49 protein-coding genes and 2 pseudogenes (2 of these 51 only partly in view) are annotated in these 57,671 nt (G+C 72.3%); 19 read left to right on the top strand and 32 right to left on the bottom strand.

Annotated elements, in window-relative coordinates; translation table 11 throughout:
* The 5 genes from HEP85_RS22040 to HEP85_RS22020 form a co-directional block, all read left to right on the top strand.
* Positions 1–236: the 3' portion of a PRC-barrel domain-containing protein gene (locus HEP85_RS22040; protein WP_168529254.1), read on the top strand. It extends 121 nt beyond the left edge of the window; 236 of the gene's 357 nt are visible here — the last part of the coding sequence; its start codon lies off the left edge, out of view; it ends in the stop codon at positions 234–236.
* Positions 237–376: 140 nt separating this feature from the next.
* Positions 377–547 carry a hypothetical protein gene (locus tag HEP85_RS22035; RefSeq protein ID WP_168529253.1) on the top strand — a complete coding sequence of 57 codons (171 nt, stop codon included), beginning with the start codon at positions 377–379 and terminating at the stop codon, positions 545–547.
* Positions 548–748: 201 nt separating this feature from the next.
* Positions 749–1,372, top strand: a complete 624-nt coding sequence (locus HEP85_RS22030) for a DUF5994 family protein (RefSeq protein WP_369657803.1) — start codon at positions 749–751, stop codon at positions 1,370–1,372.
* A gap of 342 nt (positions 1,373–1,714) precedes the next feature.
* A complete protein-coding gene (locus HEP85_RS22025) occupies positions 1,715–2,137 on the top strand; it encodes a (2Fe-2S) ferredoxin domain-containing protein (protein WP_168533881.1) in 423 nt (140 codons plus the stop codon).
* A gap of 189 nt (positions 2,138–2,326) precedes the next feature.
* Positions 2,327–4,273: an NAD-binding protein gene (locus HEP85_RS22020; protein ID WP_369658128.1), complete on the top strand. Its 1,947-nt coding sequence runs from the start codon at positions 2,327–2,329 to the stop codon at positions 4,271–4,273.
* A 192-nt stretch (positions 4,274–4,465) separates the two neighbouring features.
* On the opposite strand, the gene HEP85_RS22015 is transcribed toward HEP85_RS22020, so the two are convergent.
* Positions 4,466–6,328, bottom strand: coding sequence for a prolyl oligopeptidase family serine peptidase (locus HEP85_RS22015; RefSeq protein WP_168529252.1), 1,863 nt, complete (start codon positions 6,326–6,328; stop codon positions 4,466–4,468).
* Between the two features lie 191 nt (positions 6,329–6,519).
* Between HEP85_RS22015 and HEP85_RS22010 the strand changes: the two genes are divergently transcribed.
* Positions 6,520–7,392, top strand: coding sequence for an SURF1 family protein (locus HEP85_RS22010; RefSeq protein ID WP_168529251.1), 873 nt, complete (start codon positions 6,520–6,522; stop codon positions 7,390–7,392).
* A gap of 49 nt (positions 7,393–7,441) precedes the next feature.
* On the opposite strand, the gene HEP85_RS22005 is transcribed toward HEP85_RS22010, so the two are convergent.
* The 7 genes from HEP85_RS22005 to HEP85_RS21975 form a co-directional block, all read right to left on the bottom strand.
* Positions 7,442–8,578: a hypothetical protein gene (locus tag HEP85_RS22005; protein ID WP_248002031.1), complete on the bottom strand. Its 1,137-nt coding sequence runs from the start codon at positions 8,576–8,578 to the stop codon at positions 7,442–7,444.
* Complete coding sequence (locus HEP85_RS22000; RefSeq protein WP_168529250.1) at positions 8,575–9,246, bottom strand: SigE family RNA polymerase sigma factor; 672 nt, start codon at positions 9,244–9,246, stop codon at positions 8,575–8,577. The genes HEP85_RS22005 and HEP85_RS22000 overlap by 4 nt, the downstream gene beginning before the upstream one ends.
* A 465-nt stretch (positions 9,247–9,711) precedes the next feature.
* Positions 9,712–10,851, bottom strand: a complete 1,140-nt coding sequence (locus HEP85_RS21995; RefSeq protein ID WP_168529249.1) for an aspartate-semialdehyde dehydrogenase — start codon at positions 10,849–10,851, stop codon at positions 9,712–9,714.
* Positions 10,851–12,128: an aspartate kinase gene (locus tag HEP85_RS21990; protein ID WP_168529248.1), complete on the bottom strand. Its 1,278-nt coding sequence runs from the start codon at positions 12,126–12,128 to the stop codon at positions 10,851–10,853. The genes HEP85_RS21995 and HEP85_RS21990 overlap by 1 nt, the downstream gene beginning before the upstream one ends.
* A 415-nt stretch (positions 12,129–12,543) precedes the next feature.
* Positions 12,544–13,203 carry a DUF5063 domain-containing protein gene (locus tag HEP85_RS21985; protein WP_168529247.1) on the bottom strand — a complete coding sequence of 220 codons (660 nt, stop codon included), beginning with the start codon at positions 13,201–13,203 and terminating at the stop codon, positions 12,544–12,546.
* Complete coding sequence (gene recR, locus HEP85_RS21980; protein WP_168529246.1) at positions 13,196–13,795, bottom strand: recombination mediator RecR; 600 nt, start codon at positions 13,793–13,795, stop codon at positions 13,196–13,198. The genes HEP85_RS21985 and recR overlap by 8 nt, the downstream gene beginning before the upstream one ends.
* Positions 13,796–13,853: 58 nt before the next feature.
* On the bottom strand, positions 13,854–14,204 hold the full coding sequence (locus HEP85_RS21975) for a YbaB/EbfC family nucleoid-associated protein (RefSeq protein ID WP_168529245.1): 351 nt from the start codon (positions 14,202–14,204) through the stop codon (positions 13,854–13,856).
* Positions 14,205–14,539: 335 nt separating this feature from the next.
* Between HEP85_RS21975 and HEP85_RS21970 the strand changes: the two genes are divergently transcribed.
* Complete coding sequence (locus tag HEP85_RS21970) at positions 14,540–15,289, top strand: SLATT domain-containing protein (protein ID WP_369657802.1); 750 nt, start codon at positions 14,540–14,542, stop codon at positions 15,287–15,289.
* Between the two features lie 21 nt (positions 15,290–15,310).
* On the opposite strand, the gene HEP85_RS21965 is transcribed toward HEP85_RS21970, so the two are convergent.
* Together HEP85_RS21965 and HEP85_RS21960 are read right to left on the bottom strand one after the other, a co-directional pair.
* Positions 15,311–16,864, bottom strand: a complete 1,554-nt coding sequence (locus tag HEP85_RS21965) for a PstS family phosphate ABC transporter substrate-binding protein (RefSeq protein WP_168529243.1) — start codon at positions 16,862–16,864, stop codon at positions 15,311–15,313.
* 140 nt (positions 16,865–17,004) lie between these two features.
* Positions 17,005–18,902, bottom strand: a pseudogene (locus HEP85_RS21960) (protein kinase).
* Between the two features lie 391 nt (positions 18,903–19,293).
* Between HEP85_RS21960 and HEP85_RS21955 the strand changes: the two are divergent.
* The 6 genes from HEP85_RS21955 (at position 19,294) to HEP85_RS21930 (ending at position 27,510) form a co-directional block, all read left to right on the top strand.
* A complete protein-coding gene (locus HEP85_RS21955; protein WP_168529240.1) occupies positions 19,294–20,649 on the top strand; it encodes an aspartate aminotransferase family protein in 1,356 nt (451 codons plus the stop codon).
* Positions 20,650–21,002: 353 nt separating this feature from the next.
* Complete coding sequence (locus tag HEP85_RS21950) at positions 21,003–21,701, top strand: GntR family transcriptional regulator (RefSeq protein ID WP_168529239.1); 699 nt, start codon at positions 21,003–21,005, stop codon at positions 21,699–21,701.
* On the top strand, positions 21,698–24,166 hold the full coding sequence (locus tag HEP85_RS21945) for a glycosyltransferase (protein ID WP_168529238.1): 2,469 nt from the start codon (positions 21,698–21,700) through the stop codon (positions 24,164–24,166). Before HEP85_RS21950 ends, HEP85_RS21945 begins: the two co-directional genes overlap by 4 nt.
* Before the next feature lie 66 nt (positions 24,167–24,232).
* The gene (locus HEP85_RS21940) at positions 24,233–24,883 is read left to right on the top strand and encodes a hypothetical protein (protein ID WP_168529237.1); all 651 of its coding nucleotides are present in this window, start codon (positions 24,233–24,235) and stop codon (positions 24,881–24,883) included.
* 897 nt (positions 24,884–25,780) lie between these two features.
* Positions 25,781–26,725, top strand: coding sequence for a hypothetical protein (locus tag HEP85_RS21935; RefSeq protein ID WP_211118038.1), 945 nt, complete (start codon positions 25,781–25,783; stop codon positions 26,723–26,725).
* A 119-nt stretch (positions 26,726–26,844) separates the two neighbouring features.
* Entirely contained in the window at positions 26,845–27,510 is a 666-nt protein-coding gene (locus tag HEP85_RS21930; protein WP_168529236.1) for a class F sortase, read from the top strand.
* Positions 27,511–27,601: 91 nt separating this feature from the next.
* Here the strand turns inward: HEP85_RS21930 and HEP85_RS21925 are convergent, their stop codons facing one another.
* Complete coding sequence (locus tag HEP85_RS21925) at positions 27,602–29,419, bottom strand: bifunctional UDP-sugar hydrolase/5'-nucleotidase (protein WP_168529235.1); 1,818 nt, start codon at positions 29,417–29,419, stop codon at positions 27,602–27,604.
* Between the two features lie 194 nt (positions 29,420–29,613).
* On the bottom strand, positions 29,614–30,045 hold the full coding sequence (locus HEP85_RS21920) for a hypothetical protein (protein WP_369657801.1): 432 nt from the start codon (positions 30,043–30,045) through the stop codon (positions 29,614–29,616).
* Between the two features lie 124 nt (positions 30,046–30,169).
* Between HEP85_RS21920 and HEP85_RS21915 the strand changes: the two genes are divergently transcribed.
* A complete protein-coding gene (locus HEP85_RS21915; protein ID WP_168529234.1) occupies positions 30,170–31,009 on the top strand; it encodes a helix-turn-helix transcriptional regulator in 840 nt (279 codons plus the stop codon).
* Positions 31,006–31,237 (top strand): annotated as a pseudogene (locus HEP85_RS21910) (DUF397 domain-containing protein). Before HEP85_RS21915 ends, HEP85_RS21910 begins: the two are co-directional and overlap by 4 nt.
* Before the next feature lie 65 nt (positions 31,238–31,302).
* On the opposite strand, the gene HEP85_RS21905 reads toward HEP85_RS21910, so the two are convergent.
* On the bottom strand, positions 31,303–32,586 hold the full coding sequence (locus HEP85_RS21905; RefSeq protein WP_168529232.1) for an adenylosuccinate synthase: 1,284 nt from the start codon (positions 32,584–32,586) through the stop codon (positions 31,303–31,305).
* Positions 32,587–32,777: 191 nt separating this feature from the next.
* Here HEP85_RS21905 and HEP85_RS21900 point away from each other — a divergent pair, with 191 nt between their 5' ends.
* Positions 32,778–33,665, top strand: a complete 888-nt coding sequence (locus HEP85_RS21900; protein WP_369657800.1) for a diacylglycerol kinase family protein — start codon at positions 32,778–32,780, stop codon at positions 33,663–33,665.
* A gap of 31 nt (positions 33,666–33,696) precedes the next feature.
* Here HEP85_RS21900 and HEP85_RS21895 read toward each other — a convergent pair whose 3' ends face one another.
* On the bottom strand, positions 33,697–34,200 hold the full coding sequence (locus HEP85_RS21895) for a GbsR/MarR family transcriptional regulator (RefSeq protein WP_168529230.1): 504 nt from the start codon (positions 34,198–34,200) through the stop codon (positions 33,697–33,699).
* Positions 34,201–34,303: 103 nt separating this feature from the next.
* Here HEP85_RS21895 and HEP85_RS21890 point away from each other — a divergent pair, with 103 nt between their 5' ends.
* The gene (locus HEP85_RS21890) at positions 34,304–35,221 is read left to right on the top strand and encodes an ABC transporter ATP-binding protein (RefSeq protein ID WP_168529229.1); all 918 of its coding nucleotides are present in this window, start codon (positions 34,304–34,306) and stop codon (positions 35,219–35,221) included.
* The gene (locus HEP85_RS21885) at positions 35,218–36,849 is read left to right on the top strand and encodes an ABC transporter permease (RefSeq protein ID WP_369657799.1); all 1,632 of its coding nucleotides are present in this window, start codon (positions 35,218–35,220) and stop codon (positions 36,847–36,849) included. The genes HEP85_RS21890 and HEP85_RS21885 overlap by 4 nt, the downstream gene beginning before the upstream one ends.
* Before the next feature lie 150 nt (positions 36,850–36,999).
* Here the strand turns inward: HEP85_RS21885 and HEP85_RS21880 are convergent, their stop codons facing one another.
* The 8 genes from HEP85_RS21880 to HEP85_RS21845 form a co-directional block, all read right to left on the bottom strand.
* Positions 37,000–38,220, bottom strand: a complete 1,221-nt coding sequence (locus tag HEP85_RS21880) for a cytochrome P450 (protein WP_168529227.1) — start codon at positions 38,218–38,220, stop codon at positions 37,000–37,002.
* Positions 38,221–38,325: 105 nt separating this feature from the next.
* Positions 38,326–39,000, bottom strand: a complete 675-nt coding sequence (locus tag HEP85_RS21875) for a response regulator transcription factor (RefSeq protein ID WP_168529226.1) — start codon at positions 38,998–39,000, stop codon at positions 38,326–38,328.
* A complete protein-coding gene (locus HEP85_RS21870; protein ID WP_211118037.1) occupies positions 38,997–40,337 on the bottom strand; it encodes a sensor histidine kinase in 1,341 nt (446 codons plus the stop codon). Before HEP85_RS21870 ends, HEP85_RS21875 begins: the two co-directional genes overlap by 4 nt.
* A gap of 162 nt (positions 40,338–40,499) precedes the next feature.
* A complete protein-coding gene (locus tag HEP85_RS21865) occupies positions 40,500–41,174 on the bottom strand; it encodes a response regulator transcription factor (protein WP_168529225.1) in 675 nt (224 codons plus the stop codon).
* A complete protein-coding gene (locus tag HEP85_RS21860) occupies positions 41,171–42,592 on the bottom strand; it encodes a sensor histidine kinase (RefSeq protein ID WP_168529224.1) in 1,422 nt (473 codons plus the stop codon). Before HEP85_RS21860 ends, HEP85_RS21865 begins: the two co-directional genes overlap by 4 nt.
* A gap of 46 nt (positions 42,593–42,638) precedes the next feature.
* Complete coding sequence (locus HEP85_RS21855) at positions 42,639–43,844, bottom strand: acyltransferase (protein WP_369658127.1); 1,206 nt, start codon at positions 43,842–43,844, stop codon at positions 42,639–42,641.
* A 142-nt stretch (positions 43,845–43,986) separates the two neighbouring features.
* Positions 43,987–44,988, bottom strand: a complete 1,002-nt coding sequence (locus HEP85_RS21850; RefSeq protein WP_329289312.1) for an alpha/beta hydrolase — start codon at positions 44,986–44,988, stop codon at positions 43,987–43,989.
* Positions 44,989–45,151: 163 nt separating this feature from the next.
* Positions 45,152–46,045: an alpha/beta hydrolase gene (locus tag HEP85_RS21845; RefSeq protein ID WP_329289310.1), complete on the bottom strand. Its 894-nt coding sequence runs from the start codon at positions 46,043–46,045 to the stop codon at positions 45,152–45,154.
* A 183-nt stretch (positions 46,046–46,228) separates the two neighbouring features.
* Here HEP85_RS21845 and HEP85_RS21840 point away from each other — a divergent pair, with 183 nt between their 5' ends.
* Positions 46,229–46,837: a TetR/AcrR family transcriptional regulator gene (locus HEP85_RS21840; protein ID WP_329289308.1), complete on the top strand. Its 609-nt coding sequence runs from the start codon at positions 46,229–46,231 to the stop codon at positions 46,835–46,837.
* 273 nt (positions 46,838–47,110) lie between these two features.
* On the opposite strand, the gene kynU is transcribed toward HEP85_RS21840, so the two are convergent.
* From kynU to HEP85_RS21790, 10 genes are all read right to left on the bottom strand, one after another.
* Positions 47,111–48,298 carry a kynureninase gene (gene kynU / locus HEP85_RS21835; RefSeq protein WP_168529222.1) on the bottom strand — a complete coding sequence of 396 codons (1,188 nt, stop codon included), beginning with the start codon at positions 48,296–48,298 and terminating at the stop codon, positions 47,111–47,113.
* A complete protein-coding gene (locus tag HEP85_RS21830) occupies positions 48,291–49,139 on the bottom strand; it encodes a tryptophan 2,3-dioxygenase family protein (RefSeq protein WP_168529221.1) in 849 nt (282 codons plus the stop codon). Before HEP85_RS21830 ends, kynU begins: the two co-directional genes overlap by 8 nt.
* Before the next feature lie 159 nt (positions 49,140–49,298).
* On the bottom strand, positions 49,299–49,712 hold the full coding sequence (locus HEP85_RS21825; RefSeq protein WP_168529220.1) for a DUF3151 domain-containing protein: 414 nt from the start codon (positions 49,710–49,712) through the stop codon (positions 49,299–49,301).
* Between the two features lie 96 nt (positions 49,713–49,808).
* Positions 49,809–51,344 carry an MFS transporter gene (locus HEP85_RS21820; RefSeq protein ID WP_329289301.1) on the bottom strand — a complete coding sequence of 512 codons (1,536 nt, stop codon included), beginning with the start codon at positions 51,342–51,344 and terminating at the stop codon, positions 49,809–49,811.
* Positions 51,345–51,418: 74 nt separating this feature from the next.
* Positions 51,419–52,441: a class II fructose-bisphosphate aldolase gene (gene fbaA / locus HEP85_RS21815; protein WP_168529218.1), complete on the bottom strand. Its 1,023-nt coding sequence runs from the start codon at positions 52,439–52,441 to the stop codon at positions 51,419–51,421.
* Positions 52,442–52,601: 160 nt separating this feature from the next.
* Positions 52,602–53,150 carry an orotate phosphoribosyltransferase gene (pyrE, locus tag HEP85_RS21810; RefSeq protein WP_168529217.1) on the bottom strand — a complete coding sequence of 183 codons (549 nt, stop codon included), beginning with the start codon at positions 53,148–53,150 and terminating at the stop codon, positions 52,602–52,604.
* A gap of 10 nt (positions 53,151–53,160) precedes the next feature.
* Positions 53,161–53,949 (bottom strand): aldose 1-epimerase, encoded by a 789-nt coding sequence (locus tag HEP85_RS21805; RefSeq protein ID WP_168529216.1) that lies wholly within the window; start codon positions 53,947–53,949, stop codon positions 53,161–53,163.
* Positions 53,950–54,406: 457 nt separating this feature from the next.
* Positions 54,407–55,282, bottom strand: a complete 876-nt coding sequence (locus HEP85_RS21800) for an SRPBCC family protein (protein WP_168529215.1) — start codon at positions 55,280–55,282, stop codon at positions 54,407–54,409.
* An 87-nt stretch (positions 55,283–55,369) separates the two neighbouring features.
* Positions 55,370–57,013 carry a polyamine aminopropyltransferase gene (locus HEP85_RS21795; RefSeq protein WP_168529214.1) on the bottom strand — a complete coding sequence of 548 codons (1,644 nt, stop codon included), beginning with the start codon at positions 57,011–57,013 and terminating at the stop codon, positions 55,370–55,372.
* Positions 57,014–57,212: 199 nt separating this feature from the next.
* Positions 57,213–57,671, bottom strand: the 3' portion of a protein-coding gene (locus HEP85_RS21790; protein WP_168529213.1) for a DUF2617 family protein. It continues 84 nt past the right edge of the window; 459 of the gene's 543 nt are visible here — the last part of the coding sequence; its start codon lies off the right edge, out of view — the gene reads right to left on this strand; the stop codon is at positions 57,213–57,215.

Raw genomic sequence — 57,671 nt, 5'->3', positions numbered from 1 at the left:
CCACCGTGCGGACCGGGCTGCCCACCCGCCAGCGCCTGGTCTTCGTCCCCCTCGACGATGCGGTCCTCGGGCCCGGCTACCTCAGGGTCTCCTACGCCAAGAGCCTGGTGCGGAAGGCTCCTTCGATCGGTACGGACGACATCCTGCCCGCCGAGCAGGAAGAGGCGATCTTCCAGCACTACGACATGACGTACCAGCCGGGTGGGCAGGGCGAACGGCAGCTCGCGCGCCGTTGAGCGACCGCGCCCGTCCGACGCGCCCCGGGCCTGACCAGACCCGGCCCAGACCCGAATCAGTCCAGACCCGAATCGGCCCCCTGCGACGCACCCCGATCCCTCCGATCCCCCGGTCCAAGCTCAAGGAAGGCGTTCAGGCGATGGTGCTCTTCCTTCTCCTCGTCCTCGCAGCCGTTGTGCTGGGCATCATCGGTGTGGCGGCCCACGGCCTGGGATATCTACTGATCATCGGCATCGTGGTGCTCGCGGCCGACGTGGCGATCGCCTCCGTGCGGTGGTCCCGGCGCGCCGGCCGACGCGCGGGCCGCTGAGGGGGCCGCTGAGGGGGCTACGGGCGACCGCGCGCCCTGCACACCGTGGAACCCGCGCCACGGCGAACGTCCGTCGGACTCCGTCCAGGAGTATCGTGAAGATACCGAGGGTACTTCGTACACCGGCTTCGATGCCCGTGCCGTCCCCGGCGATTCACGACACCGGGCCGGTCCAGGTCGGCCCGGAGCAGGGTTCGCGTGATGACCGCAACCACGTACGACATGCCCGCGGTCGGAGACCGGACCCCCTCCGCTTCGCCGCGACCTCTCCGGTTGCGACTGGCGCCGTCCGGCACCACCCCCGCCCTCATAGACGGCGCGTGGTGGCCCCGCTCCCGCGACCTGACAGCCGAACTTCCTGCGCTCATAGCGCTGTTGGACCCGCTGTGGGGGCGCATCACTCACGTCACCGTGAATCCCACATTCTGGCCGATCGTCCCCCGCAAGGTTCCCGTCCAGGGCCATGTGGTGAAGGTCGGCTGGTTCAAGGCCGAGCAGGACCCGCACACACTGCTCCTGCTCTCCTACACCGCGGGGCGCTGGGACCTGCTGGTGATCCCACCCGAGACCGACGCCGTCACGGCCGCCCGGCTCATGGCCACGGCCACGGACCCCACGCGCCAGCTCACAGCGAGCGGCCTGATCCAGGAAGCCGAGCTCCTCGGCGGCGCCGCCGAGGACACGGCCGAGGCCGAGGCCGCATGGGACTCGGCCCGGGAGAAGGTCTGGGACTCCGAAGGCGGGCACGACGCCCGCCGGCCCTCCTCGCACGGCCCCGTGGCGGCCGCCGCCGGCCGCGTGCCGAGGCCGGCGGAGGGCATGTGACGAGTGACTGCGAGGAAGGCGAGGCATGTGGTCGTCCCGGCCGAGCCGTGACCGGGGCGGAGTGCGTCACGGTGCGTACCGGCTCACTCCAGGCCCCCCGCGCCGTCAACTATCCTCTCCGGTGGGCGACATCCTGGACGGCTTCCTCCGCTTCCTCGGCTTCCTCGGCTTCCTGAAACAACGCCCCGCCGAGCCCCGCCGAGCCGTACCCGCACGCTCGCAAGGAGAGACGTTTCGTTGACCGCCTCGTCCCCCGTGTCCCCCGTTCCGACGGACGCTTCCGGGACCGCCGCGGCCTCCGTTCTCCCCTCCCCCACCGTCTCGCCCGAGAACCCTCGTACGGTGGCTGTCGGCGCCGCCGGCTCGCGGCCCTGCACCCTGGTCGTCTGCCGGGGGTGCTGCTGCGGAGATCCGGTGAAGTATCCCGCTGACGACCACGCCTGGCAGCTGGAGCGGCTGCGGGCCGGGGCCGAGGCGTCCGGGGGGCGGTTCGTGGTGCGGACCGTGGACTGTCTCGGGCCCTGCGACCAGGCCAACGTGGTGGTGGTGCAGCCTTCCGGGGAAGGGCGGCGCAGGGGTGCGCGGCCGACCTGGATCGGGTTCGCGATGGGTGACGACTGCACCGAGGACCTGGTGGACTGGGCGGCCGCCGGAGGGCCGGGGGTCGCTCCGCCCCCGGTCACGCTGGAGTTGCAGTTCGTCCGGCCGCCGCGCGAGGCGCGGGCCCGCACCAGGACCCGTACCCGCGGCCGTACCCGGGGGTGAGTCCGCCGGCGAGTCCGCGGGTGAGTCCGTCCGCCCCGGGGCCAGTACCCGGGCGTCCGTCCCAACCGCTGTCGGGTGGTGGCGACTTGTGCCGGGCGGCCGGATGGAACCACGCGTCCCGGTACGGCACTCTTCTCCCTTGTGGGGACCCTTCCGTACCAAAGCCCGTCGCCCGAACCCGCCGCGCACATGGTGGTGGCCGGGGACGACGCCCTGGCGCACCGGCTCGCCGCGGAACTGCGTGGTGTGTACGGCGAGCGGGTGACCCTCGTGGTTCCGCCCGCACAGCGCCGCGTGCGCCCGCCGGTGGTCGGACGGGCCCGGGGCTCGACCCTGTTCGACCGGGTCTCCGCGGCGGTGAACCGGGCCGCCGGGAACGGCGACGCGCCACCCGGCCGTACGGCCGAACCACCTGGTTCCGAGAGGGTGTTGGAGGCCGCTGAGCTCACCGAGGCGGTGCTCGCCGAGGCGGGCGTCGAACGGGCCGCCGCCCTCGCGCTCGTCCATGACGACGACGAGGCCAACATCCGGGCCGCGCTCACCGCGCGCCGCCTCAACCCGCGGCTGCGGCTCGTCATCCGGCTCTACAACCGGCGCCTCGGCGAGCACATCAAGGAACTCCTCGACCAGGCATCGGCGTTGGCCACGGACGGGATCGACGACGGCACCGCCGGCGGCGGTGACGGCGGCGGGTTCGACGCGTCCACCACCGTGCTGTCCGACGCCGACACCGCGGCGCCCGCGCTCGCCGCGACCGCCGTCGCCGGCACCAGCAAGGTCGTCCAGACGGACGGGCTGATGCTGCGGGCGGTGGAGCGGCCTCCGCCGGGGCCCGGCGAGGTCGCCGACCCCGGTCTGTGCACGCTCGCGCTGCTGTCCGCCACGACCAACGACCCCGCCGGGGCAGACGGTTCCGAGAGCAGCGGTCCGCAGGGGCCCCGGCTGCTGCCCGACGAACGGGCGGTGGCCGCCGCCACCGGGCGCGGGACCGTCGTCCTGGAGACCGTGTCGTACACCGCTCCCGCGGTGTCCGGCGGGCGCAGCGTCCTGCCCTTCGGCTCGCTGCTGTCACGGCGGCTGCGCTGGTCGTTCGCCGGACTGGTGGGGTGTGTGATCGGGCTGGCGGTCGCCTCCATGGCCGTCACCAGGGAGCCTCCGCTTCAGGCGACCTATCTGACGCTGCTCGACCTCTTCGCCATCAACAATCCCGCCATCGGGGAACCGGTCGGGCGGCAGGTCCTCCAACTCTTCTCCGGGCTCGTCGGGTTGCTGCTGCTTCCGGTGCTGCTCGCCGCGGTGCTGGAGGCGCTGGGTACGTTCCGGAGCGGGTCCGCGTTGCGCAAGCCGCCGCGGGGGCTGTCCGGGCATGTGGTGCTGCTCGGGGTCGGCAAGATCGGTACGCGGGTGCTGGCGCGCCTGCGGGAGCTGAACATTCCCGTGGTGTGCGTGGAGGCCGACCCCGAGGCGCGGGGGCTGGCGCTGGCGCGGCGGCTGCGGGTGCCGGTGGTCCTGGGGGATGTGACCCAGGAGGGCGTGCTGGAGGCTGCGAAGATCCACCGGGCGCACTCGTTGCTCGCGCTGACCAGCGCGGACACGACGAATCTGGAGGCCGCGCTGTACGCCCGTACGGTGCGGCCCGATCTGCGGGTGGTGCTGCGGCTGTACGACGACGACTTCGCGACCGCCGTGTACCGGACCCTGCGGGCCGCGCACCCGCAGGCGCTCACACGGAGTCGCAGCGTGTCGCATCTGACCGCGCCCGCGTTCGCCGGAGCGATGATGGGGCGGCAGATCCTCGGGGCGATTCCGGTCGAACGGCGGGTGTTGCTGTTCGCGGCCATCGACGTGGGCGGACATTCCCAGCTGGAGGGGCGGACCGTGGGGGAGGCGTTTCGGGCGGGGGCGTGGCGGGTGCTCGCGCTGGAGACGGGGGTGGTGGGACGGCGGGATCCGGCGGGCGGAGGTGGGGGCGGCGGGGTGTCGCAGCGGGCGCCGAGCGGGCTGGTCTGGGATCTTCCCCCCTCCTATGTGCTGCGGGCGGAGGATCGGGTGGTGTTGGCGGCTACGCGGCGGGGGCTTGCGGAGTTGTTGGGGCGGCGGGTTCGGGAGCGGGCCGTAGGCCCTCCGGGCGAGTAGGGGTGGGGCCGGGCCTGGTGGGTGGTGGTTGTCGTGGGCGGGCGTCCATTTCCCCTCGCCCCCGCCCTCGCCCCCGCTGCCCCTGCCCGTCCCCCGTCCCCCGTCCCCCGTCCCCCGTCCCCCGTCCTTCAGAGGCTCCGCCCCGGTCCCCACGGGTCCCCGCAGCCGGCGGACCCGTGAGGACCGCCCCCGTCAGGCCGGAAGGTGGGTCCGGGCGAAGTTCAGTTCCAGGTGGACCTGTTTGATGCGTTCGTCGACGACCAGGGAGCCATGGCCGGCGTCGTAGCGGTAGACCTCGTGGACGGCCCCTCGGGCGGCGAGGCGGTCGACGTAGTTCTCGACCTGGCGGATGGGGCAGCGGGGGTCGTTCACGCCGGCCGAGATGTAGACGGGGGCCTTGACGGCGTCGACGTACGTCAGGGGTGAGGACGCCTCGAAGCGCGCGGGGACCTCCTCCGGGGTGCCGCCCAGCAGGGTGCGGTCCATGGCCTTCAGGGCCTCCATCTCGTCGTGGTAGGCCGTGACGTAGTCCGCGACCGGGACGGCGGCGATGCCGAGGGTCCAGGCGTCCGGCTGGGTGCCCAGACCCAACAGCGTGAGGTAGCCGCCCCAGGAGCCGCCGGTGAGGATCAGGCGCTCGGGGTCGGCGAGGCCGGACGTCACCGCCCACTCGCGGACCGCCGCGATGTCCTCCAGCTCGATGAGGCCCACCCGGTGCTTGAGGGCGTCCGTCCACTCCCGCCCGTACCCGGTCGAGCCCCGGTAGTTGACCCGCACCACCGCGTACCCGTGGTCCACCCAGGCCGCCGGGCCCGCCGCGAAGGAGTCGCTGTCGTGCCAGGTGGGGCCGCCGTGGATGTCGAAGACGGTGGGCAGCGGTCCCGTCACCCCGGCCGGCTTCTGGACCAGGGCGTGGACCCTGCCACCGGGGCCCTCCACCCACACGTCCTCCACGGGCACCGAACCCGGGGACTTCAGGCCGGGGGGATCGAGGATGACCCCGCCGGTCGTCGAGCGGACCGACGACGGTTCGGCCGCCGACGACCACAGGTACTCCACGCTGCCGTCGGGGCGGGCCGTCGCCCCGGACACCGTGCCCGCGGGGGTGGGCACGCGGAGCAGCTCGCCGGACCCCAGGTCGTAGCGCCACAGGTCGCTACGGGCCTCGAAGCCGTGCGCGATCAGCAGCGCCGATCCGTCCGGATACCACTCGGCGCCCACGTCGCCGGGCAGGTCGAGGGACAGGTCCGTCTCCTCGCCGGTCGCGACGTCCCACACCAGCGGCTCCCAACGGCCGCGCCGCTGGTGCCCGATGAGCAGGCGGGTGTCCCCGTCGACCGGGGCGAAGCCCAGCACCTCCAGGCCGAGCTCGACCGTGCCGCCCTTGCTGTCGTCGAGCTCGGCGACCGTCGAGCCGTCCGGGCGCAGCACCCGCAGCGCCGAGTGCATCGCGTCGCCGTGCTCGGTGTGCTCGACGGCGATCAGGGAGCCGTCGTGGGAGAGGTCGCCGACGCCGGCCGACTCCCGGTGGCGGTAGATCTCCACGGGTTCCTCGCCGGAGCGGACCAGGTGGATCGTCGACCCGTCCTCGTCCGTCGAGCGGCCCACGACCGCCGTCCGCCCGTCCCGGCCGATGGCCAGTCCTCCGGGGTAGGAGGGCTCAAGTCCCGGCGCGGCGGGCTCGTCGGCGCCGGCGGCACCGGCAGTTCCACCGGTGGGAGCGGCGCCGCCGGAGCCGGCCGCGGCGAAACGCTGTCGGCGCCAGATGCCGAACTCGTCGCCGTCCTTGTCGTCGAACCACCAGATCCATTCGCCGTCCGGGGAGAGCACCCCGTCCGTCGTACCGTTCGCCCGGTCGGTGATCTGGCGCTGCTCGCCCGACTCGCGGTCCCACGCGTACAGCTCGTAGGTTCCCGTCGCGTTGGAGACGAACAGCGAGCGGTGCGGGGCGTCCTCCGCCCAGTCCGGCAGCGACACCCTCGGTGCCCTGAAGCGCTTCTCCCAGTCGGGCATGGCCGCCTGCTGCTGCTCGACGGACCCGTTGCTCTCAGTCATGGCCCCATAGTGCCTGGCCCACCCGCCTTCGCGCCGACGAGGTCCCCAGCCTGTGGAAAACTCCGTCCGGAACCCCCGTCCCGCCCCGCCCGGCGACCGGTGCCGGACGGGCGGGGGCGGACGGCGGGACCGAACGCCGGGAGCGGGCCCCGGAGCCCGGCTGCGCGCGGCGGCACCGTACCTTTGAAGTCGTGTACCGGTTCCTGCTGACGCCCCGCTGGTGGGGGATCAACGTCTTCGTGCTGTTGGCCATCCCCTTCTGCATCTTCATGGGGTCGTGGCAGTTGAGCCGGTTCGAGGCTCGGGTCCAGGACCAGCGCGACGCCGGTGAGCAGGCCGCGGCGGCCAGAACGGATCCGGCCCGACCGCTGCGCGAGCTGCTGCCCGTCGACAAGGACACGTCCGGCAAGCAGGCCGTCGCCACCGGCCGGTACGGCAAGCAGCTGCTGGTGCCCGACCGCGAGCTGGGCGGCAGGCACGGGTACTACGTGCTGACGCTGCTGCGGACCGACGGCGGCCAGGCGCTGCCCGTCGTCCGGGGCTGGCTGCCCGGTACCGCGGATGCCGCGAAAGCGCCCGCCGCCCCGGCCGGCGAGGTGACCGTCACGGGTGCGTTGCAGGTCTCCGAGAGCCCGGGGTCGGACGGGGTGAGCGCCGCCGGTGGGCTTCCCGACGGGCAGACCGGCGCGATCAGCTCGGCGTCGCTGGTGAATCTGGTGCCGTACAAGGTGTATGACGCCTGGATCACCCTCGCGAAGGCCGACAGCGGGATGACGGCGGTGCCCGCGACCGCGCCGCAGGGCACCGGCCTGGACCTCAAGGCGTTCCAGAACCTCGGCTACACCGGTGAGTGGTTCGTCTTCGCGGGCTTCGTCGTCTTCATGTGGTTCCGGCTGCTGCGCCGCGAGGCCGAGTTCGCGCGGGACGCGGAGCTGGGCCTGATCGCCTCCGAGACGACGGATCAGAACGAGGAGACGGACCGGGACCAGGAGCGGAGCGGAAGCCCGGACGAAAGCACGGACGGGAATCCGGTCCGGGACACCGCCGAGGCCCCGGCTCCGTAGAGACTCGGGCCCCGGTCCCGTGCATGCTCGGGTCCCGGCGCCGCCCCGCTCAGGACGCCGCCAGTATCCCCGTCCGGTACACCGTGCCCGCGCACGCGCCGGACACCGTCGTCGAGGCGGTCGCGCCCGTGTCCGTCGCGTAGGAGAGGGTGACGCTGCCGTCGGCCACGCCGTCCTCCGTGAGGAGCTGGGCCGAGGTGCCCGTGCCGCCGGTGTCCGTGCCGGTGCCGCCGGCCGCGGCGGCGCCCTCCGTGGAGCTCGGATCCGGTGAGGGCTGCCCCCCGCCGGTGGTCGGACAGGTCTCCGAAGGCACCCAGGCGAACTTCACGACGTACGAGACACTCGGCTGCAGCACCAGCGAGGCGACCTCCATGGAGGGGTCGGGCAGGCCGGTGGCCGCGTCGCCCGCCACATGGGTCACCACGCTGATCTTGGACGAGTCCGCCGCTCCCTGTGCCAGGGTGCTGACGGCGCCCGCGCCGCTGACGGTGCAGCTGGTGCCGGAGACGTTCGAGACACTGAAGGAGCCGTAGACCGCGCCGGCGGCGTCCGGGACGCCGACGTTGCTGGTGGCGCCGCCGAGCTGCGCGGCCGTGCACGCGGACGCGGTGGGCGCCGAGGCCGACGGATCGGGGCCTCCGGTGGCCGCCCCGGTGCTCGCCCCCTTGCCCTTGTCGGGCGCTCCCGTCCGGTCCTGCTTGCCATGGTTCCTGGATGTGCCGGAGCCGCCGCCCGCGGTGCTTTCGCCGCCGTCCGGGTTCTTGCCCTGGCTGGTGCCGCCCTGCGCCTGCGAGCTGTTGCCCGCGATGGACGGGTCGGCGTTCGACCCGGAGGCGTTCGAGACGTGCACCAGGGCCGGGACGGCCGTGCCGATGAAGAGCGCGGCGGCGGCCATGCCGACGAGTGCCTGGCGCTTGCGGGCCCGGCGGGCGGGCACCGCGCGGCGCAGATGCTCCAGCGTGCCGTCGGCGGGTTCGATCTCCTCGACCGCCTGGTGCAGCAGCCGGCGCAGCGCCAGTTCGTCCGTGCCGAGGCTTTCGGAGCCCAGTTCGGCCGGGCCCTGTTCGTCGGGCTGTCCGTCGGGGCCGTGGTTCACAGTTCCGTTCCCAGCGTGCGATTGCCTGTGCTCGTGCTCCGGGCGCCGTTCCTCGTCACGGCGCTGTGCGTTCTCGTCGTACTCGCTCATGCCGGGGCCTCCATGGCCACACGGAGCGCCGCGATGCCGCGCGAGCCGTACGCCTTGACCGAGCCGAGCGATATCCCGAGGGTCTCGGCGACCTGCGCCTCGGTCATGTCCGCGAAGTAGCGCAGCACGAGGACCTCGCGCTGACGGCGCTGGAGGCCCTTCATGGCCTTCTTCAGCGCGTCGCGCTCCAGCAGGTCGTACGCGCCCTCCTCGGCGCTCGCCATGTCCGGCATCGGCTTCGAGAGGAGCTTGAGGCCGAGGATGCGCCGGCGCAGGGCGGACCGCGAGAGGTTGACGACGGTCTGGCGCAGATAGGCGAGCGTCTTCTCCGGGTCGCGGACGCGCTTGCGCGCCGAGTGCACCCGGATGAAGGCCTCCTGGACGACGTCCTCGCAGGAGGCGGTGTCGTCGAGCAGGAGCGCCGCGAGACCCAGGAGCGACCGGTAGTGGGCGCGGTAGGTCTCGGTCAGATGGTCGACCGTCGTGCCCGCGGCCGTGCTGCTCTCCTCAGCGCCGTCGCGCTGGCTCGGTATGCGGGCGGGCCGCGCTGCGGGCATGGGCGCGATCACCGGCATGCCGCCGGGCGCGCCGGGGCTGCGGAGTCGGCGGGGTGGACGCAGGGCCGTGCCCCTCGTCTGTACCGCGGTGAATTCGAGTACCTCTGCCACGCCAGTTGGACACGCGTCCCCCCGTCAGGGTTGTACGCGACAGGCATCACATTCGCTTCAGCCATCACTTCGGCCGAAACCCCCACCCGCGCACGCACCGCGACGCCCACTCTCACGCACACCGCGACACCCATCGGAACCGATGCCGGAACCCCCGCCGACGCGCCCGGCAGCGCGCCTGAAAGTGCACTGAAAGCCCTCATGCGTAAAAGCTCATCCCCTATGCCCCATGTGCCCTGCCGCCCCCGGACCACCCGCGCAGGGCTACCGCAAAGACGCTCCCCGCCCTCCGCACGGTTGCGGAGAGCGGGGAGGGAAATCTTCGAACGCCGGGTGGGTCTCGTTCAAGTGGTACGGACCATTATTCCGGCCACACGACTCACACAGATCCTACAAACGAATCCGGGGATGACCAGGGAGATTTTTCGCGGCCTTCGGCCGCGGCCGGGAAACCTGCCGCGCAGGTCACGCCTTCCCCGGGTGACGAACCGACAGTTCCGCCGCCACCAGCTCGGCGATCTGCGCCGTGTTGAGCGCGGCGCCCTTGCGGAGGTTGTCGCCGCAGACGAAGAGTTCGAGGGCGGTCGGATCGTCGAGTGCCCGGCGGACGCGGCCGACCCAGGTCGGGTCGGTACCCACGACGTCGGCGGGAGTGGGGAACTCCCCGGCCGCCGGATCGTCGAACAGGACGACCCCGGGCGCGGTGGCCAGGATCTCCCGTGCTCTCGCCACCGTGACCGTGTCCTCGAAGCGGGCGTGGACGGTGAGGGAGTGCGTGGTGACGACCGGGACGCGGACGCAGGTCACGGCCACCGGCAGGTGGGGCAGTCCGAGGATCTTGCGGGACTCGTCCCGCACCTTCATCTCCTCCGAGGACCAGCCGTCCTCGCGCAGCGACCCGGCCCACGGTACGACGTTCAGCGCCACCGGCTCCGGGAACGGGCCGGTGTTGTCCCCCACTGCACGGCGTACGTCTCCGGGGTTGGTCCCCAGTTCCGTACCGGCAACCAGGGACAGCTGCTGGCGCAGGGTCTCGACGCCGGCGCGCCCGGCGCCGCTCACCGCCTGGTAGCTGGAGACCACCAGCTCACGCAGCCCGAACTCGGCGTGCAGCGCGCCGAGCGCCACGATCATGGAGAGGGTGGTGCAGTTCGGGTTGGCGATGATCCCGCGCGGACGCATCCGCGTCGTGTGCGGATTGACCTCGGGGACGACGAGGGGCACGTCCGGGTCCATCCGGAAGGCGCCCGAGTTGTCCACCACGATCACGCCCTTGGCGGCGGCGATCGGCGCCCAGTGCGCGGCCACCTCGTCGGGTACGTCGAACATCGCGACGTCGACCCCGTCCAGGGCGGCCTCGCTCAGTGCCGCCACCTCGACCTCCTCGCCGCGCACGGCCAGCTTGCGGCCGGCCGAGCGCGGGGAGGCGAGCAGACGGATCTCGCCCCAGATGTCCGCGTGCTGGGACAGGATCTGGAGCATGACGCGGCCGACGGCCCCGGTCGCACCCACGACCGCGAGCGTCGGACGTCCGAGGCGTCCGGGGTGGCCGGAGTGACCGGGGAATCCGGAGTGTTCAGCCGGTCGCCCGGTCCGTTCGGCCATCAGCGGCCAGTGCCCCCGTAGACGACGGCCTCGTCGCTGTCGGAGTCGAGCCCGAAGGCCGTGTGCACGGCGCGTACGGCCTCCGGCACGTCGTCCGCGCGGGTCACGACCGAGATACGGATCTCGGAGGTCGAGATCAGCTCGATGTTGACCCCGGCGTCGCTGAGCGCCTCGAAGAAGCCGGCCGTGACACCCGGGTTCGTCTTCATGCCCGCGCCGACCAGCGAGATCTTGCCGATCTGGTCGTCGTAACGCAGCGAGTCGAAGCCGATCACGTTCCTGGCCTTCTCCAGGGCGTCGATGGCCTTGCGGCCCTCGGTCTTGGGAAGGGTGAAGGAGATGTCCGTGAGGCCCGTGGAGGCCGCGGACACGTTCTGCACGACCATGTCGATGTTGACCTCGGCGTCGGCGATGGCCCGGAAGATCGAAGCGGCCTCGCCCGGCTTGTCCGGGACACCGACGACCGTGACCTTGGCCTCGGAGGTGTCGTGAGCGACACCGGAGATGATGGCCTGCTCCACCTTCTGGTCCCCTTGCTGGATCGGTGCGTTGCTGACCCAGGTGCCCTGCAGTCCGCTGAAGGACGAGCGCACGTGGATCGGGATGTTGTAGCGGCGGGCGTACTCCACACAGCGGTGGAGCAGCACCTTGGAGCCGGAGGCGGCGAGCTCCAGCATGTCCTCGAAGGCGATCCAGTCGATCTTCTTCGCCTTCTTCACCACCCGTGGGTCGGCGGTGAACACGCCGTCCACGTCGGTGTAGATCTCGCAGACCTCGGCGTCGAGCGCCGCGGCGAGCGCGACGGCCGTCGTGTCGGAGCCACCGCGCCCGAGCGTGGTGATGTCCTTCTTGTCCTGCGAGACGCCCTGGAACCCGGCGACGATGGCGATGTTGCCCTCGTCGAGGGCCGTCCGGATACGGCCGGGCGTGACGTCGATGATCCGCGCTTTGTTGTGGACCGAGTCGGTGATGACACCGGCCTGGCTGCCGGTGAACGACTGGGCGCTGTGGCCCAGGTTCTTGATCGCCATCGCCAGCAGGGCCATGGAGATCCGCTCTCCCGCGGTCAGCAGCATGTCGAACTCTCGCCCGCTGGGCATCGGAGACACCTGCTCGGCGAGATCGATCAGCTCGTCCGTCGTGTCGCCCATCGCGGAAACGACCACGACCACCTGGTGGCCGTTCTTCTTCGCTTCCACGATTCGCTTGGCGACGCGCTTGATGCCCTCGGCATCGGCTACGGAGGAACCTCCGTACTTCTGCACGACAAGGCCCACGTGCGCTCCTCGCTCCATCTGTCTCTGCACCGCACTACTGCGGTGCGCTCAGTTTAACGAGCGGCCGGATTTCCCTTCCGAAGTATCGCATCGTGAGATGTCCCGCTCACGACGTGATCACTGCGGACCGTCAGGTCGACCGAGGCCGTCAGGGATCCTCCGGCCGCTCCGAGCGGCATCTGCCCATGCCCCGGCCCCGTCACTCCGGAAAGTGCCCCGAGTCACACGGGACCGGTGTGACCCGGGTGCCGGCGAGGGAGGGGCGCACGCCCGGCGTACCCGAGATGCCCGAGTAGCTGGTGTGCCCGGAGCGCACGGTGTGCACCGGAGCACCCGTTGCAGCCATTGCGCCCGCCGGGTCCCGCCGGGTCTCGCCGGGTCCCGCCGGGTCTCGCCGGGTCTCGCCGCGGCCGGCCTACTTGGCCGTCCCCAGGCCCAGCGGGCCCCCGATCTCCTCGGCCATCACCCGGCCCGCCTCCTCCGCGAGGATCTCCTCACCGAGGTCCTGGTCGGTGTCCAGGCCGTTCAGGTCGTCCAGGGGCTGGTTCAGCCGCACATGGGCGACCAGGGACTGCAGGGCGCGCAGGGCGGCCGAGGCGGTGGAGCCCCAGTTCGAGAAGTACGAGAACTGCCACCACCACAGCGCCTCGCTGGTGCGTCCGGCGCGGTAGTGGGCCATGCCGTGGCGCAGGTCCGTGAAGACGTCGGCGAAGTCGTCCGAGATCCGGCAGGCCACCGGGGCCTTGCGGGGCTCGTACGGGTCGAAGACCTCGGAGTAGACGTCGACCGGTTCCAGCATCACGGCCAGGCGCCGGCGCAGCTCGTCGACGTCCGGCTCCGGGCCGAGGTCCGGCTCGTAGGGCTCGTCGGGGACGATGTCCTCGTGCGCGCCCAGGCGGCCGCCGGCCAGGAGGAGTTGGGAGATCTCCAGGAGGAGGAAGGGAACCGCCGAGTCCGGCTCGTCGCCCTTGGCCACCTCGGTGACGGCGACCAGGAAGCTCTCCACCTGGTCGGCGATCTGGACCACGAAGTCGTCGGGGTCCTGGCTGGTGGCGTGCAGTGTGGCGTCAGACATCTAGGAGTCGTCTCCCCTCGAAGGCGCGGCCGAGCGTGACCTCGTCCGCGTATTCCAGGTCGCCACCCACCGGGAGGCCGCTGGCCAGGCGGGTGACCCTGAGGCCCATGGGCTTGATCATGCGGGCGAGATACGTGGCCGTGGCCTCGCCCTCCAGGTTCGGGTCGGTGGCCAGGATGAGTTCCGTGACCACGCCGTCCGCGAGGCGGGCGAGGAGTTCCCTTATCCGCAGGTCGTCCGGGCCCACACCTTCGATCGGGCTGATCGCTCCGCCGAGCACGTGGTACTTCCCCCGGAACTCACGCGTCCGCTCGACCGCGACGACGTCCTTCGGTTCCTCGACCACGCAGATCACCGACAGATCGCGGCGCGGGTCGCGGCAGATGTTGCACAGCTCCTCCTGTGCCACGTTGCCGCAGGTCGCGCAGAAGCGGACCCTCGCCTTGACCTCCATGAGGCACTGCGCGAGCCGGCGGACGTCCGTCGGCTCGGCCTGCAGGATGTGGAAGGCGATCCGCTGCGCGCTCTTGGGACCGACGCCGGGCAGCCGCCCCAACTCGTCGATGAGGTCCTGGACCACGCCTTCGTACAACGGACTGCCGCCCTTCCTGGATTCTTTCAGTACGTACGGTAGTTGGCCGCCGCCGGTCTTAGAAGGGCAGACCAGGGATGCCGCTGCCGCTGCCGCCGCCGAGGCCCTGGGCGAGCGGGCCGAGCTTCTGCTGCTGGAGCGCCTGCGCGTTCTCGTTCGCCGCCTGGACCGCCGCGACGACCAGGTCGGCGAGCGTCTCCGTGTCCTCGGGGTCGACCGCCTTCGGGTCGATCACCAGGGCGCGGAGCTCGCCGGAGCCGGTCACCGTCGCCTTCACCAGGCCGCCGCCCGACTGGCCTTCCACCTCCGTGCGCCCGAGTTCCTCCTGCGCGTTCGCGAGGTCCTGTTGCATCTTCTGGGCCTGCTGGAGCAGCTGCTGCATGTTGGGCTGGCCACCACCGGGAATCACGATCAGCTCCTGGGTCGTACGGCTATCGGCACCACTGTCCGGACGGGGTTTTCCCGCTCAGCACGAGCCTACGTGGTCGACGGGCCGGTCGCCCCAGCACTCTTTCGAGTGACACCGCCCGTCCGCCTATACCTGACCAAGACCCTCTTCCGGGCGGAAAACCGGTGAAAACCGGGCCATCGCCACCCATTGGGCGGTAGGAAAGGGGCGGCGCCTGCGCATCATGCGTCACGCAGCATCACACAACGTCACTAGTTTTCGTCGGAGCCGTCGTCGCCGGAGTCGTGGCCCGCGTCGTCGTCGGCGTCATCGCCGTCGTCAGTAGGGAGTGCCGGGTGAGCCAGCCGGAGATGCAGCCCGAGGGGCCGCCCCAGGACGCTCGCAACGACGGGGCCGGGGGTCTCCGGCCGGGCGACCTGACCGGCCGGCCGCTCCCCCTCGGGGACTGGGGGGAACCGGCCGACCGGCTCCACGAGCTGTACCAGTGGGTGGAGCGGGGGGCTCTCGACACGGCGTCCTGGTACCTCGCGGACCGGGCGGGGAAGCGGTGGGCGGCCCGGGGCCTGCGGGGCGGGGCGGCGCTGGGAGCGATGGCCGGAGCCGCCCTGCCGCTGCTGGATCTCACCGGAGTGGTCGGTGGCGTGGCTCCCTGGGGGTATCTCGCGCTGCTGTTCGGGGTGGCGTGTGTGGCGGGCGACCGGTTCTTCGGGGTGACCTCCGGGTGGATAAGGGACGTGGCCACGGCGCAGGCCGTGCAGCGGCGGCTCCAGGTGCTCCAGTTCGACTGGGCGTCCGAGAGCGTGCGGGAGGTGCTGGGGCCCGCGGAGGGGACCGCCGGCGAGGCGGCGGAGCGGTGTCTCGGCGTGCTGCGCAGGTTCACGGAGGACATCACGGAGCTGGTCCGGGCCGAGACCGCGGACTGGATGGTGGAGTTCCGCACCGGTTCCGCCCCCCTCGGCATCCAGTCCTCACCGGTCACCGGACCGAGGCCGGACGCGGGGGCGGCACAGGGCAGGTTTCCGCCGCCCCCGAACGGGGCCCGCCCGAACATGCCCCGCCAGCGCCCGCCGGAGTCGAGATGGTAGGCCTCGGACCGGCTCGCCCCGTCAGCCCCGCCCCCCGTCGTCGCACATCCGCAGCGCCTTCGACGCCGAGCACGAAAGCTGGCCGTGGGCACGGATGACGCTCTCCCCGGTGCCCTGGACGACGTAGGCGAGGAAGCTCGCGGCGAGCGAGCCGGCCGGCGGCCGGTTGTAGGTGTAGGCGTACTCGACTCCGCGGTACGGGTAGTCGCTCCTGCCGTTCTCGATGTCGGCGACCGAGGCCGCGGCACCGTCGAGAGCCACGGGCCGCAGCCCCTTGTGAGCGGTGGCGAGGGTGAGTTCGCTGTAGCCGATGGCGCCGGGGACCTCGGCCACGGTGTCCAGCACCTTTTGCGTGGAGTCGAGTTCGCAGCGCGTGACGGGAGCCGTGGCGTCGTCCTTGCGCACACAGTCCAGGGACGTGCTGGGGACTCGCTCCCAGGCTCCCAGGACCCGCCGCTGGAAGATCTGCCGGGTACCGGACTCGGCGTTGCGGCTGACGAGGACGACGGGCAGGTCGGGAAGGCCGGCGTCGAGCTGCCTCCAGCGCGTGATCCCACCGCGGTAGACGCGGCGTACGTCGTCCAGGGAGAGCCCCTGGCGAAGCTGGATGTCGTCGTTGACGACCAGGGTGAAGACGGACAGGGCGACCCGGGTCCCGAAGAGTTCCCGGGGCCCGTCGGCCGCGGGGCCGTCGGAGAACGCGATCACGGACCGGGCACTCCTCTCCGACTGGGCGCCCAGGGCGGCGAGGTCGTGGACCCCGGCTTCACTGCCGCGCGCGTCCACGGTGATGGTGGACCCTCCGCAGTGCTTCTCGTACTGCTGTGCCAGCTCCTGGATCGCGGGGGCGAAGGCCGTCGAACCGGTGATCCTCAGCGTGCCCCTCTCGCAGCCGATCGGGGCCGCGTCGTCGTCGCGCAGGACCACGATCGCGGCCAGGGTGACCACGCATGCCGTGAGCAGGACGGTGCTGATCCGGGCCGCCCGGCTGAACAGGGGCAGCGTGTCGTCCGGCGTGGCGCTGCGGTTGGGGTGGACCTCGCCGTCCCGGATGCCGCCGACGATCCGTATCGGGCATCCCACGTCACCACCCGACAGCAGCACGAGCAGCTTGAAGTGCTCGCCCCGGTTGAGCGGGACGCGCGGGATGCGCAGGGTGCCGCCCTCGTAGCTGAGCCCCGCCGCCGGGGTGAAGTGGTCCATGAGGTGGTCGGTGCCGGGCGGCTGGGTGACGGACACGCCCCGGATGGTGCGGTCGGTGAACACCGCGGTCAGACCGTGCCGCTCACGGCTCGTGTAGTCGTCCCCGGCGATGCTCTGCGAGCCGTCGTTCTCGATCCGCAGCAGCACCAGCGTGGCGTCCGCCATGCCCGGCGCCTCGTCGAACAGCCCGAGCCGCACGTTGGCGCGCCCCGAACGCACGTCGTCGCCCACCGGGTTGTCCATCTGCACCCGGTACCCGATCCGCTTGCGCCGCGGTACCCGGCGCTCGTACCAGACCATCACGGCAGAGGCGACGACACCGATCACGGCGGTCCCGACGGCCACTACGTTCTCTGCGCTCAGCCACTCCATCGCGAGCCACTCCCCCGAGCCCGACGGTGGGATCACCGTACGGCCCGGAGCGGGAACGCCCGGCGTACGCCGGATGAAGTTTCAGCAGCCTTCCGCGGCGGCCGCCCCGGCGTGCGCCGCTTCCCGGGTACGTACGCCCGTCAGCCGCTCTTCGTGTACGTCAGGGCGTCGCCGGAGCCCGTGTTCACCCGGCGCAGAGTGCCGTCGGGCAGCAGGGTCACCTCGGAGGCGGCGCCCGGGGTGCAGGAGGAGAGCGGTTCGCCGGAGGAGACCTGGGAGGGACCGATCCGCAGCGGGCCGCCGGCGCCCGGGGCGGCGGTCAGCTCGGCCTGGAAGACGCAGTGGTACGTGCCGCTGCCGAGCGGGCCGTCCGCGGTGAGCAAGAGGACCGCGTCGCCGACCTCGCCCTGCTGGATGGTGAGCCGGCGCGTGTTGTGCCCCGTCGCGTTGTCGATGGAGGCGTCCCAGGTGCCGAGGAACGCCTCCGGGACCGTCCCGCCCCCCGCCGACGGCGACTCGGACGACTCGGTGGGGGCGGAGGCCGACGGCCCGGATGCCGTCGGGCCCGGGGTCGTGGGCGCGGTGGTGGCCGGGGCCCCCTTGGAGTCGTCGGTGCCGTCGCCGCCGCCCCGCATCAGGGCGTAGACGGAGCCGCCCGCGCCCAGCGCGACGACCAGCGCCACCACGATCAGGGCGGCGGTGGAACGGCCGCTTCTGCGCGGGGGCTCCACGAGGTCGGGGCGGGCCCGCCGCCGGGGCCGTACGGCGTCGTCGAGCCGTAGGAGCCCGGCGGAGCGCCCCAGCCGCCCTGTGGATAGCCGTACGCGGGCGGCCCCGAAGGACTGGGGTGCTGCTGGGGATAGCCGTACGCGGGGTGCTGGGCGGGCGGTGCGGTAAGCGGGGGCGTCCCGTGGAAGCCCCCGATCATCGTGGGGAGATGGTCGGCGGAGCCCGGCTGCCCCGGCGGCGGGGTGGCGGCGTGTTCCGGGGCGACCTCGGGAACCGGTGCGGCGCCGGAGGCGACGGGGGCAACGGGTTCAGCGGGCGTAACAGGCGCATCGGGTGCGGCGGATGCGGCAGGTGCGGCGGATGCCGCAGGGGGCTTGGACAGATCCACGGCCGGGTCCGGGGCCCGCTCCGGGGCCGGCGGGAGCGCGGCGGGCGCCGCGTCCGGGTTCTCCGTGTCCAGCAACCGCACCGCATGCCGCCCCAGTTGGGCCACCAGCGCGCTCGGCAGCCACGGGTCACGGGACCGCCCGCCCGAGACGGTGTCCTCCGCGCCGGTCCGCTCCAGGATCTCGTCGAGCGAGGGCCGCGCCGCGGGATCCTTGCGCAGACAGTGCCGTACGAGGTCGGCGAGCCCCTCCGGCACGCCCTCCAGGTCCGGGTCCTCCTGCGCGATGCGGAACATCATCGCGTGCACCCCGCTGCTCGTCGCCCCGAACGGCAGCACGCCCGTGGCGGCGTACGACAGGACCGAACCGAGGCAGAAGATGTCGCACGCGGGCGTGACACGGTCGCCGCGGACCTGCTCGGGCGCCATGAAACCGGGAGAGCCGACGAGCGCGCCGGTGCGGGTGAGGCCGCCGTCGGTGACGGTCTCCAGGGCGCGCGCGATCCCGAAGTCGATGACGCGCGGGCCGTCGATCGTCACCAGCACGTTGGAGGGCTTGAGGTCGCGGTGGATGAGTCCGGCCGCGTGGATGTCCTTCAGGGCGTGCGCCAGGCCGGCGGCGAGGATGCGCACGGATCGCTCCGGGAGCGCGCCGTGGTCGTGGCCGACGACGGTCTGCAGGCTGGGCCCGGCCACGTAACCGGTCGCGACCCACGGGATGTCGGCCTCCGTGTCCGCGTCCAGCACGGGCGCGGTCCAGTAGCCGCCGACCCTGCGCGCGGCCCGCACCTCCTGCCGGAAGCGGGCCCTGAACTCCTCCTGCTCGGCCAGTTCCTCGCGCACCAGTTTCACGGCGACCGTACGGCCGCGGTCGGAGCGTGCGAGATAGACGTTCCCCATCCCGCCGGCACCGAGCCGCGCCATCAGCCGGTACGCCCCGATCTGACGCGGGTCCCCGCCCCCAGCTTCTCCATCGTCGCGCGCCCTCCCCCGTACGTGTGCAACAGCCCGAGGATAGTGCGGCCGTACGGGGAGGTGGGTGGGGTGGTGTCTACGGTTCCGTAACAGCGTCTGGCGCTTTCGTGACGCCCGTCGCGGGGCCGCCGAGCGTCACCGAGAGGGTCACCGGGCACCGCCGAGCGCCGCTCCGGCACCCGTCCCGCCCCACCCCGCCGCGTGCGCCTCCGCTCCGCCTCCGTTCCGCCTCCGCGTCCCTCTCCGGGTCCCCACGCCCGACAGACTGTCGCGGAAAGCCCCGGACCGCAGACAGGACGCCGATATCGCGTCCGCTCCGTGGACACCTACGCTTCGGCGCATGACCCCTCAGCCCAACCCCCAGGTCGGCGCCGCAGTGAAGGCCGCGGACCGCGCGCACGTGTTCCACTCCTGGTCCGCGCAGGAGCTCATCGACCCGCTCGCCGTCGCCGGCGCGGAGGGGTCGTACTTCTGGGACTACGAAGGCAAGCGGTATCTGGACTTCACCAGCGGGCTCGTCTTCACCAACATCGGCTACCAGCACCCGAAGGTCGTCGCCGCGATCCAGGAGCAGGCCGCCACGCTGTCGACGTTCGCGCCCGCCTTCGCCATCGAGGCGCGCTCGGAGGCGGCCCGGCTGATCGCCGAGCGGACACCGGGCGACCTGGACAAGATCTTCTTCACCAACGGCGGCGCCGAGGCCGTCGAGAACGCGACGCGGATGGCACGGCTGCACACCGGGCGCCCGAAGATCCTCTCCGCGTACCGCTCGTACCACGGCGCCACCTCCACCGCGATCAACCTCACCGGTGACCCCCGGCGCTGGCCGAACGACATCGGCGCGGCCGGCGTCGTCCACTTCTGGGCGCCGTTCCTCTACCGCTCCCCCTTCCACGCGGAGAACGAGCGGCAGGAGTGCGAGCGCGCGCTCCAGCACCTGGAGGACACGATCGCCTTCGAGGGGCCGGCCACCATCGCGGCCGTCATCCTGGAGACGATCCCCGGCACGGCGGGCATCATGACGCCCCCGCCCGGTTACCTCGCCGGGGTGCGGGAGATCTGCGACCGGTACGGGATCGTCTTCGTCCTGGACGAGGTCATGGCCGGGTTCGGGCGGACCGGCAAGTGGTTCGCCGCCGATCACTACGCCGTGACGCCGGACCTGATGACCTTCGCCAAGGGCGTGAACTCCGGGTACGTGCCGCTGGGCGGTGTGGCCATCTCCTCGGAGATCGCGGAGACCTTCGCGCGCCGGCCCTACCCCGGGGGGCTCACGTACTCCGGGCATCCGCTGGCCTGCGCGGCGGCCGTCGCCACGATCAACGTGATGGAGGAGGAGGGCATCGTCGAACAGGCCGCGCGGATCGGTGAGACGGTGCTCGGTCCCGGGCTGCGGGAGCTCGCCGAGCGGCATCCCAGTGTCGGCGAGGTGCGCGGTACGGGGGTCTTCTGGGCCCTTGAGCTGGTCAAGAACCGGGAGACGCGGGAGCCGCTGGTGCCGTACAACGCGGCGGGGACGGACAACGCGCCGATGGCGGCGTTCGGGGCGACCGCGAAGGCCCACGGGCTGTGGCCCTTCATCAACATGAACCGTACGCATGTCGTGCCGCCGTGCAACGTCACGGAGGGCGAGGCGAAGGAGGGGCTCGCCGTACTGGACATGGCGCTGTCCATAGCGGACGAACACACGGTCTGACACCGGGGACTTTCCTCGCCCCCGCCGCCCCTACCCGACCCGTCCCGTACCTGGGGGCTCCGCCCCCAGACCCCTCGCCATCGCCCGAAGGGCTCGTCCTCAAACGCCGGACGGGCTGATGGTGCTTAAGCCCCGGGCTGCGGATTTTCAGCCCGTCCGGCGATTGAGGACAAGGCCCTCAAGGCCGACCGGGGGTCTGGGGGCGGAGCCCCCAGGAACGGACGGGTCGGGTAGGGGCGGCGGGGGCGAAGAAACCCTTGCCGGAACCCCACCGCGTAAGGTGACGTGCTCATAGACGAAGCACACGCGCACACACGCACGCGCACCCGTACGCGATGGGGGAGCGACACACCATGCCCGGCACCGGCGGCACTGGCGCCGTAACCCGCAGCACCCTGCGGCAGCAGATCGCCGACGCACTCCGCGACGAGGTGCTGGCAGGCCGCCTCCAGCCGGGGCAGGAGTTCACGGTGAAGGAGATCGCCGAGCAGTACGGCGTCTCCGCGACCCCGGTCCGCGAGGCCCTCGTCGACCTGTCGGCGCAGGGGCTGCTGGACGCGGACCAGCACCGCGGCTTCCGCGTGCACGAGTACTCCCCGGCCGACTTCCGCGACATGATCGAGGCCCGCAGCCTCGTCACGGACGGGATGTTCCACAGCCTCATCGAGGGCGACGGCATGAAACTGGCCGACGATCCACGCGTCCTCGCCGCCCTCGCCGGCGTCCGCCGCCGCGGCGAGGAGGCCCAGCGCGCCGCCGCCGCGGGCGACCTGAACATCCTCATCGGCTACGACCTCCGCTTCTGGCGCGAACTGAGCGCCCTCTTCGGCAACGCCTACCTGGCCGACTTCCTGCACCGCCTGCGTGTCCAGTCCTGGGTGTGCACGGTCCAGCACCTCCGCAGGGTGGACGACCTGAGGGGTTACCTCTGGTCGGGGCACACGGAGCTGGTGGACGCGCTCGCGCGGCGCGACCCGCGCGCGGCGCACGCGATCGTCACCGAGTACAACGCGCACTCCCTGGCCCTCATAGAACGTCTGGCCGCCGAATGAGCGCGCCACACACCACGGACGTCATAGAGGACATGCCGGCCCCCGCCATCGACCTGTCGGTCGTCGTCCCCGCCTACAACGAGGAGCGACGGCTCGCGCCGACGCTCGACGCGATCATCACGCACCTGAGCGACAACGAAAGCCGATTCGGCAGCTGGGAACTGATCGTCGTCGACGACGGCTCCACCGACGGCACGAGAGACGTCGTCGATGCCGTCCGCGCCCGCGAACCCCGCGTCCAGCTCGTCACCAGTCCCCGCAACCGCGGCAAGGGCAACGCCCTGCGCCTGGGCGTCCTCGCCTCGTACGGCCGCCGCGTCCTCGTCACGGACGCCGACCTGGCCGCGCCGATCGAGGAGCTGGAGCTGCTCGACAAGGCGCTCGGCGAGGACCACGCGGCCGCGATCGGCTCACGGGCCACACCCGGCGCCACGATAGACACGCACCAGCACCGGCTGCGCGAGCTGCTCGGCCGCGCCGGGAACTTCCTGATACGCAGGGTCGCGGTGCCCGGCATACGCGACACCCAGTGCGGGTTCAAGCTCTTCGACGGGGAGCGGGCACGGGAGGCGTTCGGCGCGTCGCGGCTCAACGGCTGGGGCATCGACGTGGAGGTGCTCCAGCACTTCCGCCGCTCGGGCTGGCCGGTGGCGGAGGTCCCGGTCCGCTGGTCCCACCAGCCCGGCTCGAAGGTACGGCCCCTCGACTACGGCCGCGTCCTCGCCGAACTGACCCTCCTCAAGGCCCGCTCCGTCCGCCCCGCGGACCTCCTCGCGGTCTCGCTCTTCCTCCTCATGGCGGTCGCCCTCTACTCCGGCCGCTGGGCGGACCCGAACGGCCGCTACCTCCCGGACTCGCTCCAGGACCAGAACCAGTGGGAGTGGTTCTTCGCGGTCACGGCGGACAACATCCGCCATCTCCACAACCCGCTCTTCACCACCCTCCAGGGCTTCCCGGACGGCGTGAACCTCATGGCCAACACGGTCATGCTGGGCCTGTCCGTCCCCTTCGCGCCGATCACCCTGCTGTTCGGCCCGGCGATCGCGCTCAGCCTCGTCATGACGCTGGGACTGGCCGCCACCGGCGCCGCCTGGTACTGGCTGATCGTCAAACGGGTCGTGGGACACCGGGGCGCGGCGTTCGTCGGCGCCACGCTGGCCGCCTTCGCCCCGCCGATGGTCAGCCACGCCAACGCGCACCCGAACTTCATGATCCTGTTCATGGTCCCGCTGATCATCGACCGGGCGCTGCGGCTGTGCGCCGGCACCCGGGTCGTCCGGGACGGGATCGTGCTCGGCCTGATGGCGACGTACCAGATCTTCCTCGGCGAGGAGCCCCTGCTGCTCGCGTCGATGGGCATGGCGCTGTTCGCCCTCGGCTACGGGCTCGTCCGACGCGACGCCGCCCGCGCCGCGTGGCGTCCGCTGCTGAACGGGCTGGCGGTGGCGGGGGCGGTGTGCCTGCCGATCGTCGCGTTCCCGCTGTACTGGCAGTTCGCGGGGCCGCAGAGCTACGGGAGCGTGCTCCACGGCGACAATGCCGGCAACAGCCCTCTCGCCCTGCTCTCCTTCGCCGAGCGCTCGCTGCTCGCCGGGAACGCCGACCGTGCGGGCGCGCTCTCGCTCAACCCCACCGAGCAGAACGCCTTCTACGGGTGGCCGCTGGCCGTGTTCGCCTTCGCGGTCGTCGTACGGCTGTGGGAGCGGGCGCTCGTCAAGGCCCTCGCCTTCACGGCGCTGGCCGCGGCCATGCTCTCACTGGGCCCGAGGTTCCGCATTCCGACGACCGACATCGTGCTGCCCGGCCCCTGGGCGCTGCTGTCCGGAAAACCCCTCTTCGAGTCCGTCATCGAGGGACGGGTCGCGATGATCTGCGCGCCCGCGCTGGGGATGCTGGTGGCGGTCGCGATCGAGCGGCTGCTGAGCGCCCGCGGCGCCGCCACCCAGTACTTCGGCGCGCTGGCCGTCGCCGCCGCGCTGCTCCCCCTCGTCCCGGCGCCCCTGAAGACGGTCGACCGGGAGCCGACCCCCGCCTTCTTCACCGACGGAACGTGGCGGGCGTACGTCGACCCGGCCAGGGGCGAGTCCCTGGTGCCGGTGCCGCTGCCGGACCCGGGCGACGCGGAGGCACTGCACTGGCAGACGGCGGCGGGCCTCGGCTTCCCCCTGCCCGGCGGGTATTTCAACGGCCCCTACGGCCCCGAGCACATCGGTATCTACGGCGCCTCGCCCCGCTTCACGTCCAACATGCTGCGCGACGTGCGGTACTCGGGCAAGGTCCCCGTGATCGGCAAGAACTGGCGGGCGCAGGCCCGCGCCGATTTCACGTTCTGGAAGGCGGGCGCGCTGGTGCTGGTCCCGCAGCCCCACCAGAACGAGCTGCGGGATGCCGTGGACAAGCTGGTGGGCCGCCCCGGCACGTGGGTGCACGGGGTCTGGGTATGGGATCTGCACGAGGGGGACTGAGGACGGGCCCCACGCATTACGCTTCCCTGACCACCGTGCTTCCCCAGGAGCTAGAGGAGCCGTCTGTTGGCCTGTGACCTGTGGCTTGTCCCGCTCGTCGACGTGCTGTGCCACACCCCCGACAACCCGTTCGCCGAGGAACTGGCGCTGTACGACAAGGTGCTGGGCGAGGCCGGGCTTCCGCCGGTCCCCGTGTACGCCTACATGCCGGGGCTGTCCGGCGACGTCGCCCCGGTCGCGGGCTTCGACTACGACGCCCTGCACTTCCTGCGCCGGGCGTATCTGCTGCAGATGTGCGGTCTCGCGGTCACCCCGGTGGACGAACTGGGCGGCGACTACGAGCAGTTGCTGGAGATGTTCCAGACGAACGCCCAGCAGTCGCATCTGGTCTGGCACTACGACCACGCGGGCGCGTACGTGCCGGTCGACTTCCCGCACCCGCTCGCCAACGACGAACTCCTCGCCGGGGGCGGCCCGCTGGGCTCCTCCCAGACGCTGCTGCACGAGCTCGAGTTCGTGGCCCCTTCGATCGGCATCGACCCGGCCAATCCGCCGGCCGCCCCGCAGCCGCCGGCGGCCCCCACGGAGCTGGAGGAGCCGGCCGCTCCCGCCCCTTACGACGCGAGCCCCTTCGCCCGTGAGCGGCACGTCTGGCTGGGCCTGCACGCGGCGGCGACCCGGAGCCTCGCCCAGGGCTCGATGATCATCTTCAGCTGAGGCGCACCCCGGCCGGCCGGGGCGGGGCCCGCTCCGCGTGTCCCCCCTGGCGGCCGCCTCCGCGCCGCTGGGCCCGGCGCCGCGGCATCGGCGCCCACGCACCCCTCGGCCGCCCCGCGGCCGCGAGGACCGCGCTGTCGTCCCTCCGCGACCGCGAGGCCGGGCGCCGTGGACATCGGCACCCCTCCACACTCGCGAGGCCCGTACGGCCGTCCCTCCACACTCGCGAGGCCCGGGAGGCCGCTCCCCCGTCCTTCGATCACCTCGCCCCCTGCCCGGCCACGGCCCCGGCCTCGCCGCGCGCCGGTTGCGGCCCCGCCGGTCCCGGTCCGGTTGCGGCCGGTCCCGGCGCGGGGTCGGCCCCGGCACGGTTGAGGGCCGACTCCACCCTCGCTGGGCGCCAGGCCCGCCCGGACCCGGCGTGGTTCCGGGCCTGCCCCGCCCGGCCCGCCGCCGCCCGGATGCCGCACGCACCCGTTTGCCGCACGCACGCACCCGGATGCCGCACACGCCCGGGGTGGGAGCCCTCGCCGGGCTGCCCTTACGGCCGTCCGTTCCCTCGGACGAGGCGGTCCGAGGCCGGGCGGGACCGGCCGACGGTCACCGGAAGCGCGCAGTCGTGTTGCGACCGATCGGGTTGTGTCTGGGCCCGGACCGGCGTGGGATCTGGCGGATGACCCGCGATGAAGTAGCAGGTCAGAGTGGTCAGGCCGGGTCCAGGGCGGCATCAGGGCACCCGCCGGGCGACGCCGGGACCTGCGCCGGTTGCGCGGCTCGAGTGGTGAGCGGGCCGGGAGGGGCTGACGGTGGATCACGTCGGGGTCGGGTTCCCCACGTGCTGACAAATCGTCAGCGGCTCGGCTGCGACGGAAGGACTCGACAATGCGTTCTGCCCGCATGCTTCTCGCTACCGCGACGGCCACGGCCGCCCTCGCGATTGCCGCTCCCGGCGCCTTTGCCGCCACGGCGGGCGACGGTGGCCACGACGACTCTTCCTACAGCAACGAACAGGACGACGGCAGCAGGCACGACAGGCCCAACGGCGGCATGCACACCGGCGGCGGCGCGCTCAACAAGGTGAAGATCGGTCCGCTCGCCACGGTGAAGGGCGGCACGCACACCAAGCTGAAGGGCGACGACCAGGGCGAGGAGGGCGACTCGGACTGGGGCGGCGACTCCGACCAGGGCGGCAAGGGCTCCGACCGTGGCGGGGACTCCGACCGCGGTGGCGACTCCGACCGTGGTGGCGACTCCGGCCGCGGTGGCGACTCCGGCCGCGGTGGCGACGAGGGCTCCGACCACGACAAGCCCCGGGGCGGCATGCACACCGGCGGCGGCGCGCTCAGCATGCTGAAGAGCGACGACTGGAACAAGGACGACGCGAAGTTCAACCCGGAGACCTACAAGAACGACAACGGGGGCAACGGCAACGGCAACGGTTCCGGCCGTGACAACGGAGGCAACGGCAACGGCAACGGTTCCGGCCGCGACAACGGAGGCAACGGCAACGGCAACGGTTCCGGCCGCGACAACGGAGGCAACGGCAACGGCAACGGTTCCGGCCGCGACAACGGAGGCAACGGCAACGGCAACGGTTCCGGCCGCGACAACGGAGGCAACGGCAACGGGAACGGAAACGGGAACGGCAACAACGACGGAGGCACCGGGTACGACAACGGCGGCAACGACTCGGGCCGCGACAAGCCGAACGGCGGCATGCACACCGGCGGCGGCGCGCTGGCCGAGAAGACCGTCACGGCCGGCGGCCTCGCGGTCCTGACCCTCGCCGCGGCGGGCGTGTACGCGATGCGCCGCAGGAGCGCGGCGGGCGGCATGTCCTGACCGGTGCCCGGCGTCCTATCGGCCGAGGCCGCCGCGGGTCATCCCCGTCGTGACGGCCCGGCCGGGTTCCCCGCGTGCTGTACCCGCTCCGCTGCAGTGCCCTAGTGAGGTGGTTCCCGATGACAGCCCGGCTGTCCTCCCCTGCCGTGACCGAGTCCGTGCCGCAACGGCAGGGCTCCCGTTCCGGCGTGCCGTTCAGCGTCTGGTGCGCCGGAATCCTGCTTCTGGTACTGGGCGTGTTCGGCGGCCACCCCAAACCGCCCGACGACTCCCGGACGCCCCACGACGCGGCCGCGCTCATGCCGTGGTCGACGCCGGTGCCGGGCAAGCACCTGCCGTCGTCCGCGCCGACCCGCCTGGTCATCCCGAAGATCGGGGTGGACGCGCCCTTCACGGCCCTCTCCGTCGACGCCAAGGGCCACCTCAACCCTCCGCCCGCGGACAACGTGAACATGGTCGGCTGGTACGCCGACGGAGTGACCCCGGGGGAGGCGGGAACCTCGATCATCGCCGGGCACGTGGACACGAAGACCTCGGCGGCCGTGTTCGCGAGACTCAGCTCGCTCAAGAAGGGGGACACCTTCAGGGTGGAGAAGGCGGACGGCCTCACGGCGTCCTTCGTGGTCGACGATGCCGAGACCTTCGAGAAGGACCACTTCCCCAACGACCGCGTGTACGCCGACACCCCGCAGGCCCAGGTCCGGCTGATCACCTGCGCCGGTGACTACGACCACAGCGCGAAGGACTACACCGAGAACCTGGTGGTCTTCGCCCACCTCGTCTGAACGGCGCCACCGCGGCCGACGCCCCCGGCGGGAGGACGCCGACCGCTGCGCGCGGGCCGGTCGTGTGCGGCACCGGCCGGACGCTGGTGCCTCAGAACACCGGCGTTCCGTCCTGCGTCAGCTTCCAGTTGCCGTCGGCGAAGTCCGCCGGGTCGAGGGTGCCCTTGGACGTGACGTAGTCGATCATCAGCTGGCGGATCTCGTTGGTGGAGCTGTAGGCGATGTCGGCGGCCGCGATGTGCGGGTAGCCGCTGCCGCCGTTGGCGCGGTAGTTGTTGACGGCCACCACGAAGACCTGGTCGTCGGTCACCGCCGCGCCCTTGTAGCTGAGGTTCTTGATCCGGGAACCCTCGGCCTGGGCGATGTCGATGTCGTAGTCGACGCCCGCGGCGGTGTCGTACATGTAGTCCCAGAAGCTGTTGGCGTTGGTGAGGGTGGCGGTGTCCACCTTCGTGCCGGACGGGACCCGGTAGTAGTACTTCGCCGCGTACTCCAGGTAGTCCTTCAGCTGGGCGCCCGTGAGCTTCTTGCCGTAGAGGGTGTTGTCGTAGATGTAGAGCCCGGCCACGTCCCGGATGGTGACGTCGCCCTGCGGGATGTCCGCCGTACGGCTGAAGGGCGCGGCGACGGAGATGAGCGGGAGGGCCGCGTCGGCCGTCGACAGGCCGGTGGCGACGGCCGCCATCTGGACCTGGTGGATGAAGTCCATGACGGGGACGTCCTTCCAGCACGCCTCCGCCGCGGAGAGGTCGGCGGTGCAGGTGCCGACGGGCGTGTTCACGTACTTCACGACCAGCTCGTGGTCCGCCGTCAGGAGCTTGGTGATCTCCGCGTCCTCGGCGACGGCGTTGCTGTTGAGGGTCTGCGCCTTGGTGCTCGTCACCTTCCACTGGCCGTGCGCGAGCTCCAGCTCGAAGTCGAAGACGGTCAGCCGCATGCCGTAGCAGTACGGCTCCGACAGGACGACGTCCTTGCCGGTCTCGGTGTTGGTGACCGTGTAGGAGGACACCTCGGTGTGGGTGTGCCCGACGAGGATGGCGTCGATGCCGGGCACCTGCGCGGCGACCAGGTTCGAGGCGTTCTCGACGTACGGGAGCTCGTCGCCGTACGAGGACGACCCGTCGAGGCCGGAGTGGTCGGTGAGGAACACGACGTCGCAGCCCAGGGCGCGCATCCGCGGCACGTACTTCTTCGCCTGCTCCACGAGGCCCGTGAACGCCATCTTCCCGGAGACGTTGTCCTTGTCCCACAGGGCGATCCCGGGGTTGGTAAGCCCCAGGATGCCGACCTTGATGTCCGGGGCGCCGGGGACCCGGATCCGCTTGACGGTGTACGGCTGGAAGGCGGGCCGGAGCGTCTTGGCGTCGAGCGCGTTGGCGCCGAGCAGCGGGAAGTGGCACTGCTTCTCGAACCGGCGCAGGGTCTCGATGCCGTAGTTGAACTCGTGGTTGCCGAGCGCGGCGGCGTCGTACTTCATGGCGTTCATGGCGATCGCCATCGGGTGCACCGGGCCGCGCTTGCCGCCGGTGCCGGTGATGGGGTCGACGCGGGCGTAGTAGTACGCGAGCGAGGTCCCCTGGATGATGTCGCCCGCGTCCACGAGCAGCACCCGGTCCGCGCCCTTCGCGGCCCGCTGCTGCTTGACCAGGGTGGCTACCCGGGCGACGCCCACGGAGTTGCCGGCCTTGTCCGTGTACGCGGCGTCGGTGTAGTAGTCCCAGTCGAAGACGTGGCTGTGCAGGTCGGTGGTGCCCAGGATGGAGAACGACCAGGTACGGGGCTTCTTCTCGGGCTTGCGGCCCGCGGCCTGGGCCGGGGTCGCCGCGGCCGTCCCCGCGACGGCCACGGCCGCGCCGGTGACGGCGGACTTCTTCACGAACTCCCGGCGGTTCAACGGGCTGACGGGCATACGGGGCTCCTGGAGACGGGGGTGACGCGGGCGGAGGAACGGGCCGTGCGGGCCGAACGGGGACTACACGCGTAGATCGTGGTCGGGTCCCGCCCCGTCCGGAACCAGGAGCAAGCCATGTCCAGGTCAAGGATGGGCATCCCGGGAGCGATCCGCATCTCGGCGCTCCCGGACCCGTCCGCTCCACCGGCCGTTCAGCAGCCCTCCGCCACCGCGCGCAGCAGCAGGGTGTGGACGAGGTGGTCGCGTGCCGTGGGCCGGTAGCGCCAGGTCAGGGGCCAGGTCAGGCCGCCCAGCGCGGGCACCGGGATGTACGCGACGTGGTGCGGGCCCGCGGTGAGGCGGGTGACGCCGGGCGGCCACGAGCGGTGGGCGGTGCTGCCGGCGGGAACGAGGAAGTAGACGGCACGGCGTCCGCGGGCCTCCTCGACGACCGGGCCCGGGTTGCCCCCGGTCGCTCGCGCGAGGCGGTCGGCGACGGTGCGGCCGGGGTCGCCGTCCACCCGCACGGCGTCGAACTGGACGCCGGCCTTGCGGAGTTGGATGCCGGACGGGGGGATCCAGTCCGGGATCTCCGGGGTGACTGGGGGGAGCGGCAGGTCCACTCCGTCACTTTGCGTATCCATGAGGACAGTTTCCGCAGGTGGGGCTAGCGTTTCCATGACTCTGCGTCGACCACTGGCAACAGTGCGGATCGATGGGGGCTGCTTGGTGACCGGTTGAGTTCGGTTGAGTTCGGGGGTGGCCGTGATGGCGCGAGCGGAGAACAAGGTGGAAGCGGGTGGGACGGCGCACATGGTCGCCGCCATGTCGAAGGCCTTCCGTGAAGAACATCAGCTGACCCAGGAGGAGTTGGGCAGGCAGATCGGTTACACGGCGTCCGCGATCAGCGCGATGGAGACGTGCGCGCAGCCGGCGAGCGACAAGATGCTCGTCAAGCTGGAGGAGGTGATCGGGGGTGGGTTCGGGTTGTTCGAGACCGCGCGCAAGTACGTGCTCCTGGACAAGTACCCGCCGCAGTTCAAGAACTTCGCGCTGATGGAGGCGCAGGCGGTGACGTTGTCGTCGTACCAGACGTACGTGGTCGACGGGTTGTTCCAGACGGAGGAGTACGCGCGGGCGTTGATCGGCGGTGGCTTCCCCAAGCTCCCCGATGACAAGGTGGCGGAACTCGTCGAAGCCAGGATGGCGCGCAAGGCGCTCTTCGAGCGCGACCCGACCGCCATGGTCGAGCTGATCCTCGACGAGGCCCTGCTCAGGCGGCCCTTCGCGAGCTGGGAAGTCCAGCGTGAACAATTGCGGTCGCTCGCAAAGGACGCGGAGCGCGACAATGTCAGCATTCAAGTGACCCCGCTTGAGCGAGGTCTACATGGCAGTCATGCAGGCACCAACGGCAACATGGTCCTGGTGGAGACCAAGGAGCATCATCACGTGGTCTACCTGGAGATCGAGGACGAGAGCCTCCTGATCAGCGACCCCAAGAAGGCCTCCCGACTCGCGCACCGCTATGCGAAGATCCGCACACAGGCTCTGAGCCCGGACGACTCGCTGAGCCTCATCGAGCGGTTGGCAGGAGAAGAGCAGCGATGACAAGCACCTTGCAGTGGTTCAAGTCGAGCTACAGCAGCGCCAGCGGAGGCGAATGCCTCGAAGCTGCCTACACCTGGCGCAAGTCGTCGTACAGCGACAGCAGCGGCGGCCAGTGCGTCGAAGTCGCCCCCTGCCCCCACGCCATCCACATCCGCGACTCCAAGAACCCCGGCCCCCGCCCTCTCCGTCACCCCCGTCGCCTGGCGCCGGTTCGCCGAGTCCGTCTGACGGGCCCGGGCAACAGCGCGCCCCCGGTCGGCCGAAGCCTCACGGGGGCGCGCTCGGCAGCCGTACTAGATGAACGAGTTGATCTCGATCGTCTCGTCGCGGCCGGGGCCGACCCCGATCGCGGAGATCGGCGCGCCGGACATGTCCTCGAGCGCCCTGACGTACGCCTGGGCGTTCTTCGGCAGGTCGGAGAAGGACTTCGCCTTGGTGATGTCCTCGGACCAGCCCGGCAGGGTCTCGTAGATCGGCTTCGCGTGGTGGAAGTCGGTCTGGGAGTACGGGAGTTCCTCGACGCGCTTGCCGTCGATCTCGTACGCCACGCAGACCGGGATCTCGTCCCAGCCGGTCAGGACGTCCAGCTTGGTGAGGAAGAAGTCCGTCAGGCCGTTGACCCGGGTCGCGTACCGGGCGATGACCGCGTCGAACCAGCCGCAGCGGCGGTCACGGCCGGTCGTGACGCCCCGCTCGCCGCCGATGCGGCGCAGCGCGTCGCCGTCGGCGTCGAAGAGCTCGGTCGGGAACGGGCCCGAGCCGACGCGGGTGGTGTACGCCTTAAGGATGCCGATGACCCGGCTGATCTTCGTCGGGCCGACGCCCGCGCCGGTGCAGGCGCCACCGGCGGTCGGGTTGCTGGACGTGACGAAGGGGTACGTACCGTGGTCGATGTCCAGCAGGGTGCCCTGGCCGCCCTCGAAGAGGACCACCTTGTTCTCGTCGAGCGCCTTGTTGAGCACCAGGACCGTGTCGGCCACGTACGGGCGCAGCCGCTCCGCGTACGTCAGCAGTTCCTCGACGACCTGGCCCGCCTCGATGGCGCGGCGGTTGAAGACCTTGGTGAGGAGCTGGTTCTTGCCGTCGAGGGCCGCCTCGACCTTCTGCGTGAGGATCGACTCGTCGTAGAGGTCCTGGACGCGGATGCCGACGCGGTTGATCTTGTCCGCGTAGGTGGGGCCGATGCCCCGTCCCGTCGTACCGATCTTCCGCTTCCCGAGGAAGCGTTCCGTCACCTTGTCGACGGTGACGTTGTACGGCGTGATGATGTGAGCGTTTCCGCTGATCAGAAGCTTGGAGGTGTCGACGCCGCGCTCGTTCAGTCCGTTCAGCTCGGAGAACAGGACCGACGGGTCGACGACGACTCCGTTTCCGATCACCGGAGTGCACTCCGGCGTGAGGATTCCGGAAGGGAGGAGGTGGAGGGCGTACTTCTGATCGCCCACGACTACCGTATGGCCGGCGTTGTTACCGCCCTGGTAGCGCACCACATAGTCCACGGATCCACCGAGCAGGTCGGTGGCCTTTCCCTTGCCTTCGTCACCCCACTGAGCACCGAGCAGCACAAGTGCGGGCACAGGCGTACACCCCTTCCGGGCGGGGCATGTCCAAGGTCGGGGACGTACGCGGCTGATTCTTTGCACGGCTGCGTACGCCGGCGACCTCCTTTGGCCGCGACCGTCGGACCGGATGCCCCGGAATAGACGAAGCCCCTGGCGCAATAGCGCAAGGGGCTCTTGCACAAAGATGCTACCCGAGGAAGCGAGGCATGACCGAGGTGGCGGCTTCCGACCAGCTTCTGGTGGTCATCGACCCGGTCGCCCGTCGCCATGACGGTGAGTCGGTACGGATCGCAAAAGACGTGCTCAGCGCGGGTGCGGCCACCAAGGTGTGCCTCCCGGAGGGGCCCGAGGAATTCGCCCGCGCGCTGGCCCGCAGAGGGGCCCGCAGGCCGGTCGTCGTGGGCGACGACCGGACACTGCTGCGCGCGGTGTCCCTTTTGCACCGCCAACGGGATCTGGCCGTGTGCGGGTTGGCGCTGGTGCCCGTGGGGGCATCGCTCTCCCTGGCGCGGGCCCTGGGGGTGCCCATGGGCGCGGTGGCCGCGGCGCGGGCGGTGCTCGACGGGGTCGAGCGGCGGCTGGATCTGCTGGTCGACGACAGTGACGGGGTCGTGCTGGGGGCGCTGCGCATACCGCCGGTGGGTTCGCCGGTGCCGGTCTCCGACGGAGCCGAGGAGATGGGCGCCGACGCTCCTGGGGCGCATCCGTGGCTGCGTACCTGCCAGTCGTTGGTCCGTACGCTCGCCGCGCGGCCCGCGGGGGTGGCGTCGGGACGGACGAGGGCGAGGGCCTGGGGACGGGTGGTGTCCCTGCCCGCCGGGCCGGGACCTTCGCGGCTGCGGGTCGAGGTCGACGGGGTGACACTGGTCGATCTCGACCAGCCGGTGGAGACGGTGTCCGTGACACCGGGGGCCTCCGGGGGCGCGGAGGTGGAGGTGCGGCCGGTCTCCGTGGGGGCGCAGGCCTCGCCGTTGCGGATGGTGGGACAGCGGGTCACCGTGTCCGGGGCCGACTTCCGGTACCGGGCGGATTCGGTGGTCTCGGGGCCGGTGCGGACGCGGACGTGGACGGTGCGGGAGGGCGGGTGGGGCTGACCCTCCCGGGGTGAAGCCCGGCCGCGTGTCGTCAGTGGCCGCCGTCGCCGAACAGCTTCTCCCGGTGGGTGCGCCAGCGCTCCATCATCCCGGCGATCTCGCCGTCGATGAACTCGAAGAAGGCAAGGGTCTCGGCGAGCCGGCGTCCGGCGGGGGTCGTGGAACCGAGGCTCTCGACGCCCGCGCGCAGAGCCGTCTCCCAGCGCTTGAGCACGGCGTCACGGCTGGTCAGCGCCTCGTACCACTGGTCGCTGTGCACGCGGTACCGCTCGCGCCGGGAGCCGGGGTCCCGCTCGCGCGAGACCATGTGCTGCTGCGCGAGATAGCGCACCGCGCCGGAGACGGCGGCCGGACTGACCTGGAGCCGCTCGCCGAGTTCGGCGGCGGTCATGGCACCGGAGTCGGAGGCGAGCAGGGCCGCGAAGACCCGGGCGGGCATCCGCTGCATCCCGGCCTCGACGAGCTGCGCCGCGAAGCCCTCGACGAACTGCGAGACCACCTCCGGGTCCCGCTCCGCCGCACTCGGTCGCTCCATCTGTCGATCATCTCCCCTGCTCACGCGTCACCGCCGAGTCTATCCGGAGTTCATACGTTTCCTTAACTTCACAAATTTCTGAAAGAAGCGTACGTTCTGAACCATGACGAAGGCACACCTCGCCCTGGAGGTATCCGGACTGCACAAGTCGTTCGGCAGGACGCACGCACTGGACGGTCTCGACCTGCACGTCGAGGCCGGCGAGGTGCACGGCTTCCTCGGCCCGAACGGCTCCGGGAAGTCCACCACCATCCGCGTCCTGCTCGGCCTGCTGCGGGCCGACGCGGGGACGGTACGGCTGCTGGGCGGGGACCCCTGGAAGGACGCGGTGGAACTGCACCGCCGGATCGCCTACGTCCCCGGTGACGTGACGCTGTGGCGGAACCTGTCCGGCGGCGAGGTCATCGACCTGTACGGACGGCTGCGCGGCGGCCTCGACCCGGGACGGCGCGGGGAGCTGATCGAGCGGTTCGAGCTCGACCCCACCAAGAAGGGCCGCACCTACTCGAAGGGCAACCGCCAGAAGGTCGCCCTCGTCGCCGCCTTCGCCTCGGACGTCGACCTGCTGATCCTCGACGAGCCCACCTCCGGCCTCGATCCGCTGATGGAGGAGGTCTTCCAGACTTGCGTCGAGGAGGAGCGCGACCGGGGCCGCACGATCCTGCTGTCCAGTCACATCCTCAGCGAGGTGGAGGAGCTCTGCGACCGGGTCAGCATCATCCGCAAGGGCCGCACCGTCGAGAGCGGCACACTCGCCGAACTGCGCCACCTCACCCGTACCAGCGTCACCGCCGAACTCGCGGGCCCGCCGGGCTCCCTGGCCTCGCTGCCCGGGGTGCACGACGTCGACGTACAGGGGACCCGGGTGCGGCTCCAGGTCGACACGGACAAGCTGAACGCCGTACTGCGCTCGCTCACCGACTCCGGCGTACGGTCCCTGGCCGCCACCCCGCCGACCCTGGAAGCGCTGTTCCTGCGGCACTACCAGGAGGACGCGCCCGCGGAGGCGATGGCGCGATGACCGCCACGGACACCGGGAACACCACTGCGGGCGCGGTCTTCGCGGTACGGACCGGCGGCACCCGCCAACTGGCCGGAACCGGCACCCTCCTGAGGTTCGCGCTGCGCCGCGACCGCGTGCTGACACCCCTGTGGACCGGTGTGATCGCGCTGATGGTCCTCTCGCTGCCGAACACGCTGAAGACGGTGTACGGCACCGCGGCCGAACGCGCCGGCCTGGCACGGCAGATGCTCACCAACAGCTCGCTGCGCGCCACCTACGGGCCGGTGTTCAGTGATTCCCTCGGCGGCCTCACCGCCTGGCGCGTGGGCGGTTACGCCGGTCTGTTCGCCGGGATCATGAGCCTGCTCGTCGTCGTCCGGCACACCCGTGACGAGGAGGAGAGCGGACGCCAGGAACTCCTCTCGTCGGCGATGGTGGGACGGCGTGCCCCGCTGACCGCGGCGCTGCTGGCCGCCCTGGTCGCGAACGGCGCGCTCGCCGTGCTCATCGCGGGCGGACTGGCCGGCCAGGGCGCCCCGGGCGCCCTGGCGCTCGGACTCGGCGTCGGGGGCGTCGGCATGGTCTTCGCCACGGCTGCGGCGATCGTCGCCCAGTTCACGCAGAGCGCGCGGCTGGCGAAGGGGCTGACGGGCGGCGTGCTGGGCACGGCGTTCGTCCTGCGGGCGGCCGGTGACTCCGCCGCGACCGACGGTTCGTCCCCGCTGACCTGGGTGTCGCCGCTGGGCTGGCTGGAGAACGAGCGGCCGTTCGCGGACGAGCGGTGGTGGGTGCTGCTCCTGTTCGCCGTGGCCGTCGCCCTTCAGGGCGCACTCGCCTACGCGCTCGCCGGGCGGCGCGATGTCGGCATGAGCTTCCTGCCGACGCGGCCGGGTCCGGCCTCGGGGCGGCTCGGCACGGCCTGGGCGCTGGCCTGGCGGCTGCAGCGCGGCGGTGTGCTCGGCTGGAGCCTCGGCTTCCTCGCCGCCGGGGCCGCGTTCGGCGGGATCACCCAGGGCGCGTCCGACCTGGTCGGCGACAACGCCAGGACCCGCGAGATCATCGAGCGGATGGGCGGGCAGTCCGGGATCACGGACGCGTTCCTCGCCGCGATGACCGGCATGCTCGGGATGGTGGCCGCGCTGTACATCGTCTCCTCCGTGCTGCGGCTGCACGGCGAGGAGACCTCCCAGCGGGCCGAACCGATCCTCGCGAACGCGGTGGGACGGCTGCGCTGGGCCGGCGGGCACCTGGTCATCGCCTTCGGCGGAGCGGTCCTGATCATGCTCCTTGGCGGGGCCGGTCTCGGGCTGGGCTACGGCCACGAGCCGGGGCCCGTCCTCGGCGCCTGCCTCCTCCAGATCCCGGCGGTCTGGACGGTGGGCGGCCTGGCGGTCCTCCTGTACGGGGTCTTCCCCCGGTCGGCACCCGGCGCCTGGGGCGCGGCGGGCCTCGTCCTCCTGCTGGGCTGGATCGGGCCCGCTCTGGACGTCCCCCAGGTGCTCATGGACCTCTCCCCCTACGGCCACCTCCCCAAGCTGCCGGGCGGGGAGATGACCTGGACACCGGTGCTGGTCCTGACCGTCATCGCGGCGGGCCTGACCGGCGCCGGTCTGACGGCGCTGCGTCGGCGGGACCTGAGCACCTGACACCGGACACCCTCGGTCCCCCGCGGACATCCGCCGACGTCCGCGGACACCCGTGGTCCCCGACGACGCGGGCACGGACGCCGGTGGGGCGGCGCCGGGAACCCCGGACCGCCCCGCCGCGTCCATGCCGGTGGGCGCTCGGCCGGCGGATCAGAGGGCCACGCTGAGTCCCTCGAGTCCCCGGATCACGAAGTTCGGCTTGCGTTCCGGCTCCGCCGCGAGACGCAGCGTCGGCGCCAGTTCAAGCAACGCGCCCAGCGACGCCGCCAGTTCGATCCGGGCCAGCGGCGCGCCGATGCAGTAGTGGATGCCCGCGCTGAAGGAGATGTGCGGGTTGTCGGTGCGCGAGAGGTCCAGTTCGTCGGGGCGGGTGAAGACCGCCGGGTCGTGGTTGGCGGAGCCGAAGAGCAGGGCGATCTCCGCACCGCGCGGGATCGTCGTACCGTCGATCTCGATGTCGTCCAGCACCCACCGCTCGAACATCTGCAACGGGGTGTCGTAGCGCATCAGTTCCTCCACCGCCGTGGGGACCAGCGAGCGGTCGGCACGCAGCTCGGCCAGCCGGCCGGGGTGGCGGAACAGCGTCCACCAGCCGTTCACCGTGGCGTTGACCGTCGCCTCGTGCCCCGCGTTCAGCAGCAGCACGCAGGTGGAGATCATCTCCTGCTCGGTGAGCCGGTCGCCCTCGTCGTGCGCGGCGATGAGCCCCGAGATCAGGTCGTCGCCCGGTTCCTTGCGGCGGGCCTCGATCAGTTCCCGCAGATACTCCGTGAACTCGACCGACGCCCGTACCGCCCTGGCCGCCGTCTCCCGCGAGGGGTTCAGCTCGTACATCCCGCAGATGTCCGCCGACCACGGCCGCAGCGGCGCCCGGTCGGACTCCGGGATGCCCAGCATCTCGGCGATCACGGCGACCGGGAGCGGCTCGGCGACATCGGTGAGCAGATCGCCGCCGCCGGCCGCGACCAGACCGGCGACCAGCTCGCCCGCCAGCCGCCGCACATACGGTCCCAGCCGCTCGACGGTGCGCGGGGTGAACGCCTTGGAGACCAGCCGGCGGATCCTGGTGTGGTCCGGCGGCTCCAGGTCCAGCATTCCGTGGTCGTTGAGCACGTGGAACGGCTCGTGCTCGGGCGGGGGCGCCGTCCGCCCGAAGTCCTCGTGCGTGAAGCGGTGCTGGTACGTCCGGCCCAGGCGCCGGTCCCGCAGCAGCGCCGACACGTCCGCGTGGTGCGGGACCAGCCACTGGTCGGTCGGCTCGTAGTGGTGGACCCGGCCGCGCGCACGCAGTTCCGCGTACGCGGGGTACGGGTCCGCCACGAACGCCGGGTCCCAGGGGTCGAAGGTCCCGGGGGTCTCCAAAGCTGCCATGACCGGACGCTAGCCCGCCGCACCCCCCTCTGAACAGGGGCGTCCCGGCGGACGGCCCCCGTGCCGCCCGCCCCGTGCCGCCTCCCCCGCCGGGACCGGGCGGGGTCACCTGGGCGTGATCAGCCGCGCCTCGTAGGCGAAGACCGCCGCCTGGGTGCGGTCCCGCAGCCCCAGCTTCACCAGGATGCGGCTCACATGGGTCTTGATCGTGGACTCCGCCACGAACAACCGCGAGGCGATCTCCGCGTTCGACAGACCCTGCGCGATCAGGACCAGCACCTCCGTCTCCCGCTCGGTCAGGTCGCCGTAGGCAGCCTGTGCGGTGGCCGACAGCCGTGGGGCTTCGGCGAGCTTGGAGAACTCGGTGATCAGCCGCTTGGTGACCGAGGGCGCGAGCAGCGCCTCGCCCGCCGCGACCACCCGTACCCCGTCGGCGAGCTGCCGCGCGGAGGCGTCCTTGAGCAGAAAGCCGGAGGCCCCCGCGCGCAGCGCCTGATACACGTACTCGTCGAGGTCGAAGGTGGTGAGCACCAGCACCTTCGCGGTGCTGTCCGCGGCGACGATCTCCCGGGTCGCCTCGATGCCGTTCAGCTCCGGCATGCGGATGTCCATCAGAACGACGTCCGGTCCGAGTTCGCGGACCCGCTCGACCGCCTCCCGCCCGTTGACCGCCTCGCCGACCACCTCGATGTCCGGCATCGCGCCGAGCAGCACCGAGAACCCCTCGCGGACCATCACCTGGTCGTCGGCGATCAGCACGCGGATGATGTCGCCCGTCATCCGGACTCCTCCGCCACGGGCACCGGCAGGAACACCGTCACCTCGTATCCGCCGTCGTCCGTCTCGCCCGTCGTCATCTCCCCGTCCAGCATCGTGACCCGCTCCCGCATGCCGGTGATGCCGTGGCCCGCGCCGTGCGTGGACTTCACCAGGTTCGTGGCCGGCGCGGGGCCGTTGACTATCCGCAGGCCGAGCCCGCCGAGGACGTAGCCGATCTCGACGCGGGCCGTGGCACCGGGCGCGTGCCGCAGCGCGTTGCTCAGCGCCTCCTGGACGATGCGGTACGCCGACAGCTCGACGCCCTGCGGGAGTTCACGCACCGCACCCGTGACCACCTTCTCCACGCTCAGGCCCGCGTCCCGCACATTGGCGAGCAGCGCCTCGAGGTCGGCGAGGGTGGGCTGCGGGGCGTCCGGGGCCTCGTAGTCCTCGGCCCGTACGACACCGAGGACGCGGCGCAGCTCGGTGAGCGCCGCCACCGCGTTCTCCCGGATCGTGACGAAGGCCTGCTCCAGCTCGGGCGGCGGGTTCTCCACCCGGTACGGTGCGGCCTCCGCCTGAATGGCGACCACCGACATGTGGTGGGCCACCACGTCGTGCAGCTCCCGCGCGATCGTCGTGCGCTCCTCCAGCAAGGTGCGCTTGGAGCGCTCGTGCGCCGTCACGGACAGCTGGGCGGTCACCTCCCGCTCCGCCGCGCGGCGTATGTGCAGGACGGTGACGACCAGCAGGGAGAGCGCGGAGAGGAACAGCAGGGGCACCGAGTTGGTCGCGTAGTGCCCGGCGCCGAAGACGGTCTCGGCCGCCATCCCGTACAGCGCGGTCAGCACCCACATCCAGGCCGCGGTGCGCGGCCGCGTCCGCAGCGCCACGACCGTCAGCACCACCAGGTGGGCGACGAAGGCGCCCGGCGGCCAGGGCCAGTCGCTCCAGCGGTCGCTGAACACGGCCGCGAACGGTGTCGCCGCCAGGGAGAACCAGAAGGCACCGACCGGCCGGACGAGCGTCAGCAGGACCGGGAGCAGTGCGAGGAAGCCGGGCACCAGGCTCAGGGTGCCGGAGCCGTTGTTCGTGGTGCTCGCGAGGAACATGGCGAACAGTCCGCACAGCGCGGTGACGGCGTGCGGGGTCCAGGCCGCATACTCCCGGACGCCCTCGGGGAGACGTCGGGTGATCGGGCCGTTCACCCGCATGCGCGGGAGCGGACGGTAGGCGAAGGCATCGTGGAACAGCTCCTGCCGCAGTCCGCGCAGGGCGTCCGCGGTGAGCCGGAACTCCGGGCTGCGTGGCTTGGCCCCGCCCGGCGGCGTCATCTGCGTCTGGGTCGTGTCGGTCACGTTCGAAACGGTAGGCCGCCCGCCGGGTCACCGTCGTCACCTGTGAGAAGGGTCCTGCCGGATCCGTCTCAGGTACTACGGGGTAGACCCGAGGGGGCGGCGGCTGCCGGGCCCGCCCCGGGCGTATTGCGAAAGTCCCGTCTGCCTCGCGACGCCCGGCACTCAGTAGCCGGAAGGGCGTACCAGTCCCGACTCGTAGGCGAAGACAGCGGCCTGGGTGCGGTCCCGCAGCCCCAGCTTCACCAGGATGCGGCCCACGTGGGTCTTCACTGTCTGTTCGGCGACGACGAGGCGCTCGGCGATCTCCGCGTTCGACAGGCCCTGCGCGATGAGGGCGAGGACCTCCGTCTCGCGCTCCGTCAGCTCGCCCACGCGCTGCTTGAACGGGGTACGGGGTACGGAACCCAGACGGGAGAACTCGGCGATGAGACGGCGGGTGATCCCGGGCGCGATCAGCGCGTCGCCCGCCGCCACCACCCGTACCGCCTCGGCGAGCTGGTCGGCGGACGCGTCCTTGAGCAGGAACCCGGAGGCACCGGCCCGCAGCGCCTCGTACACGTACTCGTCGAGGTCGAAGGTGGTGAGCACCAGCACCCTGATCAGGGGTGTCTCGGCGGTGATGCGCCGGGTCGCGTCGATTCCACCGAGCTCGGGCATGCGGATGTCCATCAGCACGACGTCCGGGGCGAGTTCGGCGACCTTGGCGATCGCGTCCAGGCCGTCCACCGCCTGGCCGACCACCTCGATGTCGGGCTGGGTGTTGAGCAGCACGGTGAAGCCCTGGCGGACCATCTGCTGGTCGTCGGCGATCAGTACACGGATGGTGCTGCTCGTCATCGGCTCTTGTCTCCTGTGCGGCCCGATGTGTCGACGTCGGGGGACGGGTGGTCGGGGGACGGGTGGTCGGGGGAGGCGTCGTCGGTCAGGGCGACGCCGTTGCGGGGCAGGAAGGCGGCCACCACGAAGCCGCCGTGCGACGTCTCGGCGGTCACCAGGGTGCCGCCCAACATCGCGGCCCGCTCCCGCATGCCGAGCAGACCGTGCCCCGCGCCCGGGGACGGCGCGGCCGGGCGCTCGGGTCGCGAGTTGATGATCCGCACCTGGAGGCCCCTCGGGAAGTGACACAGCTCGACGCGGACCGTCGAACCGGGCGCGTGCCGCAGTGCGTTGCTCAGCGCCTCCTGGATGATCCGGTAGGCCGACAGCTCGACGCCGGGCGCCAGGGGAAGCCGCTCGCCGGAGATCTCCGTCGTCACCTCCAGACCGGCCGCGCGGGTGTTGGCGACGAGCGCGTCGAGGCGGTCGAGCGTGGGCTGCGGGGAGTCGGGGGCGGCGCCGGTGCCGGCTCCGAGGCCGTACGGGTCCTCGGGGTTCTCCGAGCGCAGCACACCGAGGACACGGCGCAGCTCGATCAGTGCCTCCAGGGCGTTCTGCCGGATGCCCGCGAGGTTCTCCTTCAGCTCCTCGGACGGGTTCTCGACCAGGTGTGGAGCGACCTGGGCCTGAATGGAGATCACCGACATGTGGTGGGCGACCACGTCGTGCAGTTCGCGGGCGATCCGGCTGCGCTCCTCCAGGAGGGTGCGCCGGGCACGCTCCTCCTCGGTCAGCGAGGCCTGTTCGACGAGCTGGGTACGGGCCTCGCGGCGGCCTCGCAGGGCGATGCCGAGGAGGAGCACGGCGGCGAAGACGACGAGCGCCGGCAGGCCCGTGGAGCGGTAGGCCGCTCCACCGACGACGCCCTGCAGGAAGTACGTCACCAGAGCGGTCAGGGACAGCGCGCCGACGGCCACTCGGGTGGGCAGCCGCAGCGCGAGGAGGAAGAGCACGAAGGCCTGCGCGGTGATCGCCGCCGAGCCCCACGGCCAGTCGGGGCCCGGGAAGCCGCCGCCCGCCACCATGAGGTTCCTCGCCGCCATGGCGCCGAGGACGGTGCCGCCCAGGGACAGCCACCAGGCCGGCACCGGCCGCCACAGGGCGAGGACGACGGCCACGCCCTGCGCGATTCCGAACAGGTTGCCCAGCGGGAAGCCGAGCCGGTATTCGGTGGTGAAGGTGTCCGCGCTGGTAAAGGTGATCAGGAGGGCGACCAGGCCCACCAGGAAGTGCGGCAGCCGTCGCAGCCATCGGGGCCGGGACAGCGGCGGCAGGGGCGCGGCCGCCGTCGACGCGAGGTCGGCGAGGACCTCCCGTACGGGGACACGGGGACGAGCCGCACTCCAGCGGCTCCGCTGCGGGGGTGTCGCGTCGGGCATGGAGGGCTCCTTGTCCGGCTCCCCGGGCTCCGTGCCGGTCACCCCGTCAACCCCGGGCACGAGGGGCCGTTCGTGTGCCCGCCGGACCACCACGGCGGTGCACGCGGACGATACGGGAGGGACGGCCCGTGCGGCGGCGCGGGCCCTGTTCGCAGGAGCGGAAGGCGGCTCGGCAGACGGCCAGGGCGAGGGCGAACACCGGGAGCCAGGCCAGGCGGGCCGCCACCCAGACGAGGTCGTCGGGGACCGTGTGCAGACCGGGCAGCCGGCCTACGGACAGGCCCACGGCGGTGACCGCCATCAGGGACGTCTGGTGCCAGAGGAATATCGTCATCGCCGACAGGTTGACGACCGCCACTGCCGCCCAGGCGAGTGGCCGCCGCATCCACCGGCGGAGCGGCTCGCGCAGCAGCAGCGCGAGGCCGCACTGGGCCAGGCCGAAGGTGACCGCGGCCAGCGTCGGCGGGTTCAGGTTCGAGACCGCCGCGCCCGGGACGCCCACCATCGACGCGGGGTAGCCGGCCCACGCCACCAGCGCGGCCGTCGCCGTCGCGCCGCAGCCGAACAGCACCCAGCCCGCGCGCCGCCGGTCCAGCTCGCCGCGCGTCCAGGCCGCGCCCAGCGTGTAGGGGACCAGCCAGCCCGCCGCCACGTTCACCCAGCCGAGCCAGGAGGGTCCGCCGAGTCCGAAACGCACCAGGTCCACATGGAGAACGACGGCCAGCGGCCACAGCGGGTTCAGCCGGGTGAGCACCGGGGTCGCCGCGGTCAGCCCGGCGAACACCAGGAGGAACCACAGCGGGGACAGGGCGAGTTTGACGAGGGCGTGGACGGTCCCGACGCCGGTGCCCGACCCGAGCAGGCAGGCCGCGGCCACCGTCCAGAGGGTCAGTACGGCGGCCACCGGCTTGAAGAGTCTCGCCAGGCGGGCGCGCAGCCACTGACCGTACGTCATGCCCCGTGCCCGTGCCGACGCATGGCTCCTCGTCGCCACATGACCTCCGACCAGGAAGAACACGGCGAGGGTCTGGAAGGCCCAGGAGAGGGGGGCCAGCCACGGCAGGTGCCGTAACGGGCTCTCCGCGTGCAGGGTGCCGCCGTCCTCGACCAGGGCCGTCACCAGCCAGTGGCCGAGGACCACCCCGAGGATCGCGAAGGCACGCAGCGCGTCGACGGCACGGTCCCGCCGCGCGGGGGTGGCCGCGTCGACGCGCCGGGCGCCGCTGCCGACGGCCCGCGCCGCGGCCCTCAGCCCGGCCCGCGCGCCGGGCCGCGCGCCCGCCCGCACATCCCGACGGCCGGCTTCCTGTCCGCCTGCCCCGACGGCTTCCTCCGTGACCCCGGTTCCGTCTTCCGGCGGGCGCGGTGTGTGCTGTACGGACGCGGGTGATGACTTACGCACGGGGCACCTCCGAGGTGTCTCCGAGGACGATCCGGGCGAGGTTGTCCAGGGACACCGAGCCCGGCGTGAAGTAGTCGCTGTGGCCGCCGCCGCCCGCCGCGAAGACGTGGGCGCCGAAGGCCGGGGACACCGGGTCGGTGCCGAAGCCGACCGTCGTGCCGAAGAGGTCGGCACGGCCGTGCGGGACGTCCGCGATCCAGTCGCCGGCGCCGCGGGCGGCCCAGACGCGGGCGGACGTGCCCAGGTCCGCCACGGAGTCCGAGCCGGTACCCGGGCTGCCGACCAGGGCGATGTCCTCCACGTCCAGCCCTCGCGCCGCGCGGCCGCAGACGACCGAGCCGTAGGAGTGGCACAGCAGGGAGAGGTGCGCCTCGGGGCCGACGACTCCGCGCAGTTCGCGTACGAACCCCTTCAGGCGCGGGGCCGCTTCCTCGGCCCGGCCGGCCGTCAGGACCGTGGTGCTGACCGTGCCCGGGGTCTCGTAACCGAGCCAGGCGACGACCGCCGTACCCGGGCCGAGCCGGTCGTGCAGGGCGAGAGCCGCGGCGCGGAAGCGGCCGTACGTCTCCAGGGTGGTGTCGGAACCCGGGACCAGGACCGCGACGCGGCCGGCGTCCGCGAGGTCGCCGAGGACCTCGACGGCCAGGCCCGCTCCCCGGCCGTCGAAGGAGAGGAGGTGGCGGCCGCGAGCGGCCATCGCGCGGTCCGCGGCGGCTCGGGTGCGGTCGCCGTGGCCGGCTGCCATGCGGGCCGCCCGCTCGGCGTTCGCGCGGTTCGCCGCGTACGCCGTGACCAGGGTCGAACGGGTCGGCGGGGCGAGTACCGCCGGGGCGGGGGCGGGGATCCGCGGGCGGGCGGCTGCCGACACGGGGACGACGACGGCGCAGACGACCAGCGCCGCGAGCAGGGTACGGACCAGACGCCGGAGCACCTGCCCGCCATCGCGTCGGCTCCCGCCCCCGTGCGCGTCGCTCGGCCTCACCCGGAGATCCATGCCGTCCTTCCCCTCCCGCTTGCCCGCCCGTCGGGCGTCTCTGCAGGGGAAGTTACGGATCGTCACGCGTCGTCGGCGTCCTCCCAGGGAGCTCACCCGGGAGGTAGCTCTCAGGTACTACGGGTATGACCCGAGGAGTAGGGGACGGTGTCGACTGCCGCTGTCACCAGGCCAGTTGGGCGATCTCCTCGGCCACGACCGCGCACGCGTCCGCCGCCGGGTCGATCAGCGGGAAGTGGCCGACGTCCTCCAGGAGCGTCAGACCGACCACCTCGCCGGCGCGTGCCGCGGCCTCGGCGTACGACTCGGCGACCGCCTGCGGCACGACGAGGTCGGTGCGGCCCTGTACGAGAGTCGTGGCGATGCCCGTGGGGAGCAGGTGGGCGGGGTCGGCATAGGGCTGCCGTTCCGCGAACCGTGCCTCACCGCCCAGGAGTTGGCGGGACGCTCCGGAGCACACGTCCAGTTTCTCGGCGACCTGGAAGTCGGCGATCGGGGCGAGGGCGACGACGCCGCGCAGCGGGGCGGGGCGGTCGGTGCGCCAGGGGGCGTCGGCGGGCAGGACGTGCCGGGCGGCGGCCCACAGGGCGAGGTGGCCGCCGGCCGAGTGGCCGGTGATCACCGTGCGGTGCGGGTCGACCCCCGGCAGATGCGCCTTCACCAGCGGGGGCAGCGCGTCGAGCGCCGCCGCGACGTCGTCGAAGGTGTCCGGCCAGCGGCCCGCCACCGGGCCCTCGCCGCCCTGCGCGGGGAGCACCGCGCCCCTGCGGTACTCGACATTGGCCACCGCGAAGCCTCGGCGGGCCAGGAAGTCCGCGAACGGGGTGATGTGCCTGCGGTCGTACGGGGCGCGCCAGGCACCGCCGTGCAGGACGACCACCAGCGGCACGGGCAGCGCGGGGTCGGGATCACGCGGGCTGTAGAAGTCGATCACCTGGTCGGGGTGGTCGCCGTACACGGCGGTGACGTCGGGGTCGACGGGCGGGTGGGAGAAGGCCGACGCCTCCTCGGCGGCGTCCTGTGCTGCGGCGTCCCGTGCTGCGGCGTCGTCCGACATGCTCCAACCTCTCAGCGGTGAAACGGATATGGCGGACCGGGAGAGAGATCGTCCGTTGGCGGGGACGGTATCAGGCCCGTGACGTGCGCCTACACCGGGATGTCACGCTCGGTGAGGGTTAAACGGTTCCGCTGTTCCGTTACGCTGGGCGGGTACCGGCAGCCGATCGTGAAGGAGTCCGTCATGTCCGCCGAGCCCGGCACCGTGCGTCCCGGCGGGCGCACCGCCCGTGTCCGCGCGGCCGTACTGCGCGCCGCCGGCGACGTGCTCGCCGAGCAGGGCTTCGCCCATCTCGACCTCGCCGACGTGGCACGGCGGGCGGAGGTCGGCAAGACCACGGTGTACCGGCGGTGGGGGTCGGTGACGGGGCTGGTCGCCGATCTGCTCGGCGACATGGCGGAGCAGTCGCTGCCGCGCGCCGAGACCGGGTCCGTCCTCGGTGATCTGCGCGCCAACGCCGCGCTGGTGCGGCGGACGCTGGCCGATGCCCGGCAGGGACCGCTGTTCCGCGCGGTGATCGCCGCGGCGACGTCCGACGCCCGTACCGCGCAGGCGCTGCGGCGGTTCTACGAGGTACGGGTGGGCGAGTGGGCGCCGTGCGTCGAACAGGGCGTGGCCCGGGGCGAGTTGCCGGCCGGTACCGATCCCTCGCTGGTGGTACGGGCGGTGTCGGCGCCCCTCTACTACACGCTGCTGACCACCGGCGTGGTGCCGGACGAGGCCGCCGCCGGCCGGGCGGCCGAGGCGGCGTTCGCGGCCGCGGTGTCCGGGGTGTACGTCGTCGGGGACTGACCCGGTGCGGCCGCTACGGGGGGCCGGGGGCGCACAGGGCTCCCTCCGGCCCTCTGCCGCCCCCGGCCCCCGTCTCCCCCGGCCCGCCGTCTCCCCCAGGGCGTGTTGCGAAAGTCCCGTCTGCCTCGCGACGCCTGGCACGCCCTCTCGCCGCACCGGGCGAAAACCCGAGTACGTCCAGTACGCGGGCTTCCGCCCGGCCCACCGAGAGCACGCACCAGACGCCGCGAGGCCCGCCCTCCGGGCGGACGCCGGGACTTATCGCAACACGCCCTAGCCCACCGTCTCCCCCAGCACCCGCGCCGCCCGCTCCACGTCGGCGAAACCCACGTACAGCGGGGTGAGGCCGAAGCGCAGGATGTCCGGACGGCGGAAGTCGCCGACCACACCGCGGTCGATGAGACGCTTCATCACGTCTCCCGCGTCCGCGCACCGCAGGGAGACCTGGCTGCCGCGTTCGGCGTGGACCGACGGCGTCACGGACTCCACGCGGCCTCCGGGAACGTACGCCTCGACGCACTCCAGGAAGAAGTCGCCCAGCGCGAGCGACTTGGCCCGGACCGCGTCGACCGACACCCCGTCCCACACCTCCAGCGCCGCCTCCAGGGCCAGCATGGAGAGGATGTCCGGCGTACCGACCCGGCCCCGCGCAGCGCCCGGCGCGGGTATGAACTCCGCGCTCATGTCGAACGGGTTCGTGTGCGAGTTCCAGCCGGGCAACGGGGAGTCGAAACGATCCTGCAGGCCGGCGCGGACGTAGAGGTACGCGGGCGAACCCGGCCCCCCGTTCAGGTACTTGTAGGTGCAGCCGACCGCCAGGTCGACCCCGTGGGCGTCCAGACCCACGGGCAGGGCCCCCGCGCTGTGGCAGAGGTCCCAGACCGCCAGGGCGCCCGCGTCGTGGATCGCGGACGTCAGGGCCGGCAGGTCGTGCAGCCGGCCGGTGCGGTAGTCGACGTGGTTCAGCAGCACCGCCGCCGTACGGGGCCCCACCGCGTCCGGCACCGCCGACGGCTCCACCGGGCGCAGCTCACAGCCCGTCAGCCGCGCCGCCGAAGCGGCGATGTAACCGTCCGACGGGAACGTCGTCGCGTCGACGACGATCTCGTCCCGCCCGGCACCGGCCAGCCGCACGGCCCCCACCAGCGCCTTGAAGACGTTCACGCTCGTCGAGTCACCGACCACGATCTGACCGGGAGCGGCGCCGACCAGCGGCGCGATACGGTCGCCGATCCGCTCCGGCGCCGTCCACCAGCCGCTCTCCTCCCAGGACCGGATCCGCAGCTCGCCCCACTGCCTGCGGACGACGTCGTCGACCCGGCCGGGGACGTCCACCGACAGCGCGCCGAGCGAGTTCCCGTCCAGGTACACCACGTCGTCCAGCACGAACCGGTCCCGCAGCCCGGCGAGTTCGTCCGCGGCGTCCAGCGCCGCCGCCTTCCCGGCGTACGACTCAGACATGGCTGCGCGCCGTCCACAGCTCGGGGAACACGTTCTTCTGCGCCCGCTTCTCCAGCCAGGCCACCCCGGCGGAGCCGCCCGTGCCCGTCTTCGCGCCCATCGCGCGGCGCGTCGCGACGAGATGGTCGTTGCGCCATCGCCACACCAGCTCCGCGACGTCCGTCAGCGCCTCCCCGAGCCGGGCCAGGTCGTTCTCCTCGTCCCCCGAGTAGAGCGCGGTCCACACCGCCTCCACCTGCGGCGAGGGCTCGTACCGCAGCGACACGTCCCGCTCCAGCACGGCGGCCGGGACCGCGTGCCCGCGCCGCGCGAGCAGCCGCAGCACCTCGTCGTACAGGCTCGGCTCGTGCAGCGCCTTCTCCAACTCGGCGTGCACCCGCGGCGCGCCCCGGTGCGGGACCAGCATGGACGCGGACTTCTCACCGAGCAGGAACTCCATCCGCCGGTACATCGCGGACTGGAATCCGGAGCCCTCGCCGAGGGCGGAGCGGTACGAGTTGAACTGCGCCGGCGTGAGCTGCGCGAGGGGCCGCCAGGACGCGTTCAGCGCCTCCAGCTCCCGCAGGGACCGCTTGAGGGCCGCCACGGCGACGGGCAGCCGGTCCTCGCGCAGCGCCTGCGCCGCGGTCTCCCACTCGTGCACGATGACCGTGAACCACAGCTCCATGACCTGGGTGGTCACCAGGAAGACCATCTCCCCGGGGTCGTCGGAGCGGATGTGCTGCAAGTGGGTGAGGACGTCCGCCTGGACGTAGTCCTCGTACGGCGTGGTGCCGTGGAAGTCGAGATGCGGGGTCTCGGGCGCCTGGGCCACCGCGGGCCCGGCCGGCTGGGACGACATCGCTGTCTCCTGATACGTGCTCCGGGTAGCGGTCCGCCCCTGCCGTTATCGACACGGGGGCCCCGGTCCCCACCGGGAATCCTGCGCAATCGTCCCCCGAAAACGCAAGACCCGCCCGGTCACACCCGCCGGACGGGCCCCACAGGTTCCGCGACCCGACTAACCCAGCGTCTGCGCCGCCGTCGGCGAGGAGTCCTTCAGGAACTGGCTGCAGCGCTCGTACTCCTCCTTCTCGCCGATCGCCTGCGCGGCGCGGGCGAGGCCGTTCAGGGCGCGCAGGAATCCGCGGTTCGGCTCGTGCTCCCACGGCACCGGGCCGTGGCCCTTCCAGCCGCTGCGCCGCAGGGAGTCCAGGCCGCGGTGGTATCCCGTACGGGCGTACGCGTACGACTCGACGACACTGCCCCGCTCGTACGCCTCGTCGGCCAGCTGGGCCCAGGCGAGCGAGGACGTCGGGTACTTGGCGGCGACGTCGGCGGACGGCGTGCCGTTCGCGAGGAGCTCGCGCGGCTCCGGGTCGTCGGGCAGGTAGGTCGGGGGCGGTCCCCCGAGGAGGTTCTCGTGAATCGTCATGGGTTCCAGTCTGCTGCATCGCCGGTGCCCGGTGACGTCCGCCCGCCTCTCCGGAGCCACCGGTTCCGCGGGAGCCGCCGGGCGGCCCCCGACGACTCAGGACGGAAGCCGTCCAGGGGCCGCCGCGCGCTGCGGCTCCAGCGGGGGCGTCGTCACACAGCCGTGCGTACGGCACTGCGGGCGGCGGCAGTCGGGCGCGGGCCGGCGGACGGTCGCGAAGGCCAGCACCGCCCCCACCACGAGCACGCCCGCGCACAGCGGCATCGCGCGCCGGAACGCGGAGTCGAAGGCGTCCGCCGAGCGGTACGCCTCCGGGCCCATACCGACCAGCACCGGCAGCGCCGCGACGGCGAGGAGACCGCCGACCCGGGCCGCCGCGTTGTTGATGCCGCTGGCCAGGCCCGCCCGCCCGGTGTCCACGGAGGCGAGGACGGTCGCGGTCAGCGGCGCGACGAGCGTCACCATGCCCGCGCCCATCACCAGGAGGGCGGGCAGCACGTCGCTGACGTACACGGCGTCCTTGCCCACCCGCAGCATCAGCAGCATCGCCACCGCGCACAGCAGCGGGCCCACCGTGAGCGGGATGCGCGGCCCGATGCGCTGCGCCAGCTCGCCGGAGCGGGCGGAGAACAGCAGCATCAGCGCGGTGGTGGGCAGCAGCGCCGTCCCCGCCTGCAGGGGCGAGTAGCCGGCCACGACCTGGAGCTGGAGCGCGGTCAGGAAGAAGAAGCCCCCGAACGCCGCGTACACGCACAGGGTGACGAGGTTGACGGCCGTGAACTGCCGCGACGCGAAGATGTCCGGCGGCATCATCGGATCGGGCCGGCTCCGCTCGACGTGCACGAAGCCCACCCCGGCGGCCACACCCAGGACCGCCGACACCCAGACGAGCACGGACCCGCTGGTGGCCTCGATCAGGGCGTACGTCACCAGCGCGAGCGCCACCGCGCCGAGGGACGCGCCGAGCACGTCGAAGCCGCGGTGCGGCCGGCCGCCCGCGAGCTCCTTCTCCCGGCCGGGCACGGCGGTGCTCCCGTCGGACTCCGGGACGTGCCGCAGGGCCACGGGCACGCACACCAGCGCCAGCGGGATGTTCAGCAGGAAGACCCAGCGCCAGCCGGGGCCGTCCACCAGCCAGCCGCCCAGGAACGGGCCGACCGCCCCGCCGATGCCGCCGAAGCCCGACCACAGGCCGACGGCCTTCGCGCGGTCGTCGGGATGGAAGGAGGCCTGGATGAGCGCGAGGGAACCCGGGGTCAGCAGCGCCCCGCCGATGCCCTGCAGGGCGCGGGCCGCGATCAGCACGCCCGCGTTCGGCGCGAGCCCGCACAGCAGCGAGGCGGAGGCGAACCACATGACACCGAGGACGAACACCTTGCGGCGCCCGAAACGGTCCCCGAGCGAGCCGCCCAGCAGGATCAGCCCGGCCAGCGTCAGCATGTACGCGTTCACGGTCCACTGCAGGGCGGCCAGACTCGCGTCCAGGTCACGGCCGATCCGCGGCAGCGCGACGTTGACGACCGTCGAGTCCAGCATGGCCATGCTGGAGCCGAGCACGGTGGTCAGCAGGATCCACCTGCCCGCGGGCGAGGAGATCCGTACGGCCGGTGATTCCTGCGGGGGCACAGCCATACTCCGGAGCATACGGAAGGGCCCGGCACCTTGGAGGTGCCGAGCCCCGACCGGAGTGCGGTTGCTTGATCGTTCTACTTGATCCGCGTGCCCGTGGAGCGCAGCGCGGCGCAGGCCTCGGTCACCCGCTGGGCCATGCCGGCCTCGGCCAGCTTGCCCCAGGTCCGCGGGTCGTAGGTCTTCTTGGAGCCGACCTCGCCGTCGACCTTCAGGACGCCGTCGTAGTTCCTGAACATGTGGTCGACGACCGGACGCGTGAACGCGTACTGGGTGTCGGTGTCGAGGTTCATCTTCACGACGCCGTTCTCCAGCGCGGTGGCGATCTCCTCGGCCGAGGAGCCGGAGCCGCCGTGGAAGACGAAGTCGAACGGGGACGCCGTGCCGAACTTGGCGGCGACACCGTCGCTCAGCTCCTTCAGGAGCTCGGGGCGCAGGACGACGTTGCCCGGCTTGTAGACGCCGTGCACGTTGCCGAAGGACGCGGCGAGCAGGTAGCGGCCCTTCTCGCCCAGGCCGAGGGCCTCGGCGGTGCGGATCGCGTCGTCGACCGTGGTGTACAGGGAGTCGTTGATCTCGTGCGAGACACCGTCCTCCTCGCCACCGGTCGGGGTGATCTCGACCTCAAGGATGATCTTCGCGGCGGCGGCCTTCGCGAGCAGCTCCTGGCCGATGGCCAGGTTGTCGGCGAGGGTCTCGGCGGAGCCGTCCCACATGTGGGACTGGAACAGCGGGTTCTCGCCCCGGGCGACGCGCTCGGCGGAGATGTCGAGCAGCGGCCGGACGTAGGTGTCCAGCTTGTCCTTGGGGCAGTGGTCCGTGTGCAGCGCGACCGTGATGTCGTACTTGGCGGCGACGATGTACGCGAACTCGGCGAGCGCGACCGCGCCGGTCACCATGTCCTTCTTGTGCTGGCCGCCGAGGAACTCCGCGCCACCGGTGGACATCTGGATGATGCCGTCGCTCTCCGCCTCCGCGAAGCCGCGCAGCGCAGCGTGCAGGGTCTGGGAGGAGGTCACGTTGATGGCCGGGTAGGCGAACTTGCCTGCCTTCGCCCGGTCGAGCATCTCGGCGTAGACCTCGGGGGTTGCGATGGGCATCTGTCCGCTCCTTGTATGTGCGGGTGGCGTTCTGCTGCTTACGGCCCTGACCTAGGGGGCGACGTCATCGTCGGCCCCATCCTTCCAGACTTGACCCGGTGCTCCGGTCACCCTGTCCGGGATGCGGGACCCTGGGTTCGGCGGGATCCCGGACCCGTCGTCAGTCCAGGCCCAACTCGTCCTTGGAGAAGGCGAAGAGGTACGGCACTCCGGCGCCGGCCTGGATCTTCTCGGCGGCGCCGGTCGCGCGGTCGACGATCGTCGCCACCGCGACGACCTCGGCGCCGGCCTCCCGGACCGCCTCGACGGCGGCGAGCGGGGAGCCGCCGGTGGTCGAGGTGTCCTCGACGACGAGCACCCGCCGCCCCCTGATCTCCGGGCCCTCCACGCGGCGCTGCAGACCGTGCGCCTTGGCGGCCTTCCGTACGACGAAGGCGTCCAGCTTCCGGCCCCGGGCCGCGGCGGCGTGCATCATGGCCCCGGCGACGGGGTCGGCGCCCATGGTGAGGCCGCCCACCGCCTCGAAGTCCAGCCCGGCCGTGAGGTCGAGGAGCACCTGTCCGACCAGCGGCGCGGCCTCGCCGTCCAGCGTGACCCGGCGCAGGTCCACGTAGTAGTCGGCTTCCAGACCCGAGGAGAGGGTCACCTTGCCGTGCACCACGGCCTTGTCCTTGATCTGCTGCAGCAGCGCTCCGCGCACGTCACTCATGCCCGCCAGCTTAGAGGCGCCGCCAGCTCCAGGTCATGGACGCCTCCAGCGGCTCGATGGGGGTGACCAGGCGCGGGTGGGTGTTCAGCCCGTTCGGCGGACCGGTCTGCGGCTCCACGCACACCGCCGCCTCCTGCTCGTCGTACACCACGACCCACTCCTCCCGGCTGGCCACCTTCAGCTCCAGCCGGCCGGGCCAGGTGAGCGTGACGTCGACGCCGCCGGGCATGCCGAAGCAGTCGTCCCAGGGGCTGGGGAGGGGGTCGACGCGGCGGCCGGTGGGCAGATGGTCGGCGCCGCGCTCCTCCTGCCAGGCGGGGGTGAACCCGACCTGGACGCCCTCTCCCGCCAGGGTCCGGTTGAACCACGGGTGCCAGCCGATCTGGGCGGGGAAGGAGGAGTCGTACGTCTCCACGGACATGGTGACCTTGAGGGCGTCCTCGGTCAGGGTGAACGCCTGGGTGACGCGGCCGGGGTGCGGCCAGGGCGCGACGAGGTCGTACGTGATGACGGCCTCCCGCTTGTCGGCGCGGGCGGTGCGCCAGGCGCCGTCGCGGGCGGTGCCGTGGATGGCGTGGGGCGGGGAGTTGAGGGGCATCTGCTGGACGGTCGCGCCGTCCAGGAAGCGGCCGTCGCGGATCCGGCCGCACCACGGGGTCATCGGGAAGCACCCGAACTTCTCACCCTGGCGCAGCAGTTCCACGCCGCCGACCTTCAGACTCCCGACCCGTCCGCCGTTGCCCGGCGTGACGGTCGCTTCCGCGTCGCCCGCGGTCAGCGTGATGTCTTCGTTACTCACGGAGTTGACCCTACTGGTCCGGTTCCTCCGACCGGCCCGTACCCGGGGGCTGCCGCCGGCCGGCCCCTGTTTTCGGCCTGAACGGCCTCGTCCTCAAACGCCGGACGGGCTGAAAGACATGGCCGCGGCCGGCATCTCCAGTCGGAACCATCCGACGCGGGCCGGCATCTCCGGCGCGGGCCGGTAACTCCGACGCGGGCCGGCATCTCCAGCGCGGGCCGGTAACTCCAGCGCGGGCCGGCATCTCAGTCGGAACCATCCGGCGCGGGCCGGCATCTCCGGCGTGGGCCCGCATCTCCAGCGCGGGCCGGCATCTCCGGCGTGGGCCCGCATCTCCAGCCCGTCCGGCGTTTGAGGACGAGCCCTTCGGGCGATGCGGGGGTCCAGGGGGCGGCAGCCCCTTGGCGGGGTCCGGGGCGGAGCCCCGGGGACGGACACCGAACCCCCCGGCAAGGGATCAGCGCCGCTTGCGCAACGCTCGGGTGACGACGATCGCCGAGGCCACCACGACCGCCGCCGCAGGAGCCGCCCAACGAAGCACCGCACGCCCCCCATCGGCCTCCGGCGCCGGCACCGGCGCGTACCGCCCCCGCGGCGGCGCATGGTCGACCTCCTCCGCGCTGCGCCCGATCATCGTCCGCCGCGCGTGCGCCGCCTCGGCGATGGAGTCCTCCCCGTCGACCGGGCCAGGAACCGTCGGAGCCGGTTCCTGGTCGTCCCCGGCATGGGGGTCGAGGGACGGCGGCGGGACCTCGGCGTCGAAGACGGAGTGCGTCACGCCGCCCCCGTCCGCGGACTCGACCCCGGCCTCGGAACCACCCTCGGAACCGTCCTCGACCTCAGCCTCAGAACCCGGCTCGCCCCCGGCCTCACCCTCGGAACCGGATCCACCCCCGGCCGCGGACGCGTCCTCCGTCCCGGCCGCCAGATTCTCCGCGAACCGGTTCAGCAGCCGGGTCGCCGCCGTGGCGACCGCGGCCGGAGCGAGTTCCCCCAGGCGCCCGTCCGCCGTGGCGGTACCCGTGACGACGAGCGTGGTGCCGCCCTCGGCCGGCGCCAGACGGAGGGTGAGGGCGAGTTTCACGGTCCCGGTGCCACGGGCCTCCGCGCCGTCCCCCTCGACGGCGTACGCACCGTCGTCCTGGGCGACCACCCGCACCGCCCCGCGATAGGTGATGGTGTGGCCGCCGACGCGGACACGCAGTCGCCCGGAGACGGGCGCGGTGCCGGCGTCCTGCTGGAGCCCGGGTACCGCCCGGGCCACCCGCGCGGGATCGGCCAGCGCCTCCCTCAGCCGCTCGGCCGGAACCGGAACGAACACCTCATGCTCCATGTCGGCCGAGCCTACCCAGGCCGGTGCGAACCGCACCCCCGTATCACGGGATTCCCGCGTCATTCCCCCATTCCCGCGCCCCCCGTGTCAGTCGGAGTAGCGCGGATGCACCAGCGTGGACGGCACCTCTCCCATGATCCGGGTGAGCCGCGCGGCCCGTGCGTCCGCCGCGAGGGACCGCGGGGTGAGCGAGCGCAGAGCGGGCCCGCGGGGGTCCAGGCGCAGGGCCGTCCCCCTGGCGGACGCGAGGACGAACCCCCAGTCGCGCGGGGCCGTGGCCGCACCCGCCGTCCGGTCGGGTCCGGCCGCGGAACCGGAGTCGCGCCCGGCCACCCGGTACGGGTCGGCGCGCAGGCCGGCGGCCCGTACCGTCGCCTCGACGGTCCAGAAGACACGTGGGCGTGAGGAGACCGGTCCGGCGTGCACCACCAGTCGCCCGCCGTCGGCCAGCGCCCGGCGCGTCAGCCCGTAGAACTCCTGTGAGTACAGCTTCGCGCTCGCCGTGATCCCGGGGTCCGGCAGGTCGGAGATCACCACGTCGTACCGGGGCGGGTCCCCGCGCAGCCAGCAGAAGGCGTCGGCGGTGAACACATGCACCCGCGGGTCGTCGAACGCGTGGCCGTTGAGCGCCGACAGGGCCGGGTCGCGGCGTGCCAGCCCCACCACACCGGCGTCGCGGTCGACCACGTCGACCCGGCGGACGTCCGGATAGCGCAGCACCTCGCGGAGCGCGAGTCCGTCGCCGCCGCCGAGGACGAGCACGCGCGTGCGGCGCCCGTTCATCGCGGGGTGCACCAGGGCCTCGTGGTAGCGGTGCTCGTCACGGCCGCCGGCCCGCAGGCGTCCGTCGAGGAAGAGGCCGAGCGGACGTCCGTGCGTGCCGCCGGTGAGGACCACTTCCTGTACCCCGGTCCGCAGGGCGACCCGCACGTCCCTGCCGTACACCGCCTGCCGTGCCGCGTGTTCGAAGTCGCCGACGAGTACGGCGGCCGCGGCGAGCAGGCCGAGGACCACCACATTGGCGATCAGCAGGAGCCAGCGCCCGCGTCTGCTCAGGTCCCGGCGGAACAGGCCGAGGACGAGGGCGCCGCCGACCAGCGCGTTCACCGCCCCGGTCAGCAGTGCGCCGGTCAGCTGCCCGAGCTGGGGCAGCAGCAGGAAGGGAAAGGCCAGGCCTCCGACGAGGGCGCCGACGTAGTCCGCGGCGAAGAGGTCCGCCACCGCCCCGCCCGGGTCCTGGCGGCGGATGCGCTGTATCAGCTCCATGAGGAGGGGCACCTCGGCGCCGATCAGCAGGCCGATGGCGAGCGAGAAGGCGGCCAGCAGGTACCGGCACCCGCCCGCCCAGACGCCGCCCCAGCCGCCGGTCCACGCGAACACGGCGTACAGGGCCATCGCGCTGCATCCGCCGACCAGCGCGAGCGCGGCCTCGACCGCGCCGAAGCCGGCCGCCGCGCAGAGACGCAGACGCTTGGCGGCGAGGGAGCCGACCCCCATGGCGAAGACCATGACGGACAGCACGACCGAGGCCTGGGTGACCGAGTCGCCGACCAGATAGGAGGCGAGCGCGACGAGTTCGAGTTCGTACACGAGTCCGCAGGCCGCACAGACGAACACGCCCGCGAGGACGAGGAACCGGCCGGTGCCCGGACGGACGGGCAGCCGCGCCTGGCCCTGGACGACCCAGGGCGGCGGCGCGCCGGGGGGAGCAGGCGCGTGCGGTTCGATCACGCTGGGAACGCTACGTCACACCGGCACTACGCCTCGTCACCCACACGTGTGGATCTGGCGCACGCCCGTATACGGTCACCGAGGCAGGTACGGGCCCCGTCCGGGGTCATCACCCCGGCCCCCGGTTCGTCTCAACGGCCGTATCCCCACGAGCCGGACTCGCACGGCCGCACGCGACTTCGCACGCCCTCACACGCCCTCACACGCCGGACGCGCTGAGCAGATCGGCCTCGGCCGTCACCCGCACCCCCACCCTCGTCCGGGTCGCCACCAGCTGGCCGTCCTGCGGGTACGCGTGCCACGTACGCCAGTGGACCTGGCCCTCGTGGCGCTGCGCCAGTAGGGCGGTGAAGGCGTGCGGGCTGCCGGGGAAGACGCCGACGAGTCCGTTGGGGTGGTCGGAGACCAGGGCCAGCAGTTCCTGGGCGCGCCCCGCGAAGGAGCCGCACGAAAGCGTCTCGACGCGCGCCGCGAACTCGTACTCCCAGTCGCCGACCCGCTTGGCGACGCCGAGAGGAAGGGGCGTGCTGCTGCCCGCGATGCATGCGACGGTCTCCGAACAGCTGCCCCGCTCCTCCTCCAGGAGGACCTGGTGGGACGCGCCGAGGAGCCGCAACTGCAGTCTCGCTCCGTCGAGTTCGAGGTCGAGGGTGGCGAG

The sequence above is a fragment of the Streptomyces sp. RPA4-2 genome (genome assembly GCF_012273515.2).
GTDB classification, from domain to species: Bacteria; Actinomycetota; Actinomycetes; order Streptomycetales; family Streptomycetaceae; genus Streptomyces; species Streptomyces kaempferi.
Note: the sequence above shows the minus strand (reverse complement) of the source record. Positions and strands in the feature narration are given on the sequence as shown.

Coding starts and splice junctions, on each gene's coding strand:
- HEP85_RS21895 (WP_168529230.1), bottom strand. CDS start 34,200: ATGGAGCGACCGAGTGCGGCGGAGCGGGACCCGGAGGTGGTCTCGCAG.
- pyrE (WP_168529217.1), bottom strand. CDS start 53,150: ATGAGTGACGTGCGCGGAGCGCTGCTGCAGCAGATCAAGGACAAGGCC.
- HEP85_RS21825 (WP_168529220.1), bottom strand. CDS start 49,712: ATGACGATTCACGAGAACCTCCTCGGGGGACCGCCCCCGACCTACCTG.
- HEP85_RS21890 (WP_168529229.1), top strand. CDS start 34,304: ATGACGAAGGCACACCTCGCCCTGGAGGTATCCGGACTGCACAAGTCG.
- fbaA (WP_168529218.1), bottom strand. CDS start 52,441: ATGCCCATCGCAACCCCCGAGGTCTACGCCGAGATGCTCGACCGGGCG.
- HEP85_RS21925 (WP_168529235.1), bottom strand. CDS start 29,419: ATGCCCGTCAGCCCGTTGAACCGCCGGGAGTTCGTGAAGAAGTCCGCC.
- HEP85_RS22020 (WP_369658128.1), top strand. CDS start 2,327: ATGGTGGTGGCCGGGGACGACGCCCTGGCGCACCGGCTCGCCGCGGAA.
- HEP85_RS22035 (WP_168529253.1), top strand. CDS start 377: ATGGTGCTCTTCCTTCTCCTCGTCCTCGCAGCCGTTGTGCTGGGCATC.
- kynU (WP_168529222.1), bottom strand. CDS start 48,298: ATGTCTGAGTCGTACGCCGGGAAGGCGGCGGCGCTGGACGCCGCGGAC.
- HEP85_RS21800 (WP_168529215.1), bottom strand. CDS start 55,282: ATGGAGCATGAGGTGTTCGTTCCGGTTCCGGCCGAGCGGCTGAGGGAG.
- HEP85_RS21880 (WP_168529227.1), bottom strand. CDS start 38,220: ATGGCAGCTTTGGAGACCCCCGGGACCTTCGACCCCTGGGACCCGGCG.
- HEP85_RS22030 (WP_369657803.1), top strand. CDS start 749: ATGACCGCAACCACGTACGACATGCCCGCGGTCGGAGACCGGACCCCC.
- HEP85_RS21860 (WP_168529224.1), bottom strand. CDS start 42,592: ATGCCCGACGCGACACCCCCGCAGCGGAGCCGCTGGAGTGCGGCTCGT.
- HEP85_RS21930 (WP_168529236.1), top strand. CDS start 26,845: ATGACAGCCCGGCTGTCCTCCCCTGCCGTGACCGAGTCCGTGCCGCAA.
- HEP85_RS21865 (WP_168529225.1), bottom strand. CDS start 41,174: ATGACGAGCAGCACCATCCGTGTACTGATCGCCGACGACCAGCAGATG.
- HEP85_RS21875 (WP_168529226.1), bottom strand. CDS start 39,000: ATGACGGGCGACATCATCCGCGTGCTGATCGCCGACGACCAGGTGATG.
- HEP85_RS21915 (WP_168529234.1), top strand. CDS start 30,170: ATGGCGCGAGCGGAGAACAAGGTGGAAGCGGGTGGGACGGCGCACATG.
- HEP85_RS21840 (WP_329289308.1), top strand. CDS start 46,229: ATGTCCGCCGAGCCCGGCACCGTGCGTCCCGGCGGGCGCACCGCCCGT.
- HEP85_RS22015 (WP_168529252.1), bottom strand. CDS start 6,328: ATGACTGAGAGCAACGGGTCCGTCGAGCAGCAGCAGGCGGCCATGCCC.
- HEP85_RS21845 (WP_329289310.1), bottom strand. CDS start 46,045: ATGTCGGACGACGCCGCAGCACGGGACGCCGCAGCACAGGACGCCGCC.
- HEP85_RS21885 (WP_369657799.1), top strand. CDS start 35,218: ATGACCGCCACGGACACCGGGAACACCACTGCGGGCGCGGTCTTCGCG.
- HEP85_RS21985 (WP_168529247.1), bottom strand. CDS start 13,203: ATGTCTGACGCCACACTGCACGCCACCAGCCAGGACCCCGACGACTTC.
- HEP85_RS21850 (WP_329289312.1), bottom strand. CDS start 44,988: ATGGATCTCCGGGTGAGGCCGAGCGACGCGCACGGGGGCGGGAGCCGA.
- HEP85_RS21935 (WP_211118038.1), top strand. CDS start 25,781: ATGCTTCTCGCTACCGCGACGGCCACGGCCGCCCTCGCGATTGCCGCT.
- HEP85_RS21830 (WP_168529221.1), bottom strand. CDS start 49,139: ATGTCGTCCCAGCCGGCCGGGCCCGCGGTGGCCCAGGCGCCCGAGACC.
- HEP85_RS21820 (WP_329289301.1), bottom strand. CDS start 51,344: ATGGCTGTGCCCCCGCAGGAATCACCGGCCGTACGGATCTCCTCGCCC.
- HEP85_RS21995 (WP_168529249.1), bottom strand. CDS start 10,851: ATGGCCGAACGGACCGGGCGACCGGCTGAACACTCCGGATTCCCCGGT.
- HEP85_RS21965 (WP_168529243.1), bottom strand. CDS start 16,864: ATGGAGTGGCTGAGCGCAGAGAACGTAGTGGCCGTCGGGACCGCCGTG.
- HEP85_RS22005 (WP_248002031.1), bottom strand. CDS start 8,578: ATGAGCGAGTACGACGAGAACGCACAGCGCCGTGACGAGGAACGGCGC.
- HEP85_RS21920 (WP_369657801.1), bottom strand. CDS start 30,045: ATGGATACGCAAAGTGACGGAGTGGACCTGCCGCTCCCCCCAGTCACC.
- HEP85_RS21950 (WP_168529239.1), top strand. CDS start 21,003: ATGCCCGGCACCGGCGGCACTGGCGCCGTAACCCGCAGCACCCTGCGG.
- HEP85_RS21955 (WP_168529240.1), top strand. CDS start 19,294: ATGACCCCTCAGCCCAACCCCCAGGTCGGCGCCGCAGTGAAGGCCGCG.
- HEP85_RS21900 (WP_369657800.1), top strand. CDS start 32,778: ATGACCGAGGTGGCGGCTTCCGACCAGCTTCTGGTGGTCATCGACCCG.
- HEP85_RS21945 (WP_168529238.1), top strand. CDS start 21,698: ATGAGCGCGCCACACACCACGGACGTCATAGAGGACATGCCGGCCCCC.